The sequence below is a fragment of the Mesorhizobium sp. M0491 genome (assembly GCF_040321265.1).
Taxonomy (GTDB): domain Bacteria; phylum Pseudomonadota; class Alphaproteobacteria; order Rhizobiales; family Rhizobiaceae; genus Mesorhizobium.
The window spans coordinates 57,464-112,958 of sequence record NZ_JAMYRE010000011.1 but is presented as its reverse complement, the minus strand read 5'-3'; the positions used below and the strand labels follow the sequence as shown (position 1 = coordinate 112,958).

Below are 55,495 nucleotides of genomic sequence, written 5' to 3'. Positions count from 1 at the left end.
CGCGCCGAGGTGGTGCAGCATATTATGGGGTTCCTGACGCTGGACAATGCGCAGCTCGCGGCGCTGGAGAAGGCGGCGCGGGCGGAGGGGTAGGTGGGACGTAAAAGCTGCCAATCTCTCCCCTTGTGGGGGAGATGCCCGGTAGGGCAGAGGGGGGGCACTGTTCCGCCGACCTTGCCGCGTTCATCGCACGACAATCAAATCACAAGCGGCCGCTCAAGCTTGGCCGTAGGCGGCCAAGGTATGGGTATGTTCAAAGTTTGGCGACGACAGAGGTAGGCGCTCTACGGCGCCCCCTCTGTCCTGCCGGACATCTCCCCCACGAGGGGGGAGATTGGCTGCTTCGGCGCCGGCGCCTCAACAATTGCCGTTGCGATGGTGGTTGTCGCAAGGCGCCATATAGATGCGGCCATAGCGGTCGCGCGGCTCTGCGACGTGGTCGCGCTGCCGACAAGGTCCACTGACCCACCCGGGCAGCACCACTGCTCCAGGATTTTCCAGAAAAGTCGAGCCGACAGAACCCCACGAACGCGACAGCCAGCGTGCGATCGGCCGCGCCGTGATCGCCGGCGCCGCTTTTGTTCAAAGCCAGTTGGGCAGGAAACAGCCAATGGTCAGCGTCATCCCCCTCTCCATTGCCCAGCGCCGTCTCGATACCGGCAACGCGGTGCAATATCCGCAGGGGTCGCCGATCGGCGGCGCCATGCAGGGTCTCGGCGACCAGTTTTCCGCTGTCGCCGAGCGCTACCAGCAGATGAAGGACCAGCAGGAGGCGTTCGACGCCGAGCTGGAACGGCGCCGGTTCAACGGCCGCATCGCGCAGGCCGAAGACGAGGTGGCGGCGACCGCGCCGGCCGACGGCGCCGGGCTGCATGAGACGATGTATGGCCTGGTCGATCCGCGCAACGGCCGGGTGGTCAAAACAGGCCTGTTCGACACGCTGTTCGATGATGCCTTGCCTGGTATCCCCGAAAGCCAGCGCGCTGGTTTCGCGAGGCAGAAGGAGACGATGCGCGCGGTTGGCGCGCGGCGCATGGCGCAGCGGCAGCTCCAGCAGCGGCAGGACTACGAGCAGGCGCAGGTCGACACGGCGTTGAAGACCAGCGCCATCGCCATCGGCAACGCCAACCCCGACGATCACGTCACCTTCGAGGCGGCCAGGCAGGAAGGGCTCGACTTGATCGACAAGATGGGGCTCGACCCGGGGATCAAGCAGCAGAGGGTGAAGGACTGGTTCGGCACCGCCGCCAAGACGCGTTTCGAGGCGTTGATCGCCAAGGATCCGAAACGCGCGCTTGAGATGTTTGGCGAAGGGGCGCCGGTCTCCGGCCGCGATGCCCCCGGCGACCGCCTCGGCAAGAAAACACCTGATGAAACCGTGGCGCAGGCGTTTGCTGGCCGTGCTCCGGCGCCCGATCCGATCGCGACCAAGCCGGCAGGCGATCCTCTCGCCGACCTGTCTTCAGATGACGTTCAGCGACTGATCGACCGGGCGCACGCTTCGACGACGGCCCAACTGATCGAGGCGCGCACCAACATCGCCCTCGCTTCGCAGAATGCGCCGGACGCAATCGCCAATACGGGCAGCTATTCCGGCAAGATGCCCAGCCCCGCTGACTTCGCGGCCGTCTATGGCGCGGAGGACGGCGGCAATCGGTACCAGGACTTCAGCTTGAAGATGGATGTCGGCCGCCATGCCTTTGGCATGCGGACGATGCCCAACCAGGCGATCCACGCAGCGCTGCGCGATGCGGAGCCTGGGCCAGTCAGCTCCAACGACGAGGAGACACGGTATCGAGTTACGGCTGCCGCTGCGCTCAAGATTCTGGGCGTGAGGCGGGCGGATCCTGCTGGCTACGTCCGCGATGTCTTCGCCAATGTCGACGCCGCGTGGAGGGCGGCAACGAACCCGGACGGCAAATCGGAGACCAGCAATCCGGCGGCGTACAGATGGGCCATCGCCGTCTCTGTCGCAGCACAGAGGCAACTGGGCGTCGAGACCCCTCAACCCCTACCAAGGGCCATTGTCCAAAGCCTTGCCGACATCTTTAGCAATGAAGACGTGCCGCAGGCTGAGAAGGACATCATCCTGCATGATCTTCTGGCAGCAGCGCCCGATCCGGGTGTCCGCCAGGCCTTATCTCGGCAGTTGGATCAAGCTCGCCCTCCTCAGCCGGCCCACGTCGATTCGATCATCACCAGTGCGACAGGGCAGGGACGGGTTCCATCCGCACAACCTGGCCAGCCCCGGTCTGCATTCCAACAAGCCGCTGACGACTTCGGGGACTATCTCAGTGAGGGTTTCGAGGCCCTAGGCCGAATCCCGCATGACATCGGGATAGCTCTCCAGGATCTGCACGACGATCCGTTGGATGCCCTTAGTCAACTGCCGGTTACTTCCGCCTCCGGAGCAACGGTCGGCGGGGTCGCAGGCCTTCGGTGGTTAGGCGCCAATTTCCTCAAAGACGGGAAAATCGCCAGTGAAGTAATTGAGCCAGCTTTAAGAGTTTTCTCCAGAAAATATCAGAAGACGTTCTTTAAAGAATATCCTAAGTTAGCTGAGTTGGTATTTGTTCATCATCGAATAGAGCAAAAAGCGCTCAAGATATACATCGGAATTATGAACAAAGATATCATGCATTCGCTTGAGAATCTCCGAGGAATACCGAAGGAATTGAATTCTACGCTGCATCTGAGTACCATTCGACGCGAATGGGACGCGTTCTACAGGCAAAATCCTACAACCACATTGCAGAAGTTGCTGGAAAAGGCCGCCGAAATAGATCAGAAATATGGTCACCTCTTCAATCCACCAATAGGTGAGAAATGAGATACTATTATCTTGAGCCAGAGGTATCTGGTGGTTTTGGCGATAACATCATTTTGGACGCGAGTGTCCATCCCCCTCTCATAACCCGTTTACATTATGAGTTTGATGGATGGCTGGGCGATAGTATGGTGGCGTCATTCCCGTGCTATCTTGTCACCGACGATGTTGCAGAGAAAATTCTCAAGAGTGAATTTTCAGGCGTAACCTTCGACAAGGTCGAGGTGACCACTTCTGAATTGTTCGAGGAGATGCAACCGGACCAGAAGCTTCCGCCCTTCGTATGGCTGAAAGTGAAAGCTGATGCCGGTCGCGATGATTTCGGAATGGCGAAAGATCTCCGCCTTGTCGTTTCCGAGCGGGTTCTCGATGCTCTCAAGCCTTCGGGAATCTCCAATGCCTTGATTGAACCTTTCGAGGCGTCTTGATGCCCTTAGTCTTGGCGGCTCTTTGGGGGGCGATGTTGAAGCGATGGATTGCTGGCCTGAGGGCGAAACTCGCCGACGCGACACGCGAGGCGGCACGGGGGCATCCGACCAACGGGTCGACCGGATACTTTAAAATAAGGCCGAACGTCGCTGGCGGGATCGGCGAAAACACCGTTCTCGACTCGAGCGTCCATCCGCCAATCGTGACCAAGCTTCACTATGAGGTAGAAGGCTGGTTCGGCGATGTGATCGTTGCGACATTCCCCTGTCTCCTCGTCACTGAAGAAACCCGGCGGGCACTGCAGAAGATGGGCTTTTCAGGTGCGACGTTCGCCGACGCCGAGGTGACTACCTCGGAAGAGTGTCAAGAGGATCAACCCGGGCTGGAGCTACCACCTTTCGTCTGGCTGAAGGTAAATGGAAGGCTGGCCACGACGATTTCGGGATCGCAATACCCTTCCGCCTCGTCATCTCGAAACGCATTCTTGATTTGCTGGAATCATTGGGAATACCGTTTGCTGTGGTCGAACCTTGCGAACAGTAATGGATTACGCTTTTTGATTGCGATGACAGTCCATTTGTCGGCTGCACCGATATGACTGCAGCGAACGTTTGGGCTGAGAACTGGAAAATAGTGCACTGTCACCGCAATTCGACGACGGAAAGACCCCGTTCGAGGCGCTAGATGGGTATATCGGTGCCCTTGAAGTCTGGGTTGAAGCTGCACGCAGCGGAAAGTCTGTAGCGGAATTGATACCGGTCGATGTCGACGCAAATCCCGCCAATGCCGAAATGCTGGCCAGCCGGCTCAAATTCCTTGATGAGAAGATTTTGCCAGAGCTTAAAAGGTAATTCGGACGATCGCTGCAAGCTGGAATTGGCGCCGTATTGCTCCTGTTTCCTAGCGGCTGCACCGCGAAACGCCGGTAGGCGGCTGAGGGGCGGCACCAGCATCTCAGAACATCGCGCTGCCCCTCAACCCCCTGCCGGGACCTTCTCCCCGTGAACGGGGAGAAGGGGCTAATGATCAATAATCGCCGTTGTAGTACCGGTCGTCGCAGGGCGCCGTGTAGATGCGGCCGCGACGGTCCTGGTAGCGGCACATCTGTTCGCCGCGGCGCTGCGGCGTGGTGGAGCTGCCGACAACCGCGCCCAGAAGGGCGCCGGCGCCGGCGCCGATGAGCGTGCTTTCGGTGTTGCCGCCGATGGCCTGGCCGACGAGGGCGCCGCCGGCGCCGCCGATCAGCGCGCCGGTTCCGGCGCGCTGCTGGCCCTCGGTCTGCGCGCAGCCTGCCAGTGCTGCGGTCATCAGCACGGCGGCGATGGCTTTGTGAAAGTTCATGTGCGGTCTCCCTTGAAGGCCTGAAATCCCTATGGCTCGTCCCGTGCGGTCGCATTGCGGCGGAACGGGGGCACGAGGCCTCACGATATAAGACATGGTTTCTCGGGCGTTGATAGACCGGCGGCCGAAAACACCCCTTTCGATCAAGGCGCTAGCGCCGCTGCTTGTCAAAATGATTCAGCTTCGATGGTTCGCCCCGGTGTCGGGATTCGCTCGGCCGGGCGTTCCAGAATTTCACTCACCAATGGAGAAATGCCATGACCCGAGGTCTTCCCCGGACACTTGTCCGCGCCGCCGCCCGCGAGGGTGGCCTTGCCCCGCCCAGGCCGGGCCTGAAAGCCGTCACCACGGGGCAGGGCGGATCGTACCGTACCGTGTTCACCTTCGCCGGCATGCAGGTGCCGGTCACCGACGCGCTGGCCTATGCTGCCCAAAAGATCTTCGACTTTACCGAGGGCAAGGTGCGCATCAAGGGCGGCACGGCGCGGCTGCAGTTCGCTGTGCTCGGCGCCCGCGCGGCGACCATCAACGACAATGCGGCGCTGACCTGGTCGCTCGGTTCAGCGGCGGCATCGAGCGCGACGCTGGCCTCGACCATGGTCAACGTGCTGGCCTCGACGGCCCGCACGCTCGACGGCACTGGCGCCGCACTCTCCACCGCCTCGACCGCCGACATCGCCGCCGCCGCGACGCTGGATGGCACGGTGACGCCGGTCGATCTCAATCTCAACCTGGCGTTTGCAACCGGCACCGACATCGACGCCGACGGTGTGCTGACGGTGACGGGCACGATCACGCTGCTTTGGGAGAACTGGGGGGATAATGCCTGAGGCTTCAGGAAGAGGGTTGCCCGTCATCGTGGCTGGCTTTTGACCACGCCTCCCACTCTGCCAGTGCCATTCCTTCGCTTCCATGGGTTCGGTGCCACGCAACCCATTCGGTATGTGTAGGCAGTTCTTCGAAAGCAGGCTGGTAGCCTCGTTCGTCATATTCATTCTTCGGTAAAATCATGGAGTTCTTCTCGTAGAGCACCATCGCGACACTGTCGCTGTGCCGATACAGACCTCTGGCCATAACGCCCTCTGCGTCCAACGAGACAGACCTCTGCCCGCAGCATGGCACAGGTCGCTTTCTGCAACAATCAAAGGAAACATCACATGACAGATCTGGCAGACGCCGGGTCCGTGGCGGCGCGTGCGCAGCCGGCGGGCAACCCGGCACAGTCACCGGCAGGCGCGGATAAAGGGTCCGCCGCGCCGCCGGCCAAAAGTTGGTTTGACGGTCTTTCCGAAGGCAACCGCAAGCTCGCTGAAACCAAGGGCTGGACCAAGCCTGAAAGCCTCGATCGGGTTTTCACATCCTATGCGGAGCTGGAGCGGCAGCAGGGTGAGAGCCTGCGCGTTCCCGCGCCTGACGCGCCTCGGGAAGACTGGGAGCGGTTTCATGCCCGGCTGCCCGAGGCCATGCGTCCTGTCACTTCGTCCGAGAAGGTCGAATACCTCAGGCCGGAAGGCCTGCCGGAAAACTTCGCCTATTCGGACGAACTCGCTCAGGCGTCCAAGGCCTGGGCGGTCGAAGCGGGTGCTTCGCCAAGAACCGCGCAGGCCTATCACGACAGGTTCGTCGGCTACATGGCCGAGCAGGCCGCGCGCCAGGAAATCGCGCTCGCCCGCTCTGTCGAAGCCACCCATGACGAGCTTGTCAGGGATTGGGGGCCGACCGACAGCGACGGCTTTCGCCAGAGACTGGAGGTCGCCAACCGGGCCATGAAGAAGCTCGGCCTGGTCGACGCCTACAAGGCGAAGGGCATCCTTCTGCCTGACGGGGCGTTGACCGATCCGCAGATCGCCAGGGCGTTCCAGGCGATCGGCGAGGCGATGTTCCGCGAAGACACGATCGACGGCGGCGCTTCTTTCAGCGGAGCCAATCCGTTCAAGCGCAACGCCGCCGGCGAACGCAACCTGACGGCCATTTCAGCCCTCGTCAAAAGCGACCCCGCCCGCGCAAGGCGGCTGGCACGCGAGGCGGGAGAAAATCCCGATCGCTGGATGCCCAACAACCCGCTCTGAGTCAGCCGCATTCGAATGCCCCCTCATCCGGCCGCTACGCGGCCACCTTCTCCCCGGTGGGGAGAAGAGGCTGCACCGCCGTCTCAGGTCTCCTCTCCCCGCCGGGGAGAGGTCAGCCGAGCGAAGCGGAGGCTGGGTGAGGGGGCATCGCCACCAAACCCAAACCTGAAGGAAGAGAAAAATGGCAGATGCCTATACCCGTATCGCGGACGCGATCGTTCCGTCCGTCTATGCGCAATATGCTTTCGAGGAGCATGTGCAGTCGCTCGAAATCTACCAGGCCGGAATCCTGTTTTCCGACCCGGCCATCTCGTCAAAGCTCTCGATGGGCGGCCGCTCCGTCGACATGCCCGGCTGGAAGGACCTCGGCAACGATCCGTCCGAACCGGTCAATGACGATCCGGCTGATTCCATCGAGATGAAGAAGATCGGCTCGCGCCGCGAGGTCGCCGCCCGCAATGTCCGCGCCCAGGCGTGGGGCGTTCCGGACCTGACCTCGATCCTAGCCGGCGACGATCCGCAGAAGCTGATCGTCAAGCGGCAGACCGAGTACTGGCAGCGCGCCAACAAGCTGACCCTGCTCGGCATCCTGAAAGGCGTCGTCGCTGACAACGTCGCCAATGACGGCGGCGACCTGGTGCGCACCACCGGCGCCTCCATCGTCGACACCGACATCATCGAGGCCGCCTATCTGATGGGCGACCGCGCGGACAAGTTCAAGACGATCTGGATGCACTCCAAGCAGATGAAGGCGCTGAAGCTTGCCGACCTCATCGACTATGTGCCGTCTTCCGAGCAGGGCGGACCGCTGATCCCCTATTATATGGGTCTGCGGGCCGTGGTCGACGACGATATCCCGGTCACGGCGGGCGTCTACACCGCCTTCATGTTCAAGGACAAGGCGATCCTGTGGAACGAGCTGCCGGTCAACACCGAGGGCGGCCCGCTGGAGTTCGACCGCAAGCCGCGCCAGGGCCATGGCGGCGGCATCACCGAAATGGTCGGCCGCCGGCATTTTGTGCCGCATGTGCCCGGCACCCGCTTCCTCGACGCCTCCTCGGCCGGCGAATTCGCCACCGATGCGGAACTGGCCCTGGCGGCGAACTGGGACCGCACCGCGTCCAGCGTCAAGAACATGACGTTCATCGCGCTGAAGACTACCGAGGCCTGATCCGGCCGAGGCGAGGGGCGGGGGCGATGAGCTCCCGCCTCTTTTTCTGAACTTGACGCCAGCTCTGTCCCGATCCTGGCGTGACAAACAGGGCCGGACTCCGTTGCCGGCAGAAGATCAGCCCGCTGAACCAATGCGCAGGCAATGCCCTGGTTGGCGGCCTCTCCAAAATCCAGACCCGACGAAGGCACCTGCCTCGAGCGCGATTGCCGGCACGCTGCCGAAGCGGTCGGTGATCTCAGCGGATCAGCATCAGCGCTTCGTGAGCAGGGAACATCCAGATGGCGACCATACCTCTCCATGTAGCGCAGCGCCGGCTCGATACCGGCAACGCTGTGCAGTACCCCCAGGGATCGCCGATCGGCGGCGCCATGCAGGGGCTCGGCGACGAGTTCTCGGCCATCGCCGAGCGCTACCAGCAGATGAAGGACCAGCAGGAGGCCTTCGACGCCGAGTTGGCGCGCCGCCGGTTCACCGGCCGGATCGCGCAGGCGGAAGACGAGGTGGCGGCGAACGTGCCGGCCGACGGCAGAGGCCTGCATGAGGCCATGTATGGCCAGGTCGACCCGCGCAACGGCCGGGTGGTCAAGACCGGCTTGTTCGATACCATGTTCGACGCTGCCTTGCCGGACATGCCCGAGAGCCAGCGCGCCGCTTTCGCCAGGCAGAAGGAGGAGATGCGCCGGGTTGGCGCGCTGCGCATGGCAAAGCGGCAGCTTCAGCGGCGTCAGGACTACGAGTTGGCTCAGGTCGACACGGCGCTTAAGACCAGCGCCATCGCCATTGGCGACGCCAATCCCGACGACACCAGCTTCGAGGCGGCTAGGCAGGAAGGGCTCGACCTGATCGACAAAATGGGGCTCGATCCGGGGATCAGGCAGCAGAGGGTCAAGAACTGGTTCAGCACTGCGGCCAAGACGCGCTTCGAGGCGTTGATCGCCAAGGATCCGAAACGCGCTCTGGAGATATTTGGTGTCGGGAAGCCGGCCTCCGGCAGAGATGCCTCGCAAGCGGCTGACAGCTCTATCCCGGGCAACTCAAAGATGGCCGCCGGGAAAGGTGACCGCGTCGGCAGGCAGACGCCGGATGAAATGCTGGCCCAGGCGTTCGGGGACGACCTTTCGCAACAGGAACAGGCAGCGCTGGTGCGACAGGCTGAGGCGGCCAAAACGGCTCGGCAGGTTGAGCTTCGCACCAACATCGGTCTCGCCGAGCAGAACGCGCCGGACGCCATCGCAAGGACCGGCGCCTATGCCGGCAAGATGCCCGGTCGGGATGCCTTCAGGATCGCCTACGGGCTCGACGAGGGCGACAAGCGCTTCCAGGATTTCGACTGGTGGGCTGACGTAGGCAGTCAGGTTTTCGGCATGCGCACCATGCCGAACCAGGCGATCCATGCCGCCCTCCGCGATGCCGATTCCGGGCCGAACGGTTCGCCGGAAGACCAGCCGCGTCGTGAGGCGACCGCCGCTGCGGTAGGGCTGGTGATGAATCACAGAAGAGCCGATGGCGGCGGCTATGTCAGTGAAGTGTTCCCCAATATCGCTGCCGCTTGGAAAGCAGTGATCGGCGGCGGGCTTGAGGATCCAAACGGCTATGACAAGGACGCCTATGACAAAGCGATAGCCATGTCCGTCGCAGCGCAGGAACAATTGGGCATTGAGAACCCTCAGCCCGTGCCGCTGTCGTTTATCCGTGATCTTTCCGATAATTATGACAGCCGTATTGCATACCAGCAGGACAAAAATGCGAAGGCAAGCACGCTGCTTGCGGGAACGTTCGGCCCTGTCGCTCGAGCAGCCGTGGCCCGGCAATTGGCCGATGCCGGTTTGGGCTCGATCATTCCAGATGCCTCTGCGCACACGCCTCCCCCATCGAGTTCGATGCTCACGTCTCAAGCGAAGGCACTAGGCAAGTCGATCGCCAATGCCGGGATTGGAACAGCCGAATTTGCGGCTAACGCTGCTGTTGGAGCTTTCAACGCGAAGACCAGATCAAGGCTCAAGTCTTTCGATTTTACAGGTGCTTACTACGAGCCGTCGAACCGTGTTGAGAATCTGATGATGCATCAGGGGTATGATGCATTGAACTGGCTTGGGTTTGGTCGGACTGCTGCCGTCGAGAAAGCAATACCGCGAGCAATTGAGTCAGTCAGTTCCGGGGCCTTGGGGCAAACTGAACGATCCATCGCCAATCTGGAAGCCGCAAATACACCGACGTCCAAAGTCGCTTCCGGTCGGGTTGAGAAGCCAGGTGCCGGCGAAGGTGTAGCGGGAGCCATACCGGAAAAGCCACAGCCGGGGAATTTCTCCAAGCAGCCCACGACATGGCTTGATGGCGCAGGGGAACTTCTGACAGCTGACTCCAACGCCCTTGCTGGCGTTACGACGGCGCAAGGCGGAGGCCAGACGACCCGTTCACCCCGGAAGTCACAGCTGGATCGCCGGATGATCGCCGCAGTAGCACGCGAACTATTTGCCAGAGACCCCAGTCGCGTAGAGCATCCCGGTGTAAGACTTGGCGAGGCGACTACAAATGATTACCGGAAAGGGTATGCTGACGCGAACCCCGGCGTGAAAATCGAGGATTTGGTAATTCATCACCAAGCTGAGCAGCAATTACTTAAGAGATTTCTAAATATCCTGTCAAAGAGTAAGATCAATTCGGTAGAAAATCTTCGCGGAATACCTAAAGAGTTTAACGATATCCTGCATCTCGTTATCATTAGGAGCGAAAATGACGCATTCTATAAAAAGTACCCCAACCCAACAGAGCAGCAGCTTATGGACCATTATACAATGATCGATAAGAAATATGGCCATCATTTCGTGCCGCCCGTCGGAAAATATAGGTAAAAAATGGATTACTATTATGTATTTCCGTTTGTGGCTGGCGACTTTGGCAAAAATACGGTTCTCGATAACCGTGTTCACCCACCCATTGTGCACAAACTTCACTATGAGATCGACGTTTGGATTGGAGATGTCCTGATAACCAGCTTTCCCTGTTTTCTTGTCACCGAAGAAGCTCAGCGGGAGTTGTTGAAGCTAGGTGTTTCGGGGGTCACTTTTGCCGATGTCGTGGTTACTGCCTCGGAGCTGTTCCATCGGTTGCAGCCAGAGACGGAACTTCCATCTTTCGTCTGGATGAAGATCCATGGGCAGCGGGGACATGACGACTTCGGGATGGCTCCGAACCACGAGCTTGTTGTTTCAGAACGTGCCCTGGACGTGTTTGAGCGCCTCGGCAACGAGTCAGCCGGGATTCGTTCATTCGACGAACCGGAAAAGGATTGAATGATCCTGATGACGTTGCGCGTGCGGGCGAAACGATCGCTTGAAACGAAGGTGTAGGGATTGAATGAGTTGTTGAACAGTTCTGTAGGCGGGGCGCTCAAGCAGGGCTTGTACAGGATCGTCCGCGTGCAGGACGTGGCGCGGGGAACGCGAGGGGCAGCCTAGGCTTTCCCGAGTTCACTGGGCGGATCACCTGCTTTGGCTACGATTGGCAGCGTGCCATGGATCTCATAAATAACAATGTCGGCAATAACAATGTCGGCCGTGTGTTGGGCGAAGCTTTACCCGGGGTCGCGCCCGACGAAATCGCGCGCCTTGCCCTGGAGGCCGGACTACTTCAGACTTCACTGCCTCCGGCAATGATCTTTCACGAGAAAAGAAAATGAAGAAAGTGATGGTTCTGACGACCGCAACTATCTTGGTGGCTGCTGCAATTTTGTTTATTGCAGCCCTCTTCTCGTCAAGCTTGAGAAGGACGGATTTGTGGGCGGAACGCTGGAAATTGCAGGCACCAAACTGGATGAAGCGGCAGGATCTGGAACGACGTACCACCTCGTTTTCGTGAATGAGGAATCCAGCGCGAGCGTTTCTTGCAGCAAGGATGGGAAAGTTACAAGCCGGGATGGATATCTATCTCCATGGCTTGGGTGGTACGTAAGTTTCCATCTTTCGAATTGCTCGATTAGTGGATTTCGTCCGATATTTTAAGGGTTGGAATCACGAATAACAGTGAGATGCCGGAGATCTCGCGCGTTTTGTCGATAGCATGTCTGGACTGAGACTTGGAAAATAGTGCGCTGCCGCCGTAATTCCTCGTTCTGACAATATTTCTTAGCGCCCCCTCCGTCCTGCCGGCTTTCGTCATTCGGAAAGCCAAGCAGTTGGCTTTCCGTCCGCTACGCGGACCACTCTTCAACCCCACGAAGGGAGATCGGAGGGGGCGTAGAGCACGATCTCTGAATATCGCCATCCAAACCCCCAGCCGCTTCGCAGCGGCTTTTTTCATGCCCGGAGAAAATCATGACCCGACCCACATGGACGAGGCGCTGACCCATGGCCATCACCCCGCTCGATATCGCCAACATGGCGCTGGCCGTGCTCGACGAGGCGCCGATCGACAGTCTCGATCAGGACGTCAAGGCGGCACGGCTGCTCAACTTGCATTTCGACCTCGCAAGGGAAGCAGAACTTACCAAATGTGCCTGGGTGTTCGCCATCCTGCGCGCCACGGTTGCCGGGGCGGACACCGGCAGCGATTGCGGCTTGACCTTTGCCTATGAACTGCCGGCCGACTGCCTGCGGCCGCTGCCGCTGACCCGTGATGGCGAGCCGGACGGCGTGCCGATTTCGTGGCGCCAGGAGGCGGGGCTGATCTATTCCGACCAGTCCGGCCCGCTGACCATCCGTTACGTCGCCAACCTCACCGATCCCAACGACTGGGATGCGCTGTTCACCGAGGTTCTGGTGGCGGCCCTTGCCGTCAAGGTGGCGCATCCGCTGACGCACAAGTCAGGCATGATCGATATTGCCCGCTCGGCCTATGACCGGGCGCTGGACGCGGCGCTCAACGCCAACGCCATCCAGCGCGGCAGCCGGCTCTACACCGCCTCGTGGTCCAATCAGCGCGGCGACAACAGGATTGCGCGCTGATGACGACGCTCTATCCCGTCCAGGACGTCTTCACCCGCGGCGAGATCTCGCCGCGCCTGCATGCACGCGCCTCGCTCGACTTCTATCGGGCGGCGCTGGCCAAATGCGAGAACTTCATCACCCTGCCGCATGGCGGCATCCGCAAGCGCGGCGGCACCTATTTTGCCGGCGAGGTGAAGATTTCCGCGAAGACGACGCGGCTGATCCCGTTCATCTTCTCGGCCGATCAAGCCTATGCGCTCGAATTCGGCGACCGGTACATCCGCGTCCATGCCTATGGCGCGCGCGTCGACACGGTGGAGGTCGCTTCGCCCTATCTCGAGGCGGACCTGTTCGAGCTCGCCTATGTCCAGTCGGCCGACCAGATGTGGGTCACTCACCGGGACTATCCGCCCAAGGTGCTGACGCGCAGCGCACACACGGCGTGGGCTCTGACGGATTTTGAATTCCTCGACGGTCCCTACGACCCGGTCAACGACACGGCGACGACGCTGACACCGTCCGACACCGGGCATCTGACGCCGCAGATGACCAGCAACACGACGCCTTCCGGCACCGCTTCCACCGGCAGCGGCAGCGCCTCTGCCTGGCAGATGTTCGACCGCGACAAGACGCAGGATATCCAGATCTCTGGCGGCGGTGACGGCTATATCCGGTTCCGCAATGCCGGCGGTTCACAGCGCGTGGCCGATGCCTACTGGATCACCACGTCACGGGTGGCAACGGGCAATTATGATTTCTTCACCGCCTGGGAATTGCAGGGTTCCAATGATGGCACCAACTGGGTCACCCTGGATACTCGTACGGGCGAGCTCGGCTGGGGCAATGGCGAGACGCGCTTCTACGAATTCACGAACAAATCGGCCTTTGAATATCATCAACTGGTGTTCAGCGGCGGTGGCGGCGATGATGCCGAAAGCAGCGTTTCGGCCGAGCTTGCGATCCATGTCGCCGCATTCGACCAGACGCCGTTCGACATCACCGCGTCTTCAAGCATCGGCATCAACAATGACACCGGCTTCCAGGCGACCGATGTCGGCCGCGCCATCCGCTTGTTGGGCGCCGACGGCATCTGGCGGTGGGCGAGGATCACCAGCCGCACCAGCACCACGGTGGTCAAAGTGATCCTCTACGGCCATGCGCTGCCGAACATGAACCCGATCACGCGCTGGCGGCTCGGTACGTTTGTTCCCGGAAAACATGTGGAGAGCGGCTCGCTCTATGAGGAGCGGCTGGCCTTCAGCCGCAAATTCTCGGTCTATGCCTCGGCCACCGGCGACTTCGACAATTTCGCTCTCGGCGAGAAGGACGACGATGCGCTGGAGTTCGTCCAGGCGGGCGGCGGCCAGGCCAACGACATTGTCTGGATCGCCGACAGCGACGGCGCGCTTCTGATCGGCACCTCAGGCGGCATCCGCGCCCTGTCGGGCTCGGGCATCGACGAGGCGCTGACGCCCTCCTCGTTCAAGAACCGGCGCTCGCGCACCTTTGGCTGCGCCCGCATCCGCCCGGTGGATGCCGGCCAGTCGTTCCTCTATGTCACACGCTCGCGCAAATCGATCGCCGAGCTGACGCAGACGGCGCAGAGCCGTTTTGCTTCGGACGATGTCGGCCAGGTCTCCGAGCATATTCCCAAAAAGGGTGTGGTCGAGCTCGCCTTCCAGACCGATCCCGACCCGTTGCTGTGGTTCCCGCTCGAGAATGGCGAGCTTGGCGGCTACACCCATCAGCCGAGCCAGGAGGTGCGCGGCATGCACCGGCATCGCCTGGGCGGCAACGTCAGCGGGGCGGGCTCCGATGGTTCAAATTGGGCTGATGTCGAAAGCGCTGCGGTCACCCCCGGCCAGGACGGCAATGACGATCTCTGGCTGATCGTGAAGCGCAGCATTGGCGGCGTGACCAGGCGCTACATCGAGATCAAGACCGCGCCGTTCGAATACGGCGCCATCGCGGACGCCTTCGAGGTCGATTGCGGCCTGTCCTACGCGGGTCTTGCGGTCACCACGGTGGGCGGCGCCATGCACCTTGCCGGCCAGTCCGTCGATGTGCTCGCCGACGGCAAGGTCTATCGCGGGCTGACCGTCAGCGGCGGCGGCACCGTCACGCTGCCGGGCGGTTCTACCGCCGCCAAATGGCAACTCGGCCTGCCCTACGCGGCGGGCGCCGACACGCTGGAGCTCGATGTCGGCGGCCGCGACGGCTCCATCATCGGCCGCCGCAAGAAGGTGGCGAAGGTGATCCTGTCGCTGCTCGAGACCGACACCACGGGGCTTCAAGTCCAGTCCTTGATGCGCGGCCGCTGGGAGCCGGTGCGCATGCCCTCGATCATCGCGCCGGACGGGCGGGCAACGCTGTTCACCGGCAATGTCGAGGTGCCGATCGACGACAGCTGGGAAGGGCAGGGCCGAGTGCGGATCCGCCATGTCAACCCGACGCCCTGCACGATCCGTGCGTTCACGCCGGTGTTCGACGCCGAGCCGTAGAGCGCCGGCGTTGAAGATGGTGATTTCCCCCCTTGAGGGGGAGATGTCGCCGGAGGCGACAGAGGGGGTCGGTTCGACCGGACGCCAACCTCCTCCACGTTGAAAGAGGATGCCGACGCTCCACGCGAAGCGCCAATCTCATCTGCCGCGGTAGGTCGCACCCGGTCGTGCCGACCCCCCTCTGGCCTGCCGGCCATCTCCCCCTCGAGTGGGGAGATAACAATTCACCAAAGGATCCCCGAAATGACATCTCCCCATGCCGAAATCCTCGGGATGGCGCGGACGGCTGCCGAATTCGCCGCCGTCATCGCCTTGCTCGACACCGACCTCAACGACGCGCTTCACTGCAGAACCGAACTGGCGCAAGCCGAGGACCGCGCGGTCTTCGGCGATGGCGACCTGGCCGCCGCGCGTGCCGCGCTGGACGACTGCAACGACCAGATCGGGCTGCTGGAAAAGACCATCGACGCCGCCGGCAAGCGCCGTGCGGAGGCCGCGCAAGGCGAAGCGCGGGCCGACATCGCCGCGCTTGGCGACGAGATCAAGGCCAAAGCTGCAACGCTTGGCGAGCGCTGGGGCAGCGCCCGCCGGCTGGTCGAGCTGCTGCGCCAGGAATTGTTCGAGGCCGATGCGCTCGCCCGCACCATTGCCACCGCCAACGGCCTGTTCGATGCCGCCGGCGTCGCCGAGCTGAAGATCAATCTGACCACGACCCGCCGCGCCGCCATGGCCGGCCCGCGGGCCGCTGCACCCGCCCGTCTCAGCCGGCCGGCGTTGCAGGCCGACAGGCTGCTTGTGTCGTTCCTCACCCCCGGCGGTGCGCTCGACCCGCGCCCGGCGCTCGGCGCGCCGGTGGACGGCGTCAAAAGCAAATTCATTCCCGCAAACACCTCCTTTGGCGAACGAGGCTGAACGCATGTGCACACTTGCCCTTATCGGCACCGCCCTTTCTGTTGGCGGCGCGCTGGTCGAAGGCCAGCAGTCGAAGCAGATGGCCGACTATCAGGCCAAGGCCTACGGGCAGCAAGCGCAGGCCGAGGCGCAGAGTTCCGCCTTCGAGCAGAGCCAGGAGCGCCATAAGCAGGATCTCCTGCTGGGCCAGGCGCGTGCGCAGGCCGGCGCCTCGGGCGTCGGCATATCAGGCTCGCCGGCCGAGGTGCTGGCCGCCAATGCCAGGCAGGGCCAGCTTGATCTCGACGCGATCCAGTACGGCTCGAAACTGCGCCAGAACAGTCTCAATACGCAAGCCGCGCTCTCGCGCTTCTCCGGCAAGCAGGCGGTCACGGCCTCGATCTTCAAGGCCGGCAGCAATCTCGTATCGGGTCTCTCCGGCCTCTACGACCCGACCAAGGCCGTGACCTTCGGCAAGGGCGCCTTCCCACCGCCGCCGGGCGGCTCGTCCACCGGAGGCCTCTACTGATGGCCACCATTCCGCTCCACATAGCGCAGCGCCGGCTCGATGCCGGCAATGCGGTGCCGTACCCCGGGGGATCGCCGATTGGCGGCGCCATGCAGGGTCTTGGCGACCAGTTCTCGGCTATCGCCGAGCGCTACCAGCAGATGAAGGACCAGCAGGACGCGTTCGACGCCGAACTGGCGCGGCGGCGGTTCACCAGCCGGATCGGGCAAGCCGAAGACGAGGTGGCGGCCAACGCCCCGGCTGACGGCGCCGGCCTGCATGAGGCCATGTACGGCCAGGTCAATCCGCGCGACGGCCGGGTGGTCAAAACAGGCCTGTTCGACAGGCTGTTCGGCGATGCCTTGCCTGATATGCCCGAAAGCCAGCGTGCTGGTTTCGCCAGGCAGAAGGAGACGATGCGCGCGATTGGCGCACGGCGCATGGCGCAGCGGCAGCTCCAGCGCCGTGACGAGTATGAGTTGGCCGAGTGGACCAAGGTCGACACCATGTCCACGGGTTCCATCGCACAGGGCGACCCGAACGACGCCGAGACATTCGAGGCGATCCGGCAGAGCGGCTTCGACCTGATCGCCAAGATCGGCAACTCGATCATTCGGCAAACAGCCGAGGCCACCTGGCGCACCAACACGGCCAAGGCGCTGGTCCAGGCAATGATTGCCCAGGATCCGAAGCGGGCGGCTGAGATGCTGGGTGCGGGGCGGGCTGGCAGCCGGATCAAAGATGATACGGCCGAGGCGGTTGGTGGCCCACAGGCAAATACCACAAGTTTTGTGGCGCCAAGAGACGATCGCCTTGGCGAGCCGACGCCATATGAGCGAGCGGTGCAGGTTGTCCGGGACGACATCCCGCCTGAAGACAGGCCAGCGTTGGCCCAGAAAGCGCGGACCGCTGAGATCGCACGGCAGGTCGAAACACGAACCAACATCGGCCTCGCCGAACAGAATGCGCCAAGCTCCATCAGGGAAACTGGAACCTATTCCGGCCCCGTGCAGACTCCGGAGCAGTTCATCGCTCTCTACGGCGCCACCGAAGGCGTCAGGCGCTTCCAAGCCTTCAGCCAAGCAATGGATGTCAGTCGGCAATTCTACAGCATGCGTGGCATGTCGAATGAGGCCGTTTTGGCCAGAGTCAAAGAGTCCTCGCCCAAGGCCGATAGTGCTACGCCGGAAGAGGACAGCGCGCGTCATGAAGTAATAGCCACGGCCGCCGACCTCACGCTCAAAGAGAGGCAGGGCGATCCGGGTGGCTATGTACGTAAGACGTTCGCGAATCTCGATGCGGCTTGGAACAATCTTTCGACGCCGGAAGACTATCAGGCAGCCATCATCGGCTCGATCGCCGCTCAGCAGCAACTGGGCTTCGAGAAGATTCAACCGCTGCCCAATTCCGTGGCGGGAGGCGTCGTCGACGGACTCAAAAACGGAACAAACCCGCAAGATCCCGCCCTAAACAACCTCTTTGCTGCACTGCCTACCGAAGCTGCCCAAAAGGCAATGCTAGACCACCTAATTCGGACAAGTGCAGCGCAGACAGAGAGAAGCCTAGCTGATCGAACACGTCGCGATTGGATAGTCGACCCCGAAATGCTGCTCGATCTGCGCCAAGCAGCCGAGTTGGGTCTGCGGGACTCGCATGTAGAAGTCACGAATTACATTCCTACGCCCCAAGATAAGCTTGGCTACCTTATCGCCGGCGATAGTAAGCCAAGCAGCGTGCGGCGTAATCTGGCGCGGATGCTGGTTGGCTCCGAGGGAGCCGGCGAGCAGGGCATCTCGCTGCTCGGCATTGCGCCCATGGTCGCGGCCGATAAGGCTGTTGCGTCCGCGATGTCTGGCAACGTCGGCGACACCATCCTCAATGTCTTAGGAACGCTCCCCACCGAGAAATTGGTATCCGTCGGCCTGCAACAAGCCGGCAAGATTGCGGGGCCTTTGGTTAAGGAACTCTCGCAGGTCTTGAGGCGGTCCGACGACCTAGCGGAGGGGGCCGAGGCGCTTGTTCGCAGAAGCAGCGGCAAGCTCGCCGACTCGACGGAGGACGCTCTTTCTGAAGGAGCGGATCTTTACAAAGGCGTAGACGACTTACCTACACCCGGGTCCGAACCGCTGACAGAAGAAGCAGGCGACGGCGCTAGTCGAGGGCCGACCGGTCAATTCTATAGTGTGGTGTTCGAGACAGAGATAGATTCTGCATTATATCCGAACGTTTCGCGCCCACGCCATTTCCAGGCGGCCAACGAAGCCCTGCTGGTGCTAATGGAAAGAGAGCCGGATTTCGCGAAAGCTCTGCAAGATGCGGGAATTAACCTCCAGCGGACAAAGAGGGGGCTCGTTCCCCGAAGAGCGCCCCCCGGCTACACTTGGCACCACGACACAAAAGCCGGTGTGATGCAACTTGTCCCTAGATCGCAGCATGATCCTGGGACTATCTTTCAGAAAGCATTGCACCCGAATCGTCGAGGAGGATTTTCTTTATGGGGAAAATAATCAAGTTGTTGGATATTGTTGGACGGTTGTCGGACTTTGACGAGGATGACACGATTTATGTGGCGGAGCCTTGGACTGAAGATTCCAATGCAATGGTTGCGACCGCACCCGACGATAGCACGGTGCCTCCGAAGGCGGCAGCCAAAGCGGGGCTTACATATTTCATCGAGATATTCATCGCGATCGAATTTACCGAGGCCTGGGTCGCGTCGCTGGAAGAAAAGCCCAGCCTGTCGGCCATCTGCCAAAGACTCATCGAATACGCCACCAATGATGCGTGAGGGGAAACATGGCGACTAACCCACGTTACGATGGACAGCCGCTGCTTAGGCTGCTGGAGCTCTATGTGCTCTGGGTCATTGGAGAACTTTCTCAAGAGTCGGAAGATGGCTTGAAAAAGATGGCCCCCAAACTGCAATCTATCTATGGCGGCGACGGACAATGGCATGATGCAATTGCCCAAGCCATGCACATGCCCGAGGGAATGCCGGCGGCAATCCGGGATATGTGGGCAAGGAATCTCAAAATCGCCCGCGACAACAATGTAACGCTTAACCCGCAGCAATTTGCCGAGATGTTCGTGGACAATAACTTCGCAGGTTGAACGCTGTTTTCTGATTGGAATTGCGGTGCTGGCTGGCGTTCTACGGCGCCCCCCTCGTCCTGCCCGACATCTCCCCGGAGGGGGATTACGGTGACGATGCACTTTTATGAATTCTATCGATACGGATCAGAGTGAAATCTAGACAAAGAAAATAGTGCAAGAGCACGACTCGCCAAATGTAGGCATCCCCGAAGCAAGAGCCTGGGCGCGAAATTATCTAAAAGATCGATAGTGCGTGCGAAAAGCGCGGCAACTGGGTTGCTGACCGAGGCGAAAAGGCTGATGCCGACCTTGTGCTGCAGTTACGGTGACAGCGCACTTTTATCGGTCCCACCCATGTGACGGGGGTTAACCTCCCGACGCGCCCACGCCCCAAAATCAGACCCTTTTCACAGCCTCGCTTGCGCGGGGCTTTTTTCATGGAGCAAGCCTTATGGCCCGACCTGCAACCGCCGCCGTTCGCCTGTTGACCGGCGAGCGCGAACCCGTGCGCCTGGCAACGACGGCGAACCTGGAGACGATCGTCATCGACGGCGTTGCCTGGATCCAGGGCCTCAAAATGGTTGACGGCGTCCAGACAGCGACCGGCGACCGGGTGCTGGTCAAGGATCAGGCGGACGCCAGGCTGAACGGCATCTATACGGCCTCGGAAGGCTACTGGTACCGCGCCGCCGATGCGCGCACGGGGCGCACCATGCAGAAGGGAACGACGGTGCATGTCCAGGAGGGCACGGCTTCGGCCGCTTTCGTCTATGCCTTCCAGACAGTGAGCCCCGTGATCGGTGCCGACGACATTGTGCTGTCGTTTTACCAGTCCGACGACACCGTCGGCGATATCCAGGCAGCCGCGCAAGGCATCATCGACCGGGCCCAGGCCGCGGCGGACGTGGCGACGGGCGCCATGACGACGGTGCTCGATCCGCAATTCGCAACCAAGGCGACGGCAGAGGCATACTCACCGGCGATCGCGCCGGATTATATCAGGACTGCCGGCTATTCGCAGGTCGGCGACGGCCAAGCCCTCTACAGGAAGAATGGCACCATTTCGGCTGGCGGGGGCGGCCTGGCGATCACGCTGCAAGATGGGGCGAAAGCCGGCTTCGACATCATCAACGCACCGAGGGCAAAGGAGATCAACATTCGCGCTGCGGGCGCCGACACGGCAGCCGGCAACAACAGGACCGCGATCGTCAACGCCATTGCTGCCGCCGGGCAGGGCAGGGTGATCATCCCGGCTGGCACATTTTCGCTGGCCGGCAATATCGACATTCCGCAGGGGCTGATGGTCGAGTTTGACGACAAGGCGCTTTTACAGCGCACCGAGGACGCCACGCACCTATTCAACCTGAAGGGCGACAACCGCATCATCGCTCCAAAGGTCAACGGCGCGTGGAATCATGTCGCGGCTGCGAACGGCTTTGGCGTTTTCAACATCAGCGGCATTTCAGGCGTCACGATCGAGCATGGCACGCTCACCGGTACGCAAGGCGATCACTACCGCATTGCCGATTCCAACTGGGTCTACATCGACGACGCCAGGGGCGACACGGCGCGCAACATCGTCACCATCAACGACGATGTTTCCGGCACAAGTCACGTGTTTGTCCGCCGCGCTCGCGTGAGTGCCTATTTGAACGGTTTCGATGCAGAGAGCGACGACGACTGGCCGGTGAGCGATATCGAGGTGGATATCGACTGGACGCAGCTTGGCGGCGTTCAGCTTGGTGCGGCCGTCGCCTTCACCCGCAGCGCTGTGCCCGCCGGATCGGTGTTGAAGTACAAACGCCTTCGCATCAGTGCCAAATCCAGGGATGGCCTTTATGGTCTGGTGCTGCGAGGGGCCAAGGATATCGAGGTGCGCAGCCTGGTGACGGAAGGCGTGCAGCAAGGCATTCGCGCCGGCACCGGCCATCATATCGAAGATCTTCGCCTGCTGTCCTTCGACATCCAGGCGACACATCAGGGCATCTATATCGAAACCCCGGCCGGGCAACAGATCTCGCGCGGCGTCAGGATTGGCGCCGGCCGCATCTTTGGGTTCACCCAGGCCAATGCCTATGGCGTCTTCAGCGCGGCGGATGAGACCATTGTGTCGGCTGACACGCTTGTCGACATGGGCGGCGCAGCCGCTTCCATCGGCGTTCGATTGAACGGCGACATGTCGCAAACCCATGCAGGCATCGCGGATGCGCGATCGTCCTATGTCGCCCTGTCGACACTATCGAGCGAACGGCAGAGGGCGACGGGTGGCCTTTTCAAGGCGACGACCGGCAGTGTCGTCAACGACGTGAAAGTCAGCGGATCCTCGCCGAACATCGAGGTGCGGGGCAACATCTACTCCGGCACGGCGACGGGCAAGCCAACCGATGACGGATCGCACATAGCGCTGATTGAAGGAAACCGGGGCGGCGATCTTTTCAAGGGCTATAAATCGACGCCGGACGCAACGCCCGTTCTTATGGTCTTCGAAGCCGGAAACAGCTTTGTTCCGATCAGGCCAGGGCAAGGCGCAAAGTTCACCGTCGATGTCGCTGCCCGCCGCACGGATGGTTCATCGTCGACCAGCGCCGGCTATGTGTTCGCCGGGGTGATCCGCAACACGGGCGGAACCCTGGCGATCGAAGGTGCGATCACCAAAACGGTGATCGGCGAATATGCAACCGACGCCGCATCGCTCGACGCGTCGGTCACCGCTGGGGCTTCCGGAATTGAGGTGACCGTTACCGGCGTCGCGGCAAAGACCTATGGCTGGAACGCCGTTGTGCGGCTTCAGGAGGTTTGATTCTGCTGAGAAGTTCGACGCCGCTGCGCCATCACAATCGCCACTGATGTCATCAGCCGGCTGATCGGCAGGCCCGAGGGATGGGCTCGCTGCATTGCAAGACCAAAATCTTTTTTCAGCCTCGCTTTTGCGGGCTTTTTTCATGGAGCAAGCCAGCATGGCCCGATCTTCAGCCGCCGCCGTTCGCCTTCTGACCGGCGAGCGCGAACCCGTTCGTCTGGCAACGACCGCCAGCATTGCGTTTTTCGGCCTTCAGACCATCGACGGGGTGGCGACGGAGGTGGGCGACCGCGTGCTGGTCAAGGACCAGGCCGACCAGACGCAAAACGGTATCTATACGGTAAGCGAAGGCCGATGGTTCCGCGCCGCCGATGCCCGCACCGGGCGCACCATGCAGAAGGGAACGACGGTGCATGTCCAGCAGGGCAACGCCTCGGCCGATTTCGTCTTTGCCTTCCAGACGCTGAACCCTGTGATCGGTGCCGACGACATTGTGCTGTCGTTCTACCAGTCCGACGACACCGTCGGCGATATCCAGGCAGCCGCCCAAGGCATCATCGACCGGGCCCAGGCCGCGGCGGACGTGGCGACGGGCGCCATGACGACGGTGCTCGATCCGCAATTCGCAACCAAGGCGACGGCGGAGGCCTATTCCCCGCCGATAGCACCCACATACATCCGCACCGCCTTCTACGACAGCTCTCAGGTGGCAGGCAGCGGCGCTGTGTACCGCAAGAATGGAACGAATGCCGGGGATTTGGTGATCACGCTGAGCGATGGCATGATGAAGACGGGCTATACTCTCGCCTCAACCCCGGTGACGGCATCAATGCTCGGGGCGCGTGGTGGCGGTGCGAATGCCACGGCTGCAATAGGTGCACTGCTCGCGGGCAGCTATCCGCATGTGCTGATTGACGGCTCCTACCAGACAGACGGCAACCACACGATCTCGACAGCGAAGAAGCGCGTCGAATGCCTGGGCGGCTCTGCTCTGATCCTGCGCACGCCAGTCGGTACCGTTACCGCCCACCATCCCGTCATCGATATCGCTGCCGATGACGTCCTGATAGACGGGGACCTCACGATCGATGGTGGATCACATGCCGGCTACCAGGCTTCTATCGGTATTCGCGTCGGCCTTTCCACTGGTGCACGCCGGAAGCGGCCGACAATTCGCGGCGTGAAAGTCCGCAATCTTGGCCTTGCCGGCGTGATGGCGCTCTGTGTCGACAGCCCGACGATTGAGGACATTGACGGCTATAACATCGTCACGCCAACCGGCGGCGAGTTTGGCGATACGGTTTACGTGGCCGGCGTCCGCAAGCCGATCGTGCGCAACATCCGGTCGGCGAAGTGCAAACGCGACGGCGTCGTGTTGACCTATACGGGGAACCTAAACACCACCGACGTGTTGGTCGACGGGGTTTTCGCGGATGCACATCTCGACAGCCCCTCCGCCGGTGTCTGGGTGGAGATGACCGGTGCGCGAGATCCACGAGGGATCATAACCAACGTGGTGGCGAATGACTGTCTGGTTGGCGTAGCTGCGACTGACGCCAACAGCGAGATCGTCATTTCGAATGTCAAGGCAATCGGCAACCGGCTCTCCGGTAGTTCTGCCGGTAACGTCTTCGGCGTTCAGATTCAGTCGGGCCGGCTCGATAACTGGTACATCGATCGCTACAACACAGCCCTGCAATTGGAGCCAAACGGCGAATATCAGTTCGCCCTCAGCTCGCAAGTTGGATCGTTTGCGACTGGCGAAACGGTCAGCGGCGGCACCTCTGGCTCAACCGGAACCCTGCGGTTCCAACATTTTGAAATCGTCATCACCGGTTCAACCGTCGACTATGAACTCGGTGAGACGGTGACTGGCGGTTCATCCGGCGCGACGGGCATCTTGGTCGACTTCTTTGCCAGCGTGCTGAGGGTCTTGCCGATAAGCGGGACGTTTCAGGCCGCTGAAACAATCACTGGGGGCACCTCTGCGGTTGCCAAAACGGCAAACAGCGCGACCCGGCGCATCTATGTGCGCGGTTCGGCCGGCATCTTTCCGGCTGGCGAGACGATCACGGGCGGAACGTCAGGTGCCACAGCCGTAATCGCCGCGCCCTACCAGACGCCTCTTGCGATCGGTCCGGGCACGTTGATGAACTGCTCGACCGACGCCATTGTCGTTGCGAACGTCGTGACACCGGCGAGCCTTAGCCTTTCTGGCATTAGGGGAAACACCCAGTCGCATGGCATCCGGTTCAACCTTTCCGTGGGCCAGCGGCTGCGCAAAGCCAGTCTCAGGGACATCGCCCTGAAGAACTCGACCTCCATTGGCATTGCCTTTCGGGTAACCACCGGCGGCGCGATAGACGAAATGCTGGTCGATGGTTTCGACATGTCGGAATGGGTTGGCGATGGCACCGGCAGTTCCATCACGGCCGGCATCGTGACCAGGTTTATTGGCGGCAACAATCCCGGCCTGCAGGGGACGTCGAGTGTGCCGATCAATCTGACCGTCAACACAACGCTGTCCGGACTTCATAACCGGGCACTCTGCCACAACAACGGCGCCGGCGCGACGTGGACACATACGCTGCCGCCTGCCGTGCCTGGCCTTCGGATCGGTTTTGCCGGAGTGCACGCAACCCATGTCATGAACATCGAGCCCAACGGGACGGACACGATCAAGGGCGGCGGTGCAGGGAAATATCTCATTCTCGATCCCGGCGAGCGTGTAACCCTGGAGGCATACGCAACGGGCTCATGGGTGGTCAGCGCGACAGTCGGCTGGGCGGGCGATTTCGAGTTGTAGACTTTGTCGTTGTGAATGACCGAATCGCCTAGGTTGCTTTTTTGATCCAAATGGACGAACGAAAGATATGGTCCTCGCTCTGTGGTCAATGGTGGCCGTGACCACCGTTATACTTGTAGCCCGCCACAATCGGGTTTCTGTTGTAGCGATTGGCTATGTCGGCCTTCTTGCTTATTCGGTGCCCGCGCTGATTGGCTTCACGCGGCCTGTGAGCGCGAAAGGATTGGTGCCATATCTCGAGCCGGCATCGTCGGAAGCAATTCTGGTGATGGTCGCTGCTTGGCTAGGGTTCGGGCTGGCGCTGCTGCTGATGCCTTCGTCTGTGGACGGGGGGCGTCCCCCTTGTTACCAGCTGCACCCGATGCGGGTCACCTGGTTCATTCGGTGCACGCTGATCATTTCTTTAGCCTGCTATGCATGGATGGCAAACAGGGCTGGACTTGAGTGGTACGCGATGGAGCGTGCCGACATCTATGACGCTGTTGGTGGGCTCATTTCCATCGTGTGGCGTTGGGTCAGCGGCATCGGCCTTCTGGCATCGATCTATTTCGATAGGTTGTGGGGTCGCGGCGCTCGTATTAATCAAGCCATCTTTGCGTTAATGGTCGCACTTAATGCGATCGCGGGCGATCGGACTGTCCCGGTGATCTTGGCAATGGCGTTTGCCATCGTGTTATTGTGGGAGTGGCCGATAACGAAGGCGGCCCTGCATTGGAAGGCATGGGCGATCGGGCTGGCGACGCTTGCGATCATCTTCTTTATGAAGCCCTTCTATCTGGCCTACAAACGCGACCTGCCGTTTGGCAGGATGCTGACAGGCGGTTCTGATCCGATGGCTATGGTGGCCTCCTGGGAAGCCTTCGGCACTCATGAAAACATCGAAGGGCTGATTAGGAGTAGCACGACCTATCCATGGTGGAACACGGTTCGCGATACCTTGGCGCAACTGCTAATTCAGCCGTCGGCCTTCGGCTTCGACAGCACTGGGTTCAACACGGTGCTCCAGACCCAGATATTTTCGCAGGCGTTGTACGGCTTGGCTGGTACATTCTGGGGGCAGGCGTGGGCGATTGGTGGTATTCCCGTTGTGATCGTATTTGGGTTGATCTATGGCGGAGCGTTGGTGGCGTTGCACCATGCTTCGCTCAAAAGTAAGGGTATGTGGTTCTTCTTCTGGATCATCCTCGGCAGCGTGATTGGGGTCTATGCGCACCGGAATGCCTTGGAGAACGTTCTTGCGCAGGCACGGCAGCCATTCGTCGGTTTCGTGACGATTCAGGTCTTGGTGTGGGTACTGCTCTTCGGGCGCTTCCATACCAGCGTTCCGGCTGTTCCGATTGTGGGTCGAGACTACGGCAAATGAACTGATGTTGAGCAGCGCCTTGGGGAGGCAAATGAATGGTGGAGCAGGTATATCTCGATCGGCAGCATGATCGTCTTGTATTCATCGACCGACCAGCCGACGAAGGATTCTGGGACGATCGTTGGGCGCAATCCCTAACAGCAGCGGACATTCGGAAAAAGAGCGTCTTTGTCCAGCATGTTACCCGAAAGTATTTAAGCCCGTCTGATCGAGTGATTGATGCAGGCTGCGGTGTGGCCAACACAGTCTTTGGGCTCCATCACGCAGGGTTCGAGGCATACGGATTAGACTTTGCCCCCGTAACCATCGCTAGGATCAAAAAGCACGCCCCCGAACTTAATATCGTTCTCGGTGACGTGCGAGAAATGCCATTCGAGGATGCCTTTTTCGAAGGGGTGTGGTCCTTGGGGGTGATCGAACACTTCAAGGATGGTTACGCATCGATCATCGAGGAGGCATGTCGAGTGCTGAAACCCGGCGGACTCCTTTTCCTAACTGTCCCCAGCGTGTCGCCATTGAGGCGTCTAAAGATGCGGCTCGGTCGATACGAAGATGTGAGTGCCGCGGACATGGCCCGATTTTGCCAATTTGCCTTCACCCCGAACGACACAATTAGAACGATCAGCGGGATGGGGTTCCGGCTTTTGGAAAGTCGGTCCAGGGGCGGATATCTGGGGTTGATGCGGGAAAGCAACTTGTTAAAGCGCCTGCTTGAACCATTGTATGAGAGCCGGTCGCGACCGATGGTGACCTTACGACGTGCGATCGACCTAGTGATCAGCCCAGTATCCTTTCACACAAAGCTGTTCGTCTTCAAAAAGCACTAGCTGAACTCGCTGAATTTTCGAACTCCGACCTCAGTTACTTGTATCCAGCGAGTTGTCGCGGGATCGTCTTCGTACGGCATGAACGTGGTTCGGCGCTTCGACTGAAGTCCTATTGATCTTTATCCTGACGGAGCTTCTCATCGATGTCTCTCAGGCTTTTGTTGTACGCGCGCGTCTCTCGCCGCACCCCTATCGTGGCAATAACTACCCACGCGATAGAAAAGGCGCCGATGAGTATTCCTAAAACTAAATGTTTTATGTCAGGCATATGTGCTTTTATACGTCCTAGGTGTCAATCACTTACCGAGCGCACGAGTCTCTTGCCGACACTCAGAATTTTAAAGTCTGTATCTGCCAACTTGGCGAATGATATCCAGAATCATAATCGCCCGCGCCAAACCTAACCTCCACCCGGCGAACATACCAAAAATCAAAAACTGAACAACTGCCCGGAAGGGCGGAAAGGAACCACCATGGACCGCAACTTCGCGCGGGCGCTTGCGCTTGTTCTCAAATCGGAAGGCGGGTGGTCGGACAATCCGGCTGACCCCGGCGGCGCCACCATGAAGGGCGTGACGCTTGCCAGCTTCCGCCGCTATGTGAAGGCCGACGCGAGGAAGGCGGATCTGCGTGCGATCAGCGACGCGCAGGTCGCCACCGTTTATCGCCGCTTCTACTGGGACGCTGTGCTCGGCGCCGAATTGCCCGATGGCGTCGACCATGCGGTGTTCGATTTCGCCGTCAACAGCGGGCCTGGCCGGGCGGCCAAATATTTGCAGGCGGCCGTCGGCGTTGCGCAGGACGGGCGGATCGGACCGGTCACCGTCGCGGCGGCCAAGGCAAAGCCGGCCGGCGTCACCATCGATGCGCTTTGCGATGCGCGGCTGGCGTTCCTCAAGCGGTTGCCGGCATGGGCAACATTCGGGCGCGGCTGGTCCGATCGTGTCAGGTCGGTGCGGGTTCAGGCCCTGCTGATGTCGGCGCAGGGCCCCGCGGCACCGGTGGCCGCGCCGGCGTCGCCCAGGTTTGAGACATCGGCTGATGTGATGCCGGCGACCCAGCCCGTGCAGCCGGCATCCGGCGGCAAGACGGCTGCCGCGGCCGGCATCCTCGTTCTCATGGCCGGAGCGCTCGCGGCCTTCCGGCATCGGGTCGCCGATTTTTTCGGGAGCCTGTTTCAATGACATGGTTCAACACCAATGCGCTGCACAATCTCCTCAACACGCTGATCGCCATCATCTGCGGCGGCGCGCTCGCCGGCTTCGACTGGACGCTGCTCGGGGTGGGCGACCGCACCGCGCTTCAGATCAGCGGCGCCATTGCCCTTGCCAAGATCATCATCAACGCGGTGCGTGACGGGCCGCGCGGCATGGTCGCGCCGCCGGCCAAGGAGACATGAGATGGGAACACTCGCCCTCGCGCTGCTTGGCCAGGCCTGGCCGTATCTTCTGGCAATGGGCGCCGCGCTTGCCGGTGTCTGGACGGCCTATGCCAAGGGCAAGGCCAGCCAGAAGGCCAGGCAGGATGCGGCCGACGCAGCGGCGCGCACCGAAGCCCAGAAGATCGACGATGCCGTCGCCGGCCGGGCGCCGGACGACAACAGGGGGAGACTGGCCAGATGGTCAAAATCATAGCGCTCTCGCTCCTGCTGGCCGGCTGCACCAAATCAGGCGGGTCGTTCTGCGCGGCCGGGCATCCCCTCCGCCCGACAAGGGCAGAGGCGGCGACCCTTTCCGATGCGTCGGTGGCGGCGATCCTGGCTCACAACGAAAAGGGCCAGAAACTTTGCGGCTGGAGGCCATGATGAACGATCTTTTCGACCTGCTCGGCATCAAGGGACCGGTCGTGGCGGCCGGTCTCGCCGGCGGCGTTCTGCGCGCGCTGTCGCGGCATCGCTACAAGCTGCGCGAAATGGTGGCCTCGCCGATCTGCGGCGCACTTGCGGCGGCCTACCTGACGCTGCCGGCGGTTTCCTACGCCAGGATCGCCGGCCTGCCGATGCCCGATCCCGCCGACGACACCACCACGCTGGCGGCTGCCTTCCTGATCGGCGTCTGCGCCATGTGGATTTCGGACGTGCTGTTCGAGTTTGTGGTGCGGAGATTCAAGCCGGGGGTGGAGGAGTAGCTATTGGCACCGCGTCGTCTGTTGGCTACTGCCTCGGAATTACCGAGGCAGGCAACCTGGCGCGGCGCTGCTCTCATTTCCAGAAACGACCGCTGCCCGCTTCGGCTCACGCCGGGGCGGCTTTTTTGTATTTCGATCGGCTATTGCTGAGCGGCATTCGATCTGACCGGTCTCGTCATCGCCCGTTGTCACAAGCAAGTTAATCATGTCGGTTATGCATAATGATTATTGTTAATTTTTGATTGATGCACCGAAACCAGATAAAGACTTGAGCGGATGAAGTGTTCATATATTGTTAAACAAGAGGTAGACCACAGAAGACGGAAGCCATCTCCATCATCAAACGGGAGTAGCTTTCATGAACAAGTTCACTGTTATTTTAGCCGCTGTTGCAGTTGCATCGTCCGTTGGAGCCGCCGAGGCAGGTTGTGGGTGCGGAGGTTCGGGCGGCTGGGGAGGCAATTCGGGCAGCCTGATCAATGTTTCGCCATCCATCGACCTGGCAAGATCACCGCGCTGAACGACGTGCTCAGCGGCAACAACATCCTGAGCGGCAATGTCGTCTCAGGCATTCTGAACGGCAACAAGACCAACATCGTCGGTGGCGTTCTGAGCGGGCTCGGCGTCAACCTGCTGGGCGGCAACAGCTACAGGCTGGGCAAGCGCCACTAGTTCGGCGCTGCATTCCAATCATCGAAGACAACCCAAAATAGCCCGTTCCGGTTCGCCGGGCGGGCTATTTTCGCGTGTCGGGCCGATCAAGCGAGGATGTTGACCGCGCGTGCCGCGACCAGCGCGATTGTCAGCAGCGAGATCATGGCCTCGGCCATCATCAGCAGCTTGGCGCGCTGGGAGAGTGGCAAGGTATCGGTGGGCGAAAATGCGGTCGCATTGGTGAAGGCGAGGAAGAAATAATCGACGAAGCCGGGCAGCCAGTCTCGAAGCTCACGGTCGTTCAACGTCATCTGCGCGAACAGGAAATCGGCCTGTGCGAGCTTGACGAGGCCGCAGGTCGGCGGACCGCCGCGGTCGGTGCTCCAGAACCACAAGGCAAACACGATGACGTTGGTAACCCAGATGTTGAGTGCGTCGATCAGCAGCGTCGTACCGCTGTTGCCGGCATGGCCCTCCAGCAAGGCACGCACCAGCAGGACCAGCGAACCGCAATTCATGATGCTGATGATGGCGGTCATGGTCAGGGCTGTTCTGCGGATCATGACCCGAAACTGGCCGATCGCATGCCACTCGTGGTCCTCGACCGCCTTTCGGGTAGCGGCCTGTGTCCAGGCGGTGGCCACCGACAAGGGCAGCAGCAGGGCCGCCTCCAGCGCGGGCGCCACCCAGCGCGGCCCGAATGAGAGATTGTTGATGACCAGAAGCTGCAGGCAGATGATGACGAGAACGGCCGCACGGGCCATCCAGAAATCGAGCGCACGGTAATGAATGACGGCATGGTGGTGGCGCATTTTTCAAATCCTGGATGCTTTTTTGGGGACGGGAGCCGGTCAGGCGTAGGCGACACCTGCCGCGATCACGCCCAAGGCGCCATGCCCGGCATGTTCAGGGTGCTGCGGGATGGCGTGTTCCATTGTTGTCTTGCTGGCATGTGATGACGGGAGAGGCGGCATGGTGGCGCGAAACTCTGCCTCAATCTTGGTTTTGCCATGGTCGGCCAAGTATACATTTTCGTAAGCTTCAAGTTCTGGGCTGTTCGTAAAACCGTCCGGTGTGATTTATCCACCGCATGACGCGAATCGACGAACCCATGAACGGTTGGCTGCCGGTCGGCAGTTCTGTTCCAGGCGACTGGCGGCAGTCGTCGATCTGGCCGGGTCTGATGCGCTATCCAGAAGCCGGCCTGGCGCTTTTATGCCTGACGCAGATCCTGTGCTGGACCGTGGTTCCGGCGCTTGTCGATGCCGCCCCGCCCGGCGATGTCGTCGAGAGCTTCATGTGGGGCCGCGAATGGGTGCTTTTGACCTACAAGCATCCGCAGCTCCCCGGCTGGCTGCTCGAGATCAGCCATCTTCTGACCGGATCGTTCCGCTGGCCGCAATATCTGCTCGCCCAGCTTGTCGTCTCGGCGACCTTCGTCTTCGTCTACCTGCTGGCCCGCGACATGCTCGGGAGAACCCGCGCGCTGGCCGCCGTGCTTTTGATGCCGTCATTGTATTTCTTCGGCTGGCCGACACCGCAGTTCAATCATGATTACGCGCAGATGCCCTTCTGGGCCGCAATCTGCTGGCTGCTGTGGCGTGCGGGCCGTGGCGGTGGGCCGGGCTGGTGGCTGCCGCTCGGACTGGTGTCGGGCGTCGGGCTCTATGCCAAGTTTTCCACCGGGTTGCTGTTGCTCTTCGGGGCGATCTGGCTGTTGTCGGACACACGGGCACGCAACCGGCTCGCCACGCCCTGGCCCTGGCTTGGGCTCGCGGTTTTCCTCGCCGTCGCCGCGCCGCTGGCCGTCCAGCTCTACCGCATCGATTTCCTGCCGCTGACCTATGTCGCCGGCCGCGATGAATGGGTGTTGGTCCACCGCGCCCGCCTTTACTATATCGGTGTCCAAATGGCGGGGCTCTGCGGCTTATTGCTGGTGCTGTCGATATCGGGGCTGTTGCGGCGCTCGCCCGCGCCGGAACAGCCCATCGAGAGCGGCGCGCTGGCCTATCTCGTGTGGATGGGGCTTGGTCCGGCGGTGCTTGTCATGGTGGCTTCGCTGTTCACCGGCGCCGGCGAGGCGTGGGGCGCGCCGATGTACAATCTGGTCGGCGTTGTGGCGCTCGCCTTGCTGGGTCATCGGCTCGGCGCCGTCGAACTGCGACGGCTGGCGATCTGCGCGTTCGCCTGCATCCTCGGCATGTCCGGTGCCTATGCGGGCATCCGCTGGACGAGTTGCAATTTGCGCGGGCGCATGGATGCCGTCTGCTGGCCAGCGCGGCAGATTTCGGACGAAGCCGAGGCGGTCTGGCACGCGGCGGTGCCCGGTCGGCTCGACATCGTCGGCGGCGATACCCGCATCGCGTTGCTGGCGGGCCTCAACGCCTATGACAAGCCGTCGATCTTCACCGACCTCGACATGCGGCTCGCCCCCTGGATCACCAGCCAGCGGCTGCGCGATCACGGCATGCTCCTGGTCTGGCCCGGGAGCGGCGTGCCACCTCGGCTGCTGGCGTGGCTGGGCAACATCCCCGTCAAGACCGTTCTTTTCGACTGGTCGCTCAGGGCACCACCGGTGGCGATCAGCTTTGCCGCCATTCCGCCTGGCATGAAGCTACCGGGTTTGATCGACAGGCTCGCCCAAACGAGCAACTGAAGTAGATCCACCGCGTCCGCTGGACGAAGCAGGTGACAATGCCCATTTATGGCGAGACCACTTGCTTTTACGCAATTCCAGACGGAAAACCGCTACCTTTGAGGAGACGTGACATGGCGACTTCGACCGAACGTGCAGTCCTTGCCGGCGGCTGTTTCTGGGGCATGCAGGATTTGATACGGCGCTATCCCGGCGTCATCTCCACCCGTGTCGGCTACAGCGGCGGCGACGTGCTCAACGCCACCTACCGCAACCACGGCACCCACGCAGAAGCCATCGAGATCAATTTCGATCCGGCCATCATAAGCTTTCGCACGCTGCTGGAACGCTTTTTCCAGATCCACGATCCGACGACCCGCAACCGCCAGGGCAACGATGTCGGGACGAGTTATCGCTCGGCGATCTATTACACCAGCGACGAACAGAAGCGCGTCGCCGAGGACACCATCGCCGATGTCGATGCCTCGGGCCTGTGGCCGGGCAAGGTCGTCACCGAAGTCGCACCCGTTGGTCCATTCTGGGAAGCCGAGCCCGAGCATCAGGACTATCTGGAGAAATATCCCGACGGATACACCTGCCACTTCGTCAGGCCAGGCTGGAAGCTGCCGGTTCGCGAGACGGCGGTTTCGTAGATTTGCAACTGCGATTTGCCCTGCATTGCTGCTCGACGGTGTCGTCGAGCAGATCATCGCATCCAAACCCCTTTCGGTCAGCGCGGCTTGTCGCGTCGGTGAAGCCATCGAGCTTTCACCAATGTGCGAAAGCGCCCTTCGAACACCTTCGTCAACGGCGAATGCGGATGCGGTAGGCAAACACGGTCAGGCGGTTGACAGCCTGCCGTATCGCGGTCCAACTGCGCAGGAAGAGTTGATTTCGGGAGACGGGCCGTGAAAAAAGTTTACGAAAAGCCAGTGTTTGTAAAACGCGAGCGTCTTTCGGTTGTCACTGCCTTGGCATCGCCTTCCACTCAGCCGACCTGACAAGCTCGCCCTGACCTGTCGGCCCGTTTGAGCCGCCGAAGATGAGGCCGATCGAATCGACCGATCACTCGGAGCCGATCACAGCCGTTTTTGTCCTCGATATCTCTAACTATACGGGGCCTCTGCTCGCCGGCTGGCTAGAGGCTGGAAATGCAATTGGCGCGATCATCGTGCCCGGGTTCCGGCGTCGTCCCACCGGTTTCAGCATTGGCAATTTCCGGCGAAGGCTTCAACGCAAGCTGCTGCTCAGGCGGTTTATCGGTAACACGCCTGTCAAGTTGATCGAATTTGGCCGCCCTTACGATTGGAATGCGCTTGGTCGGCAATTGTCTGACGTCCGCGCCGATGTGCTGGTCTGCTACACTTTGCCTGTCTTGATCCCTCAAGAGGTTCTTGGCCATTTTTCCAAAGGCGGGGTCAACCTCCACCCGGCGCTGCTCCCCGACTATCGAGGGCCCCACCCGATCCAGCGCTTGGCCGTGGACGGCCGGCATGCGGCTCATGGCGGCGTCACGCTCCACAAGATGTCCGCCGGTTTTGACGAGGGTGACATTCTCGGGCAGGTGCCGTTTTCCGAAGCTGACTGGACATCGAGAGAAGCCCTGGTCGACAGCACGGCAACCGCTATGCGGATTCTGGTGAGCGAGGCGGTGCCGACCTACTGCCGGGGGCTGTTGTCAGGAATGCCGCAACCGAAAGGCGATTTCGTCTGGGCGCGGCTTCAGCCCAGCCACCTGATAATCTCGCCGGCCATGTCGGTCGAGCATGTTGTACGGCTATGGCATGTGCTTGGCCTTCTGCCAGGCATCTATCTTGAAATCGGAACGCGCAAAGTCAGGCTGGGATTCCAGATCAGAAGGCTGGGGCCCTGCACAGGAAAGGCCCCGGTCAGGCGGTGGGGAACAGTGGAATTTGATCTCGCCAACGGTCGGGTCCTGTATTTTACCTACGGTAGAGTGCTCAAACGGCTGCTCAATTCGAAACACCTATTTTCGCGCCCGCCCGCCGGGAGACCCGCTCCAGAAATCCGGCTGTTCGGCAAAGCGAGTGCTGCGGACCAGAAAAACGGATGAAGTCGCTGGGCGATGCCCAGCGGCTTCATCCGTTTGCGACGTGGTTACTTGCCACAATGATTATCGTTTACCGTTGGCGCCGTCGCGTTACCATCGGCGTCCGGCTGCGCGCCTTGCGGGTTGGTCGGGCAATTCTGATCCGCGTTCGAATTCATGTCCCCTACCGTGCCAGTCGTGCTGTTGGTCGTGCCCGGGTCGACAGTGTCCGGCTCGATCGTATTCGGGGAAGCCGGCGTGTTCGGCTCAACCGTCACCGACTTGCCGCTGCCGCTTCCATTTGCGTTGTTGCTGCCGGCGCTTTGCGCCATGGCTGACGTGGCCAGACCAATGGTGAGAACCGAAGCTGCGAGGATTTTCATGAACATGGTTTGTCTCCATTTCTGTGAAGTCGTCGCTTATTTTCTACGAAAGTGATCGCGTTGCGACTGTGGGGACAACCGGTCGCGGCGGCGAAGGTTCCCGACAAAATTCCGCTCAGGCGCACCGTGACTGGCGCAATGCTTTTGGCGCAGTGCTCTGAAAAAACGGCTTTCCCTTGAACTCGAATGATGCTTTAAGGCGCACATCCACAGGGGTGCTCCGTACGGTCGGGGCTGAGACGGGGGCGGCAAGCCCACAGACCCTAGAAGCTGATCTGGGTAATACCAGCGGAGCGAGGCGGGCGATGTTTTCAGGCGCACAGATTTCCCTATACCCCATGACCGACGATTTCGTCGGTGTCATTCTTGGCGCGCTCGGTGCGCTCGATCCCTGGCGCGACAAGCTCAGGATCGAGACCGACGACATCTCGACCTTGCTGGTCGGGTCGCCCGAAGTGCTGTTTCCCGCCATGCGCGACCTCTTCGTGGCGGCGGCACGTAGCGGCAAACATTGCGTGTTGTCGGCCACCATCTCGCGCGGGTGCCCTGGCGAGCCGGATGATCCGATCTGCCGCTCCGATGCACTTGGCGGGCCTGTCGGGCCACTCGGCCCGCGCAAGGATGCGGCCATCGCGGCGGTGCGCAATGCTGCTGCCACCGGCCAGCCGGCGGCGGCGCAGTTCTCGCTCTATGTGATGGGCACCGACGACCACATGGACGAGATCTACGGCTGCATCGATTTTCTCAAGCAGTCCGGCGTCTATGAGCGTTCCAAGCATTTCTGCACGAAACTGCGCGGTGATGCCGGTGCGATCTTTTCGGCGCTGGACGAGGCCTTCTGCCGCTTCGGACCAGGCGCCGGCCACGTAACCCTCGACGTCACGGTCTCGGCCAACAGCCCGTCGGCTGTCTGAAGCTGCCGCCGCCTCCGCGCGGCCGTCAAAGGTTATCTCCCGTGGTCTCATCATCATTCGCTTCGCGCCCGATCGCGGGCCTTCTTGTCAAGGCAATGCCGGCCATGATCTCGGTCGGTTTGCTCCTAGTGGCGTGGGAGCTTTATGCCACCTATTCCGGCATCAGGCCGACGATACTGCCGGCGCCGTCGCGCGTTTTCGAGCAAGCGCTGCTCAATCGCCAGGCGCTGGCCGACAACGCCATTCCGACCATCGGCGCCACGCTGCTCGGCTTTGCCTGTTCGCTCAGCGCCGCCTTCGTGCTGTCGATGCTGGTCGACTTCTTCCAGCCGCTGCGGCGTGCGCTGTTTCCCGTCTTAATCGTCAGCCAGACCTTGCCGCTGGTGGCCATCGCGCCGCTGGTGGTGCTGTGGTTCGGCTTCGGGCTGGCGCCCAAGATCATGCTGGTGGCGCTGGTTACCTTCTTTCCGATGCTGGTTGCATTGGTCGAGGGTTATGAGTCGACCGAGGCCGAGATCGGGCAAATGCTGCGCGCCATGGGGGCAGGGCGCTGGCGCATCTTCGTGCTGGCACGGCTGCCTTCGGCGCTGCCCTATTTCTTCGCTGGCTTGAGGATCTCCATCACCTACGCCGTGGTCGGCGCGATCTTCGCCGAATATGCGGGGGCCGCGAAGGGGCTGGGCATCTACATGCTCAACGTCAAGAACAATTTCCGTCCTGACCTGGTTCTTGCCGCCGTCGGAGTGAGCGCTGCCCTGACCCTTGTCCTGTTCGGGTTGACTGTACTGCTGCAGCGCCTTGCGATGCCCTGGGAGCGGGCCGGCAAGGAAACCGCCGGGAAGGGAGCCTGGCGATGAGCCGGCTGGAACTGCGGTATGTGCGCAAGGCGTTCGGTGGGCTCGACGTGCTGGCCGATATTTCGCTTAGCGTCGGCGCTGGTGAATTCGTCTCGATCCTTGGACCCTCGGGCGCCGGCAAATCGACGCTCTTCCAGCTTCTGACCGGCGCCGAGCATGGCGAGGGCGAGATGTTGTTCGACGGCGCGCCGCTCGACGACCACGGCAGGCATTTCGCCTTCATGCCGCAGCGTGACGCGCTGATGCCGTGGCGGCGCATCCTCGACAACGCGACGCTCGGGCTCGAAGTCCAAGGCATGAGGAGACAGGCGGCGCGGGTGCGCGTTGCGCCGTTGTTTGCCGAATTCGGGCTTGCCGGCTTCGAGCGGCATTTTCCAGCGCAACTGTCCGGCGGTATGCGCCAGCGCGCGGCCTTGCTGCGCACGGTGGTGCAGCAACGCGACATGCTTTTGCTCGACGAGCCGTTCGGCGCGCTCGACGCGCTGACCCGCACGGCCATGCAGCGCTGGCTGGAACAGATGTGGCGGCATCATCGCTGGACGGCGCTCCTGATCACCCATGACGTGCGCGAAGCCGTGTTCCTGTCCGACCGCATCTATGTGCTGTCGGCGCGCCCGGCCCGCATCGTGCGTGAAATCAAGGTGCCGCTGCCGCGCCCGCGCAGCCTTGGCGGCGATGCCGCGCGCCAGGCAAGTGCGCTCGAGGCCGAGATTCTCGACATCATCCTCAACGCCACCCCATCCAAAGGACACGATCATGATTGACTTGACGCGCCGGCAGGCCTTGTTGCTGACCCTTGCCACAGGCCTTCCGCTCATTGCCGGATCGGGGCGAGCCCAAGCACAATCGGCACAAAAGGTCACCGTTGCCCTCGACTGGACGGTCAACACCAACCACATCGGACTGTTCGTCGCCCGCGACAAGGGCTTCTATCGCGAGGCCGGGCTCGAGGTCGACATCCTGCCTTACAGCGATACCGGTGCGGGCACGCTGGTTGCAAATCGCGTCGCCGATTTCGGCATCAACGGCACCATCAGCCTGTTCACCCAGAGAACCGCCGGAGCGGACCTGAAGGGCGTCTATGCGGTGGTGCAATCGGAAACCGGCCGCGTGGTCTTCAATGCGGCCCGCAGCGAGATAGTAAGCCCGAGAAACCTCGACGGCCTGACCTATGGCGGCTTCGGCAGCGCCTGGGAAAACGCCCTGATATCGACCATCATCCGCCATGATGGCGGCAAGGGCAATTTCGAGACGGTGACGCTCGGCACCTCAGCCTATGAGGCGCTGGCCAATGGTTCGGTCGATTTCACGCTCGAAGTCTCGACCTGGGAGGGTGTCGACGCCGAGCTCAAGGGCGTCAAACAACGCAGCTTCGTCTATGCCGATTACGGCGTGCCTGACGAGCACACGACACTGATCTCTTCGAGCGAAGCCTATCTCCAGGCAAACTCCAAGCCTGCGGCCGCCTTTGTCCAGGCGACGCGGCGCGGCTACCAGTTCGCGGTCGATCACCCCGAAGATGCGGCAGCCCTGCTGATCGCGGCCAACAAGGATGCGTTGACCAATCCGGCGCTGATCCACGCCTCGCTGAAGGCGCTGATCGACGGCCATTATCTGCGCAGCCAAAGCGGCGCCATCGGGACGATGGATCCAGCCAAGATGGAAGCGATCGGCGGCTATCTCTTCGCGTCCGGCATTTTGCGTGATGCCGACGGCAAGCTGGTTGCTCAACGCCCGGATTTCGGGAGCTATTTCCGCAACGACTATCTGAGCTAGTCTGGCAAAACCAAATGAAATGGGTCGCCAGTCTATTTCTGGACGACCGCGTGGAGCAGGGTCGTCTGGATGTGGCACCCTGGCTCCCCGACAGCCAGTTTAAACACCGATCTGATCTTGTTGATTAACTGCCCGGCAATGGTTGCGTGCAAAGGTCGCCTCGAGGGATCATCGGGGTGTTTGCATTGCTCATATCAAAAAGCGAGGCGCTTTCGCACGTCAGTGACGGCAGGATTTTGTCCGCAGCCCGAAAGCGCGAAATCCTGGTGGATTTGCGCGAAGGTTTCTTTCGGATCTGCGCGCTGGCCTTCGCGGGCATGTTCGTCTACCGCGGCGTATATCACCTGATGCTCGACCCGACCCGCATCAATGTGGCGCTGGTGGCAATTTCCGAGATCCTGACCTTTACCTGGCTGCTTCTGTCGCGGCGACCGCAGGTACGCGACTGGAACCCGCTGACGGTGGTTGTTTCGGTGGTCGCCAGCTTCGGTGTCGGCTTCATCGACCTGCAACCGGGCGTGGCCATCATCCCGGTCTATGCCGCTGCGCCGCTGCAAGTCCTGGCGTTGGGGTTCGTGATCTGGGGGAAGATATCGCTAGGGCGTTCTTTCGCCATTCTGCCAGGCAATCGCGGCGTGATGACCGACGGTGCCTACCGCCTGGTGCGGCACCCGATCTATGCCGGATACCTTGCCGGTCATGTCCTGTTCCTGCTGTCGGCCTTTTCCTTCTACAATCTTGCTGTCTACGCCGCGATCACCTTCTTCCAGGTTCATCGCATCCTGCGCGAAGAGGCGCTGTTAGCCGCCACGCCGGAATACCGGGACTATATGAAGCGCGCCCACTACAGGCTGTTCTACGGGATCGTCTGACAAGCGGGCCGGCGCAGAATCGTTCGGCCTGCAATCACGCTTGCACTCTCTCACTCCCGCATCCGGCCGCCGATAGACTCTGGCCACTTGCAATCATCGCGGCGGTCTTGCTGATCTTGCGAGAGGCCTATCCATGTCCAGCGCGGTGTGCGGCATGGAGCAGAGTAACGTCCGATCGCCAATGCCTTACGAATTGTTCGTGTAAAGAACAATTATTCAAACTTTAATATCATTTTGTTTCAGAAATTTTGTTGATGTACACCACGCCTCAGGTTCAGTATTCTCTCTCTGAAACTGAAATTCACCACCTCGCGTAGTTGATCTTGCAATCGGCCTCTCGCCAATTGCTTTAGCGCAACGACAACAGGAGAGTGTTATGGCTCACACCATCAAGACAGTCGCCAATATGTTGGCGGGTAGTGCGGTAATTTTAGCTCTTTCCCTGCCCGCCAATGCTGCGGGAATCGGCCTTGGCGTTGGTGCCTCGGTGGGTGGTAGCGGCGGCGTCAATGCCGGTGTCGGGGCTTCCGTTGGCGGCAGTGGCGGCATCAGTGCCGGAGTGGGCGCCTCGGTCGGCGGCAGCGGTGGTGTAAATGCCGGTGCCGGTGCCAATGTTGGCGGCTCGAGCGGTGTCAATGCTGGTCTCGGCGCTTCGGTCGGCGGCAGCAACGGCATCAATGCCGGCGCGGGCGCCAACATCGGAGGGTCTGGCGGCATTACGGCCGGCCTTGGCGCCAATGTAGGCGGGACGAGCGGCGTCGGCGTGGGTATTGGTGGCGGCATCAATCCAGGCAATCCGTCGAACCCGAGCAATCCGTCCAATCCGTCAAACCCCAGCAGGCCGAGCCTGCCGGGTGTCGTGGCCCAGATGTCGGATAGCAACGTGGCGCGAATGAAGAAGCGCTGCGTCGACGTGCTCAGCAGCGAAGGCGCCTACGACCGCGATCTACGGCAACTCTGCCTCCTGATCGCTCGTCGCTGATACTGGAGGGGCCGGGGATTGGAAGTGCCGAATCAGCCGTGAGGCTCGACCGCACTCTCCTGGCCTCCGGCCGGTAGGAAAGCCCGCCACGCTGGCGGGCTTTCTGCGTCCACAGGCGTGCCGGAATCAAATTCTGGTTGCCATCATCTGGATGGCCGCTTCTGTTGCCGGCAGACCTCTTCCGCACGCGATGCCCGCCACAATCGCGCGGAACGGTAGAGCCTTTGGAGCGCTCGTCTTTGAACATCGCTATGAGTCTTGGAACCATACCGATCATCATTGCGCTGCTTGGCGGCCTCAGCGGCCTCGGTGGCGGTCCGTTCTACGGCACCGGCTACTATGGCGGCGGCGGCCTTGGGCTCGTGCTGCTCATCGCCATCGTGCTTGTCGTGCTCGGGCGTATCTAGCCGGGTTATCGCAACTGATCGCAATCTCGTGAGCGCCCCCAATATCGGCGTGCACCGGATTGTGATGCAGGCAAGCCGGCTTGTGATCCTGCACTCTGCAAAACTTTCGTATGGTCATTGCGGTCCACACCCCCCCGTGGAAACAAGAGGAGAGGGTCCCACCCCTTGTCCTCCTCCAAGGCCCGCTCCGGTTCACCGTAGCGGGCTTTTGCTTGCTGGCGAGGGGAAACCGGCTCGCATCAAACCCTATGGGCAAGGCATCCAGAAGCTGACGCCAGTCGACTATTCCATGTCAGGTACGTCGCCGCTGACGAAGAGCGTGTTCGGCGGGCCGTATTCGCCCAGCGTCGGATCGGCCTCGCGGCTCCAGGCGATGACGCCGGCATGCTTTGCCGCTAGAGCCCTGGCGGTGCGTATGGCGCGGTCTTCGCTCTGCTGGTCGGCGGGTCCAAAGGCTGGGAACAACTCGCCATCCTCACCGCGATCGAACGCGACCACGACGATCAGCCTGGGATTTTTCTGGCCACTGGAATCGGACATCTTGCACCTTTGTCGCGGAACCTATCACATTGCGCGGGGTTGAAGGCCGCGAATCGATGAATGCCGACTTTGGGGAGTGGCATCGTGCAAGATCAGCGTTTCGATGAGCCGGTCAGGATTGCGCTCGGCCGATCGCGAAACTCGATCTTCAACGTGGAGCGGGTCGCTCAGGCTGCCGACATCCTGCTGAACCGCTGGCCGGTTGCAACCGGGCAAAAGCATATGGTTGCCCGTAAGGTCTGTCTGGCCGTGCTAGAGGGAAAGAAAGAAGTCTCGGCGGCAAGGGCGGCGTTCATCAACGCCGCTATCGAGGCGGACATTCTCGTTGAGCCGCGTGAGGTGTCGATCCCGTAGCCTGCCCGGTGAAATTGAATCAAGGATCGGCTCTATCCTCTTGGTTGATCTCGGTCTTTCACCGGCTTTTCCGGGCCATGGCAACCGGCCAGTTCGGCGCGCTCTGCGGACAATCCGAAATTCGGGGTTCATTGGGCCTGTTTCCGGCATCTGTTGACACGGCATTTCTATCCAGATATTGAACAGGACTATACAGGTTCACTGAACAGGTACCTATATGAAGCGGCGCGCGGTTCAACTGTCTCCCGGTACGGGCAAACCCGAGCAGATCGCCACCGTTCTCGAACATGAAATCCGCTCCGGTGTTCTCGGCTTCGGCGACCGCCTGCAAAGCGAGAATGAACTTGTCCAGCGCTTCTCCGTCAGTCGCAATACGGTCCGCAAGGGCCTCGAAGAACTGTCCAGCCGCGGGCTGATCACGACCAGGGTTGGTATTGGCTCGTTCGTCACCTTCGACGGCAAGCCGGTCGATGACTCCATCGGTTGGTCGCGCGCGCTGGCCGATGCCGGCGCCAATGCCGAGACGCGGACGCTGCGGCTGGAGGTCATCGAAGACCCCGATCTGGCTGCGCTGCTTGGTATCGAAAGCCCGTTCTTCATTGCCGTTGACCGGGTGCGCACCAACGCCAGCGACGGCCATGCGATCTCCATCGAGCGCAGCCGGCTGCCATTGTCCTCCGAGCTTGAGGACGTACCGTTGCGCGGACTGCGCGAGGGCTCGCTGCACCAGACGCTGCGCGCCGCCGGCCTCATTCCCGACCATGGCGAGGAATGGGTCGAGATCGAGATGCTCAATGCCGAGGATGCGGCCATCCTCGGTTGCCCACAAGGCACGCCCTTCCTGCGCGGCCGCCGGCTGACGCGTGCGGCTGACGATCGGCCGATCGAGTATGTCACCAGCCTGCTCAACCCGGCACATTTTGCGCTGCATATGAGGTTCTGAGCGATGTCGGATGCAACCAGCAAGGCCATCGATCGCGCCATGGGCGCGCTTGTCGGCGGAGCGCTGGGAGATGCGCTCGGCATGCCGACGCAGCTTTTGTCGCCGGTTCGCATTGCCGAACTCCACGGCCATGTCGAGGATTTCATCGAGCCTTTCGCCGATCATCCGGTGTCGAAGGGACTGGCTGCCGGCACCATCACCGACGACACCGAACAGGCGCTGCTGCTCGGCCGCATCCTGGTCGAATCCGGCGACCGTTTCGACCACGCGCGCTGGGTCAATGCGCTGCTCGACTGGGAGCGCGAGGTCAAGGCGCGCGGCAGCTATGATCTCTTGGGGCCGTCGACCAAACGGGCCATCGACGCCATCAACAATGGCGTACCGGCCGAGGAAGCGGGACGCAGCGGCGACACCAATGGCGCGGCCATGCGCATCGGGCCTGTCGGCATCATGATGCCGCTCGAACCATTGGAGGCGTTCGTCGCCAAGGTGGCGGAGACCTGCCGGGCGACGCACAACACCTCGATCGCAATCGCTTCCGCTGCTGCCGTTGCCGCTGCCGTCAGCCGCGGCATCGCCGGCGGTGGCTGGCGCGATGCTTCCGCCAGCGCCGTCGCGGCGGCGAGGCGAGGGGCGACGCTTGGTCATTGGGTCACCGGCGGCGACATCGCCGCGCGTATCGTCTGGGCGCAGGACATCGTGCGCGGCAAGGCGATCAGGGATGCCATTCGGCTGATCACCGATCTGGTGGGTACCGGCGTCGCCAGCCAGGAATCCGTCCCGGCGGCCTTCGCCGTGCTGGAAGTCGCCCGTGGCGACCCATGGCAAGCAGCTATCATCAGCGCCAATATCGGCGGCGACACCGATACGATCGGCGCCATCGCCGCCGGCATGGCCGGCGCCTGCAGCGGTTTTTCCCGATTGCCGCAACAGCATATCGCCCGGCTTGTCGGCCTCGACATGTCAGAGGTTCGCGCGCTTGCCGCCGACCTCGTGGCAGCAAGGGTGGCGAAAATCGGTTCCGGCAAGGACGCGGCGGAATGAGCGGCCGTCTCGTCCATGTCGGCAGTGCCGTGGTCGACTATGTCTACCGCATCGACGCCCTGCCGGCGCCCGGCATGGAAAAGACGGCGTCGAGCTTCGCCCAGGTCGCCGGCGGCGGCTTCAACATGATGGTCGCGGCCAGCCGCACCGGCATGCAGGTGGTGTTCGGCGGCCAACTCGGCAGCGGACCCAATGGCGATTTCCTGCGTGCCGCTTTCGCCGCCGAGGGCATCGCGACGCTGACGCCGCCATCGCCATTGACGGACAGCGGCAACTGCGTCGCCATGATTTCGAGCGACGCCGAACGCACCTTCGTGTCGTGGCCAGGGGCGGAGAGCGTGCTCAGCCGCGACCTGATGGCGCCGGTCGCGGTGGCGCCGGGAGACTGGGTGTTCACCTCCGGCTACACGCTAAGCTATCCCAAGAGCCGCGATGCGCTCACCGATTGGATCGAGGCACTTCCGGCAGATATTCCCTTCGTCTTCGATCCGACGCCGGTCATCTCGGACATTCCGCGTCCCATCCTGTCGCGGGTGCTTGCCCGCACCACATGGCTGAGCTGTAACACGACGGAAGCCGCCGAGATTGCCGGCCCAGGCGATGTCGAGGGACTCGCGGCACGACTTCTCGCCGACCACTGCCCCAAGGCTGCTGGCGTGATCATTCGCGCTGGCGCGAAGGGTTGCCATATCAGGCTGGCCGACGGCACAGCGCAGACCATTGCCGGCTTCAACGTCAGCGCCATCGACACCAATGGCGCCGGCGACACCCATATCGGCGGTTTCGTCAGCGCGCTGGCGCACGGCATCCCGCCCTTCGAGGCAGCGCGCTATGCCAATGCTGCAGCGGCCATTTCGGTCACCCGCCATGGCGGCTCGTCGGCGCCGACGAACCGCGAAATCCAGACATTCCTGAGCCATGCCGCCGACCCATCGGGAGCAGGCCGGACACAGAAGGCCAATGCATAACAGCTGGAAAGCCTGACAAGCCCGGGAAGCGGGCAAACCCACAGAGAGGAACCAACCATGCGCATGCCTGACTTGACTGCTCTGCTGACGGCGACCGCCGTCTTTACCTCCGCACTCACGTTCGCCGCCAAGGCCGACGAAGTGCATGTGCTCAACTGGAAGGGCTACGGCGCCGACGAGCCGTGGGCCGTCGAGGCTTTCGAAAAGGCGACCGGCAACAAGGTCGTCAACGATTTCTTCAATTCCGAACAGGAAATGCTGACCAAGATCCGGACCAATCCCGGCCTCTACGACGTCGTCATGATCAACGCCGCCTTCAACGACCAGGCGATGGACGGCAAGCTGATCCAGCCGATCGACGTTTCCAAGCTGCCGAACTACGCCGACATCAGCAAGGACAAGGCGGGATCGCCGATGCTCGTCCACGACGGCAAGGTCTATGGCGTGCCGTGGGTATGGGGCCTGACGGCGCTCGCCATCAACGAAAAATCCTTCGACAAGCCGCCGACGAGCATCGCCGAGATGTGGGATGCCGCGCACAAGGGCCGTGTCGTCATTCGCGACGACGCCGTTGAAGCGGTGCAGTTCGGCGCCATCGCCACTGGCCAGAACATCAACGACATCAAGGATATGGATGCGGTCAAGACGAAGCTGACCTCGCTGATGCCGCAGATCAAGACCTTCTGGAGCTCGGAGAACGACTGGAACCAGATGGTCGCCTCCAACCAGATCGACATCGGCACCTACTGGAGCGGCTCGGCCGATCGCGCCAAGACGCATTTCAAGCTGCCGGTCTCGCTGGTCGTGCCGCAGGAAGGCGCCGTCGCCTGGCTCGACGCGTTTTCCATTCCGGTCGGCGCCAAGAACGTCGCCGGCGCCGAGGCCTTCATCAACTACATGATCGACCCGAAATTCTACGTCGAATGGGTCACCAAGGTCGGTGCTCCCGTCTCCGCCAACACCAAGGCGGTGGAAGCGCTGCCCGAGGATGCCTTCAACCGCAAGGTCATGGGTGATCCCGAAGTGGCCAAGCGCATCCAGTTCCAGGCGCCGATCACCGACGCCCAGCGCGAAGCCTATCTGGCGCTCTGGCAGCAGCTTAAGGTCGACGTGAAGTAAGATCACAGCCAGGCCAGCCGGCGGTTCGCGTCGGCTGGTTCTTCCAATACTGGGAGGAGGGTACCATGGCAGCTGCGACAGCGTCGCGAAGCGGGCTGAGATCGGCATTGCCGCTGCTGGCGCCAGCCTATCTCTGGCTGACGGTGGCGATCTTCCTGCCGCTATCCGCTATGGTCTTCTTCTCGTTCATGACCGAGCTGCCGCTGTCGGGAAAGCCGTGGGCGTTCACGCTTGGCAACTATGCCGCCTTCTTCTCGCAAAGCCTCTATCTGACGCTGCTGCTGGCCTCGCTGCGGCTTGGCCTCGAAGTGACGCTGTGGTGCGTCGTCATCGGCTATCCCGCGGCTTACGTGCTCGCCAAGGTGCTGAAGGGGCGCAGCCGCGAGGCGATCTTCCTGCTCGTCATCCTGCCGTTCTGGTCGAACGGGCTGGTGCGCATCTTTTCCTGGGCGATGGTTTTGCGCGAGGGCGGCATTCTCGACACCGCGCTCAACGCGGTGCTGCCGTTCAAGATCAACATCGACCTGATGTATTCCTATCCAGCCGTCATCATCGGGCTGGTGCACTCCTATGTGCCCTACATGGTGCTGACCTGTTATCTGACGCTGCAGGCGATCGACGACTCGCTGATCGAGGCCGGGCGCTCGCTTGGCGCATCGCGGTTGCAGGTGCTGAAGCGGGTGATCATCCCGCTGTCGATGCCCGGATTGGTCGCGGGTGCGGCGCTGATCTTCGTGCCGGTCGTCGGCTCGTTCATGGAACCGCGCATCCTCGGCGGCCGCACCGGCACCTTCTACGGCACGGTCATCGAGGACCAGTTCGTCGCCGTGTTCAACTGGCCGCTCGGTGCAGCGCTCTCCTTCATCCTGCTGGCGGTGGTGCTGGTCATCCTGGCGGTGGCGTCGCCGGTGCTGCGGAGGGCCGCGTGATGGTGACGACCCGCATCCTCGAATGGCTCGGCCGTCTCTACATCTTTATGCTGCTCGCCTTTCTTTATCTGCCGATCATCATCATGGCGCTGATGTCGTTCAATGTCTCGCCCTTCTACCAACTGCCGTTCGAATGGACGACCGAATGGTACGCCTCGCTGTGGCAGAACGACCAGCTGATCGCGGCCACCTGGAACAGCGTCGAGATCGCGGTCATCACCACGATCATCTGCGTGGTGCTCGGCTCGGCTGCATCATTGGCGCTCTATCGCTACGAATTTCGCGGCAAGAAGTTCCTGCAGGCGATGCTGTTTCCGCCGATCGCCATACCGTGGCTGATCACCGGCACGGCGATGCTGATTTTCTTCTTCGGTGTCGGCATCGGCCGCGGCCTGCATGCGATCCTGCTCGGCCATGTCGCGCTGGCGCTGCCCTATGTCATCGTCGTCGTCTCGGCCCGGCTGCAGACCTTCGCGCCGGAGCTGGAAGAGGCGGCGCGCTCGCTCGGCGCCAACCAGTGGCAGGTGACGAGGCGCGTTACGCTGCCCTGGATCATGCCCGGCGTCATCGCCGGCGGGCTGTTTGCGTTTGCCGTTTCGTTCGATCAGTTCGTCGTGTCCTATTTCCTGGCGACGCCGGGCCAGACGACGCTGCCGGTCGAAATCTACGCCGCGATCCGCAAGGGTTTTACGCCCGAGATCAACGCGGTCTCGACCATCATCATTGTCGTGTCGATGGCGCTGATGCTGCTGACAGCGCGGTTCTTCAAATTCGGCGGAGAGAAATAATGGCCGGCGTGCAGGTATCTGATGTCTCGCGCAGTTTCGGCGCGCACAAGGCACTGGACGATGTCTCTATCGATTTCGCCGATGGCGGCTTCTATGCGCTGCTCGGGCCATCGGGCAGCGGCAAGACCACGCTGCTCAGGCAGATCGCGGGGTTCGATTTTCCCGATTCCGGCCGCATCACCATCGGCGGCGAAAGCGTTGAGCGGGTGCCGGTCGAAAAGCGGCGCATCGGCATGGTGTTTCAGAACTATGCGCTGTTTCCCAATATGAGCGTCGCCGACAATGTCGCCTTCGGCCTGTCGGTGCGCGGCGAGGCCAGGGCGATCATCGCTACCGAGGTGCAGCGCGCGCTCGATCTGGTGCAACTCGGCAAGCTCGGTGGGCGGCGGCCGCATCAGCTGTCGGGCGGCCAGCGCCAGCGCGTGGCGCTCGCCCGCGCCATCGTCACCAAGCCGCGCGTGCTGCTGCTCGACGAGCCGCTCGGCGCGCTCGACAAGGCGCTGCGCGTCGATATGCAGATCGAGCTCAAGCGCATCCAGCGCGAGATCGGCATCACCACCATTTTCGTTACCCATGACCAGGAAGAAGCGCTGACGATGAGCGACCGCATCGGCATATTGCGCGACGGCAGGCTGGTGCAGGAAGGACCACCGGAGGAGATCTACGACCGGCCGAAGAGCGAATTCGCCGCCACCTTCCTCGGCGACGCCAACATTTTTCGCGGCGATACGACGGGCGATGGCATCCGGCTGCCGGACGGCACGGCGATTGCCGCCGGCGCGGGTGCTCGCCTTGCTGCTGGTGCCAAGGCGAGTTGTGCGGTGCGGCCCGAACGCATCCGTATTGCTATTGATGGCGGGGCTTCGGATGGCAACGCCAACATGCTCAAGGGGCAGGTCTCCAAGCGCATTTTCGCCGGCAACAACAGCACATACTTTGTCGAGCACGCTGGTCAGACGTTGAAGGTCATCGTGCAGAACACCGGTGCCGAAAGACTGGCCGAGGGTCAGGAGGTAATGCTCAGTTGGTCGCCGAAAAGCACCGTGCTGATTGCGGCAAACTAGTCGACGCGGTTCGATAGCAGGGACTGTTGGCGTTCCTTCGCACCCCCCTCTGTCCTGCCGGACATCTCCCCCGCAAGGGGGGAGATTGGCGGTTTGAGCGTCACTGCCCTTTTTGCAACGTCGAAAATTTGCGAAAGCAGGTATGACGGCTAATCTCCCCCCTTGCGGGGGAGATGCCCGGCAGGGCAGAGGGGGGTGCTGTCCCTCCATCGGGCTAGATAGGGCCGGGAGCACATCTATGACGCTGGAATTGACGGCTAAGGACCGATCCATGCTCGACGGCGAGCAGGGCCCGTCCGCCGCCGCTGCCATGAAAATCCTCGTCGCATTTTCCAATGCGGTTGGGGCGCGCGGTCTGCTCGACATCACTGGCGCCCATATCGATGGCTGTCTCTACCACGGCAAGGCAGGGCTCGATTTCGTCGAGCGGCTGGTCGAAGGCGGTGGCCGGGTCCAGGTGCCGACGACATTGAATGTCGGCTCATTCGACCTCATCCATCCCGGCATGGTGAAGATGCCGGCAGCGGAAGAGGTGCCGGCGTGGCGGCTGATGAAGGCGCATCTGGAGCTCGGCTGCCAGGCGACCTTCACTTGCGCACCTTACCAGACGCGGTTCAGGCCGGAGTTCGGCGAGCAGATCGCCTGGGGCGAATCCAACGCCATCGTCTTTGCCAATTCGGTGATCGGCGCGCGCACCAACCGCTATGGCGATTTCATCGATCTGTGCTGCGCCATGACCGGCCGCGCGCCGGCCTGGGGTCTGCATCTGAGCGAGAACCGGCGCGGCCGGATCCTATTTGAGCTGGATGTTCCGGACGGCGAGCCGAGCGACAGCCTTTTCGTCGGCGTCGGGCTATTCATCGGGCAAGCGAGCGGCGACCGCGTTCCGGTGATTGCCGGTCTGCCGCAGCCGCGCGATGAGGACCAGCTAAAGGCGCTGGGCGCGGCGGCTGCAACGACGGGTGCTGTGGCGCTGTTCCATGCGGTCGGCATCACGCCGGAAGCGATGACGCTCGATGAGGCGTTCCAGGGTCATGCGCCTGACGAAACGATCCGCATCACCCGCGCCGATATCGACCATGCGCTGGCCAGGCTATCGAGCGTACGGGATGGCGCGCCGGTGGCGGCCGTGTCGCTCGGCACGCCGCATTTTTCGTATGAGGAGTGGATGCGACTGTTGCCGTTGCTGCGCGAGGCAGCACCCGGAAGGCGCATCCCGATCTACGTCAACACGGGCCGTGCGACCTTGGCGCGACTGCAGGAGGAGGGCGCGCTGGCGGGGATGGAGGCGTTTGGTCTGGTCCCGGTCGCCGACACCTGCACCTATGTCACATCGATCCTGGAACGCCTCGACGGCGTCGTGATGACCAATTCCGGCAAATGGGCGCATTATGCACCGGGCAATATCGGCGTGTCCGTCGCCTTTGCCGAGATGGAGGATTGCATCCGCTCCGCTGCCGTCGGGCATGTCGTGCGGAGCGCCTCATGACGCGACCGGTGGCACGAACCGGCACCTTCCAGTTGGCCGGCGAAGCCAAGGGCCAGGCGCTGGTGTTCTCGCAACCCCTCAGCTTCTGGGGCGGTATCGATGCCGAGACCGGCGACATAACAGACCATTCGCATCCCGGCCTCGGCCAAAATGTCGCCGGCAGGATTTTGGTCATGCCGAGCGGGCGCGGCTCATCGTCTTCATCCTCGGTGCTGGCCGAGGCGATCCGCAGAGGCACGGCGCCGGCCGGTCTTCTTCTGGAGCGGCCGGACCCGATCCTGGCGGTGGGCGCCATCGTTGCCGAGTTTCTTTATGACATCCGCATGCCGCTGGTGGTGTGCGATATTTCGAACCTTGTCTCCGGTGATCAAATTGATATCGGCATCGGCAAAGACGGCGGGCCGATCATCAGAGTTCACCCCGCCATCAATCCGGCAGAGCCACGCCGCCAATAGGCAGCCGCCAGCGTCTGATCGCGGCAAGTCCCAGCGTGTCGCGCCAATATTCGCGCACGATCTTGGCGGCAGCGGCTTCCGCCGCGAACCAGCCGAAGGCCGAACCGTCCTGCGGCCACGCCACCGAGCGGACAGCCTCGGCCAGCCGTCTGTCCTCGCCCGCCGCCACGCCATCCCGTGTCAGCAAATGCACTTCGATGCGGGTGGGGTTGGCGATCTTCTGCCGTTCACCGTCATTGGCGATCTCGACGAAGGCAACGCCTTTTGTCTCGGCCGGCAGCGTCTCCAGCAGCCGCGCCAGCGCCGGCAGGCCGGTTTCATCGGCACCCAAGACATACCATTCTGCCTGCCGCACCGGACGGCCGACCGGTCCCATGATGCCGACCTTCATGCCGGGCGCTGCCTGCATGGCCCAGGTGGAGCCGACGCTCTCGCCGGTATGAATCAGGAAGTCGACATCGATGATGCCCTTTTCCACGTCGAGCGCGCGGATGGTGTAGACGCGCGCCACCGGGCGCCGGTCATCGGCGGGCCAGACCGGCAAGCCATTGCCGCCGAGCACCGGCCACAGCGGATCGGGCACCTCCCTGGTCGGAAACAGCATGCGGATATGCATGCCGCCGAATTTGGCGAAACGGCTGAGATCCTCGCCGGCCAGCCGGATGCGGCGCATATGCGGGGTGAGGTCGCGAATATCCGTCACCACCATCTCGCGGAACTGAGCGAGGCTGGTTTCGCCTGAGAGATCGCCGGTCCAGACGGATCTCGGGATTTTCCTCCTTGGCGTAGACCTGTACGGCCGTGGCCAGCAGGTCCTTGATACGGGCCAGCCCGTCGCGGTCGGCGGCATTGGCCCGCATCACCAGCCGTTCCATGTCGAAAGAGGCGCCACCGAAGGCAAAGCGGAAATCGATGCGCTGTCCCTGATGCGAAGCATCGGCCTCGAAGCTCTGCAGTCTGTCGCTGATGCTGTCCATGTAATCGGGCAGATGTCGCAGGTTGAGCTGTGCCTCACAGGCCAGTTCACGCACCGATGCTTGGCTCATTGTCAGCCTCCGATCCTGCCGGTGAGCGCCACCTTGAAGGTGCGGCCCTTGCCCTGTTCGGTTGCCGCCGAGGTCGACCATGCGCTTTGCGGGTCGGTGTAGGCGGTGTTGAAGATGTTATCGACGCCGAAGTCGAGCTTGAGGTTGTCATTGACGCGCCAGTTGGCGAAGACGTTGACCAGATCGAAACCGTCATCGACGACCGGCACGGCGTTGGGATTGGTGCGGCTGGTGCGGGTGATCTTGCCGACGCTGAGATATTGCGCGCCGACGGTGAGCTGGTCCTCCAGCATGCGGAAGCCGATGGTGGCCGAGAAGCGGTCGAGCGGCGTGTTGTTCAGCGCCTGGCCGGAATAGACGCCGCTGACGACCTTGGCGTCGATCAACGCGCCGGCAAGGTTCACAAAACCCCAGTTGTAGTCATAAACCATCTCGGCCTCGATGCCCTTCAGCCGGGCGTCGCCGATGTTGATCGCGGTGCGCGGCAGGACGGTCAGGTCGACGTCGATGTAATCCTCGACGGCAGTGTGGAAGACGTTGAGCTTGGCGCGCAACCGGTCGCCCGCCGTCAGAACATCGTCATACTTGACGTTGATGCCGGCCTCCCAGTTCTTCGCCGTCTCGGGCTGCAGCAGAAGATTGGGCCGGTATGTATCGCCGCCGCCATGCGCGCCGCCGCCGCGGAAGACATCCTGCAGGCCCGGCGCCCGATAGCCTTCGGAATAGGTGCCATAGAGCTGGAAGCCATCGAATGGCGTGACGCCGACGGTGAGGCGCGGCGACCAACGATCGCCGGAGATCGAGGCTTCCTGCGGCGACGGGATGCGCGTTTCGCCATCGAGCTGGTAGCCGTCATACCGCATCGCAGTGATGACCTGCAGCCAGTCCTCGTAATCGCCCTGCCACTGCAGGAAGCCGCCATAGCCCTGCTGTTCGCCAGCGCCGAAATGCGCCGCTTCCGAGGAGGCCTCGAGATAGTAGTAATCGAGTCCGTAGGTCAGCGTATGTGCTAGTCCCCAGGCGTCGAAACGTGAGGAGTTCTTCACGTTGAAGCCGGATGTGGCGACATCGTAAAAACGGAAATTGCCGATCCCTGAGGCAGGCGCGACCTGCGTCTGCTCGGTGCGGGTGCGGTTGTGGTAGGCATTGGCGCTGAAGTCGATCAGCTCGTTGTCGTCTGGCTTCCAGGTGTAGGCGGCGGTGTAGGTCTGGTTGGTGGTGTTGGTGTCGTAGCGGCTCAGCGTCGGCGAGGTCGAGCCGCTGGATCCGGTGATCTGGTCGTTGTAGCGCTGCAGGATGGCGCCGAGCTTCAGCTCATGGTCATCGGCCGGCCGCAGCGTCGTCTTCAGATAGCCGCTGGTCACCCGCTCGCCGGTCCATGGCACGGTCTCGCCATTGCCGTCGGTGTAGCTGTCGCGGTCGCGGTAGATGAGGTTGCCGATGATGTCGGCATCGTCGCTGAAGCGGTAGGCACCGGTGGTGCTGGTGGTGAAGCCGTCGCCATTGTCCTCGTAGCCGAGCTTCTCGCTCAGCGCCCAGCGCTCGTCCTTCTTGAGGAAATCGCCGGCGTCCTTGGTCTCGAAGGAGACGACGCCGCCGATGCCGCCTGACCCATAGGCATTCGACACCGGGCCACGAATGACGGTGGCTTCCTTGATCAGGTCCGGTTCGACATAGAACGAGCCAGAGCCATGACCGACGCGCCAATAGTCCTGACGGGCGCCGTCGAGCGTCACGACGACGCGGCCATATTGCTCCAGGCCGCGAATGTTGATGGCGGTTGCGGGATCGTCGCCATTCATCGAGGCAGCGACGCCGGGCGTGGTGCGGAAGATGTCGGCCGCTGTGTCGGGCTGAATGCGGTCGAGTTCGTCCTGATCGACGGCGCTGATGGCGGCCATCGATTCGATCACCGCCGTTTTGATCATCGTCGCCGAGATGGTGATCACGTCGAGCATCGTCGCCGGCTGATTCTGCGCGGCACTGGCCGGCGCCAGGCGGCCGGCCTTGGCGGCGGCCTTTTTCTCCTGGTCCTGTTCCTGCGCGCTGGCAAGAGGCACGGCGCAGAGGCCGAGCACGAAGGCGAGCGCGGTGCTCGCCATCAAGGTCGTGTTTGTTGTCGTTGTCATCGTCATGCAGCCCCCAAGCAAAAGCAAAACTGCTGGCGGTGGCTGAAGGGCCTTGGCTGGCATGATCGAGAATCCCTCGACCAGGCGGGCCGGGGCAGGGGTCACATATTAAAACATGATGACACAAGTCAACTTTAAATTTATAGCCGACCATCATCGAGAAGCATCTGGCACGGGAACAGCGGCATGGTCGGCAGTTTAGGCGAAGGCAAGACGACCCACTGGTCGCAACCTGGCAGGATCGCGGCGGTGCTGCTTCTGGCGCTGTCGGTGCTGGCGCCTTCCTGTGGTTTCCAGGCGCTGGCCGCCGAGGGCGTTGTCGACGCGCTGGGGCGAACCGTCGTGCCGGGCGCGGCGACCCGAATCGTGACGCTCGGCTCCGACGTCACCGAGATCGTCCACGCGCTGGGCGCCGGCGAGCGGATCATCTCCGTCGATCGCGGCAGCAAATATCCGCCTGAAGTCGCGCAAAAACCCAATGTCGGCTACCGCCGCCAGCTTTCGGTCGAGGGGCTGGCCAGCCTGCGTCCCGACCTGATCCTGGCGGCCGAGGACAGCGGACCGCCGGAGGCGGTCGAGGTGCTAAAATCACTGGCGATCCCGATCGTCTTCGTCCCGCAGGACAACAGCCCGCAAGGCATCGAGCGGAAGATCACCCTGATCGCCGCCAGCCTTAGGCTCGAGGACAAGGGCAAGGTGGTTTCCGCCGAGGTGCTCACCGCCTTTCAGACGGCAGCCGATCTGGCAGCAAAAATCCCGCCGGAGCGGCGCAAGAAGGTGGTGTTCTTCCATGGCCTCGTGAAGCTGAGCGCTGCCGGCGCCGGCACCTCTGCCGACGCCATCATTCGCTATGCCGGCGGCCTCAACCCGATGGATGTCGTGCATGGCTACAGGGCGGCATCGGAGGAAAAGCTGATCGAGATGGCGCCTGACGTCATCCTGATGATGAGCGACGGCAAGAGCGGGCCGACGCCCGAGCAGGTGTTCGGCAACCGCGCGCTGGCGGCAACGCCGGCGGCGGCCAACAAGGCGCTGGTCGTGCTTGACGGCGCCTACATGATCGGCTTCGGGCCGCGCACATCAGATGCGATCCGCGATCTGGCGAAGGCGCTTTATCCGGAAGGGGAATGACGCCGTAAAATCGCAAGGCGGTTCGGCTGGGCAGTACCAATTCGTCGGCGAACCAGTTGAGCTTGATAAATCCTGTCCGTCCGGATTTCTCCGGATCGGCTTCCGCCCGAACAAACTTGGCGGCTCGGCCTGAAACATTGGCACGATATTCTAAGCCGCGCGGTTGACCGCGAATGCGCTATCCAGCCTATAATTATACTAAATTCATAGACTAACTGCGGACGTTCAGGGCGCTCGCACCTTGGCCTGTGAAAATGGTTGCACAAGGGAGCGCATCGATGCCGA

60 protein-coding genes and 1 riboswitch (2 of these 61 cut by a window edge) are annotated in these 55,495 nt (G+C 61.8%); of the genes, 51 read left to right on the top strand and 9 right to left on the bottom strand.

The genetic code is table 11. The annotated features are described in order from the left end of the window. The 4 genes from NKI69_RS16180 to NKI69_RS16165 form a co-directional block, all read left to right on the top strand. Positions 1-93, top strand: the end of a protein-coding gene (locus NKI69_RS16180) for a Bbp19 family protein (RefSeq protein WP_352554719.1). 228 nt of this gene lie to the left of the window's left edge; only the last 93 of its 321 coding nucleotides appear in the window; the start codon falls outside the window, past its left edge; the stop codon is at positions 91-93. A 517-nt stretch (positions 94-610) separates the two neighbouring features. Continuing rightward, positions 611-2,830: a hypothetical protein gene (locus NKI69_RS16175; RefSeq protein WP_023813798.1), complete on the top strand. Its 2,220-nt coding sequence runs from the start codon at positions 611-613 to the stop codon at positions 2,828-2,830. Beyond that, positions 2,827-3,255, top strand: coding sequence for a hypothetical protein (locus tag NKI69_RS16170; RefSeq protein ID WP_352722000.1), 429 nt, complete (start codon positions 2,827-2,829; stop codon positions 3,253-3,255). Before NKI69_RS16175 ends, NKI69_RS16170 begins: the two co-directional genes overlap by 4 nt. Beyond that, on the top strand, positions 3,255-3,854 hold the full coding sequence (locus NKI69_RS16165) for a hypothetical protein (RefSeq protein WP_050592753.1): 600 nt from the start codon (positions 3,255-3,257) through the stop codon (positions 3,852-3,854). The genes NKI69_RS16170 and NKI69_RS16165 overlap by 1 nt, the downstream gene beginning before the upstream one ends. An 82-nt stretch (positions 3,855-3,936) precedes the next feature. Here NKI69_RS16165 and NKI69_RS16160 read toward each other — a convergent pair whose 3' ends face one another. Then, positions 3,937-4,209 (bottom strand): hypothetical protein, encoded by a 273-nt coding sequence (locus tag NKI69_RS16160; protein ID WP_352721998.1) that lies wholly within the window; start codon positions 4,207-4,209, stop codon positions 3,937-3,939. 73 nt (positions 4,210-4,282) lie between these two features. After that, positions 4,283-4,597 carry a YMGG-like glycine zipper-containing protein gene (locus NKI69_RS16155; RefSeq protein ID WP_027040217.1) on the bottom strand — a complete coding sequence of 105 codons (315 nt, stop codon included), beginning with the start codon at positions 4,595-4,597 and terminating at the stop codon, positions 4,283-4,285. Between the two features lie 257 nt (positions 4,598-4,854). On the opposite strand from NKI69_RS16155, the gene NKI69_RS16150 reads away from it, so the two are divergent. After that, on the top strand, positions 4,855-5,427 hold the full coding sequence (locus tag NKI69_RS16150; RefSeq protein WP_352721996.1) for a hypothetical protein: 573 nt from the start codon (positions 4,855-4,857) through the stop codon (positions 5,425-5,427). A 4-nt stretch (positions 5,428-5,431) separates the two neighbouring features. Here NKI69_RS16150 and NKI69_RS16145 read toward each other — a convergent pair whose 3' ends face one another. After that, a complete protein-coding gene (locus NKI69_RS16145) occupies positions 5,432-5,671 on the bottom strand; it encodes a hypothetical protein (RefSeq protein WP_352721994.1) in 240 nt (79 codons plus the stop codon). Between the two features lie 83 nt (positions 5,672-5,754). Here NKI69_RS16145 and NKI69_RS16140 point away from each other — a divergent pair, with 83 nt between their 5' ends. From NKI69_RS16140 to NKI69_RS16030, 23 genes are all read left to right on the top strand, one after another. Then, positions 5,755-6,666 (top strand): hypothetical protein, encoded by a 912-nt coding sequence (locus NKI69_RS16140; RefSeq protein WP_023814100.1) that lies wholly within the window; start codon positions 5,755-5,757, stop codon positions 6,664-6,666. Between the two features lie 181 nt (positions 6,667-6,847). Then, positions 6,848-7,837: a Coat protein gene (locus NKI69_RS16135; protein WP_352554723.1), complete on the top strand. Its 990-nt coding sequence runs from the start codon at positions 6,848-6,850 to the stop codon at positions 7,835-7,837. A 281-nt stretch (positions 7,838-8,118) separates the two neighbouring features. Further along, complete coding sequence (locus tag NKI69_RS16130; protein ID WP_352721992.1) at positions 8,119-10,692, top strand: hypothetical protein; 2,574 nt, start codon at positions 8,119-8,121, stop codon at positions 10,690-10,692. 3 nt (positions 10,693-10,695) lie between these two features. Beyond that, the gene (locus NKI69_RS16125) at positions 10,696-11,133 is read left to right on the top strand and encodes a hypothetical protein (RefSeq protein ID WP_352441220.1); all 438 of its coding nucleotides are present in this window, start codon (positions 10,696-10,698) and stop codon (positions 11,131-11,133) included. A gap of 221 nt (positions 11,134-11,354) precedes the next feature. Next, positions 11,355-11,519 carry a hypothetical protein gene (locus NKI69_RS16120; RefSeq protein WP_352441219.1) on the top strand — a complete coding sequence of 55 codons (165 nt, stop codon included), beginning with the start codon at positions 11,355-11,357 and terminating at the stop codon, positions 11,517-11,519. Beyond that, entirely contained in the window at positions 11,516-11,698 is a 183-nt protein-coding gene (locus NKI69_RS16115) for a hypothetical protein (protein WP_352721989.1), read from the top strand. The genes NKI69_RS16120 and NKI69_RS16115 overlap by 4 nt, the downstream gene beginning before the upstream one ends. A 488-nt stretch (positions 11,699-12,186) precedes the next feature. Beyond that, complete coding sequence (locus NKI69_RS16110; protein ID WP_023814089.1) at positions 12,187-12,783, top strand: phage connector family protein; 597 nt, start codon at positions 12,187-12,189, stop codon at positions 12,781-12,783. Next, positions 12,783-15,266, top strand: coding sequence for a phage tail protein (locus tag NKI69_RS16105; protein WP_352721987.1), 2,484 nt, complete (start codon positions 12,783-12,785; stop codon positions 15,264-15,266). The genes NKI69_RS16110 and NKI69_RS16105 overlap by 1 nt, the downstream gene beginning before the upstream one ends. 243 nt (positions 15,267-15,509) lie before the next feature. Then, complete coding sequence (locus NKI69_RS16100; RefSeq protein WP_031213875.1) at positions 15,510-16,178, top strand: hypothetical protein; 669 nt, start codon at positions 15,510-15,512, stop codon at positions 16,176-16,178. Positions 16,179-16,182: 4 nt separating this feature from the next. Continuing rightward, complete coding sequence (locus NKI69_RS16095; protein WP_031213873.1) at positions 16,183-16,686, top strand: hypothetical protein; 504 nt, start codon at positions 16,183-16,185, stop codon at positions 16,684-16,686. Beyond that, on the top strand, positions 16,686-19,172 hold the full coding sequence (locus NKI69_RS16090; protein WP_352441215.1) for an HNH endonuclease: 2,487 nt from the start codon (positions 16,686-16,688) through the stop codon (positions 19,170-19,172). Before NKI69_RS16095 ends, NKI69_RS16090 begins: the two co-directional genes overlap by 1 nt. Then, the gene (locus tag NKI69_RS16085; RefSeq protein WP_352721985.1) at positions 19,160-19,453 is read left to right on the top strand and encodes a hypothetical protein; all 294 of its coding nucleotides are present in this window, start codon (positions 19,160-19,162) and stop codon (positions 19,451-19,453) included. Before NKI69_RS16090 ends, NKI69_RS16085 begins: the two co-directional genes overlap by 13 nt. A gap of 8 nt (positions 19,454-19,461) precedes the next feature. Further along, entirely contained in the window at positions 19,462-19,776 is a 315-nt protein-coding gene (locus tag NKI69_RS16080; protein WP_352721983.1) for a hypothetical protein, read from the top strand. Between the two features lie 433 nt (positions 19,777-20,209). Next, positions 20,210-22,558 carry a glycoside hydrolase family protein gene (locus NKI69_RS16075; protein ID WP_352721981.1) on the top strand — a complete coding sequence of 783 codons (2,349 nt, stop codon included), beginning with the start codon at positions 20,210-20,212 and terminating at the stop codon, positions 22,556-22,558. Positions 22,559-22,652: 94 nt separating this feature from the next. After that, entirely contained in the window at positions 22,653-25,364 is a 2,712-nt protein-coding gene (locus tag NKI69_RS16070) for a right-handed parallel beta-helix repeat-containing protein (protein ID WP_352721979.1), read from the top strand. 67 nt (positions 25,365-25,431) lie between these two features. Then, positions 25,432-26,727, top strand: a complete 1,296-nt coding sequence (locus NKI69_RS16065) for a hypothetical protein (RefSeq protein WP_023814080.1) — start codon at positions 25,432-25,434, stop codon at positions 26,725-26,727. 35 nt (positions 26,728-26,762) lie between these two features. Continuing rightward, complete coding sequence (locus NKI69_RS16060) at positions 26,763-27,554, top strand: class I SAM-dependent methyltransferase (protein WP_352721977.1); 792 nt, start codon at positions 26,763-26,765, stop codon at positions 27,552-27,554. A 473-nt stretch (positions 27,555-28,027) separates the two neighbouring features. After that, positions 28,028-28,738, top strand: a complete 711-nt coding sequence (locus tag NKI69_RS16055; protein ID WP_352721975.1) for a glycoside hydrolase family 108 protein — start codon at positions 28,028-28,030, stop codon at positions 28,736-28,738. Beyond that, positions 28,735-28,953: a hypothetical protein gene (locus tag NKI69_RS16050; RefSeq protein WP_023814076.1), complete on the top strand. Its 219-nt coding sequence runs from the start codon at positions 28,735-28,737 to the stop codon at positions 28,951-28,953. The genes NKI69_RS16055 and NKI69_RS16050 overlap by 4 nt, the downstream gene beginning before the upstream one ends. Position 28,954: 1 nt before the next feature. Beyond that, complete coding sequence (locus NKI69_RS16045; protein ID WP_023814075.1) at positions 28,955-29,188, top strand: hypothetical protein; 234 nt, start codon at positions 28,955-28,957, stop codon at positions 29,186-29,188. Continuing rightward, a complete protein-coding gene (locus tag NKI69_RS16040) occupies positions 29,173-29,358 on the top strand; it encodes a hypothetical protein (protein ID WP_032909564.1) in 186 nt (61 codons plus the stop codon). Before NKI69_RS16045 ends, NKI69_RS16040 begins: the two co-directional genes overlap by 16 nt. Continuing rightward, on the top strand, positions 29,358-29,681 hold the full coding sequence (locus NKI69_RS16035; RefSeq protein WP_013530789.1) for a hypothetical protein: 324 nt from the start codon (positions 29,358-29,360) through the stop codon (positions 29,679-29,681). Before NKI69_RS16040 ends, NKI69_RS16035 begins: the two co-directional genes overlap by 1 nt. Positions 29,682-30,113: 432 nt before the next feature. Continuing rightward, positions 30,114-30,353: a hypothetical protein gene (locus NKI69_RS16030; RefSeq protein ID WP_352441209.1), complete on the top strand. Its 240-nt coding sequence runs from the start codon at positions 30,114-30,116 to the stop codon at positions 30,351-30,353. An 86-nt stretch (positions 30,354-30,439) separates the two neighbouring features. On the opposite strand, the gene NKI69_RS16025 is transcribed toward NKI69_RS16030, so the two are convergent. Next, a complete protein-coding gene (locus NKI69_RS16025) occupies positions 30,440-31,147 on the bottom strand; it encodes a hypothetical protein (RefSeq protein WP_023814072.1) in 708 nt (235 codons plus the stop codon). 39 nt (positions 31,148-31,186) lie between these two features. After that, positions 31,187-31,357, bottom strand: a complete 171-nt coding sequence (locus NKI69_RS16020; RefSeq protein WP_164762750.1) for a hypothetical protein — start codon at positions 31,355-31,357, stop codon at positions 31,187-31,189. Positions 31,358-31,446: 89 nt separating this feature from the next. Between NKI69_RS16020 and NKI69_RS16015 the strand changes: the two genes are divergently transcribed. From NKI69_RS16015 to NKI69_RS16000, 4 genes are all read left to right on the top strand, one after another. Further along, complete coding sequence (locus NKI69_RS16015) at positions 31,447-32,991, top strand: glycosyltransferase family 39 protein (protein WP_352441207.1); 1,545 nt, start codon at positions 31,447-31,449, stop codon at positions 32,989-32,991. 113 nt (positions 32,992-33,104) lie between these two features. Then, positions 33,105-33,623, top strand: coding sequence for a peptide-methionine (S)-S-oxide reductase MsrA (gene msrA, locus NKI69_RS16010; protein ID WP_023814070.1), 519 nt, complete (start codon positions 33,105-33,107; stop codon positions 33,621-33,623). Positions 33,624-33,648: 25 nt separating this feature from the next. Continuing rightward, a complete protein-coding gene (locus tag NKI69_RS16005) occupies positions 33,649-33,882 on the top strand; it encodes a hypothetical protein (protein WP_155930624.1) in 234 nt (77 codons plus the stop codon). Between the two features lie 130 nt (positions 33,883-34,012). Beyond that, positions 34,013-35,044 carry a formyltransferase family protein gene (locus NKI69_RS16000; RefSeq protein ID WP_023814069.1) on the top strand — a complete coding sequence of 344 codons (1,032 nt, stop codon included), beginning with the start codon at positions 34,013-34,015 and terminating at the stop codon, positions 35,042-35,044. A gap of 44 nt (positions 35,045-35,088) precedes the next feature. On the opposite strand, the gene NKI69_RS15995 is transcribed toward NKI69_RS16000, so the two are convergent. Beyond that, positions 35,089-35,409: a RodZ family helix-turn-helix domain-containing protein gene (locus NKI69_RS15995; RefSeq protein WP_023814068.1), complete on the bottom strand. Its 321-nt coding sequence runs from the start codon at positions 35,407-35,409 to the stop codon at positions 35,089-35,091. A 195-nt stretch (positions 35,410-35,604) separates the two neighbouring features. Then, positions 35,605-35,718: riboswitch (TPP riboswitch) on the top strand. Here NKI69_RS15995 and NKI69_RS15990 point away from each other — a divergent pair. From NKI69_RS15990 to NKI69_RS15960, 7 genes are all read left to right on the top strand, one after another. Next, positions 35,709-36,317, top strand: a complete 609-nt coding sequence (locus NKI69_RS15990; protein WP_352441205.1) for a YkoF family thiamine/hydroxymethylpyrimidine-binding protein — start codon at positions 35,709-35,711, stop codon at positions 36,315-36,317. (Overlaps the previous riboswitch by 10 nt.) A gap of 95 nt (positions 36,318-36,412) precedes the next feature. Continuing rightward, positions 36,413-37,174 (top strand): ABC transporter permease, encoded by a 762-nt coding sequence (locus tag NKI69_RS15985; protein ID WP_023814066.1) that lies wholly within the window; start codon positions 36,413-36,415, stop codon positions 37,172-37,174. After that, positions 37,171-37,938 carry an ABC transporter ATP-binding protein gene (locus NKI69_RS15980; RefSeq protein WP_023814065.1) on the top strand — a complete coding sequence of 256 codons (768 nt, stop codon included), beginning with the start codon at positions 37,171-37,173 and terminating at the stop codon, positions 37,936-37,938. The genes NKI69_RS15985 and NKI69_RS15980 overlap by 4 nt, the downstream gene beginning before the upstream one ends. Next, entirely contained in the window at positions 37,931-38,950 is a 1,020-nt protein-coding gene (locus NKI69_RS15975) for an ABC transporter substrate-binding protein (protein ID WP_352441204.1), read from the top strand. The genes NKI69_RS15980 and NKI69_RS15975 overlap by 8 nt, the downstream gene beginning before the upstream one ends. Positions 38,951-39,126: 176 nt before the next feature. Continuing rightward, positions 39,127-39,822, top strand: coding sequence for a methyltransferase family protein (locus tag NKI69_RS15970; protein ID WP_352441203.1), 696 nt, complete (start codon positions 39,127-39,129; stop codon positions 39,820-39,822). A gap of 376 nt (positions 39,823-40,198) precedes the next feature. Next, positions 40,199-40,804 carry a hypothetical protein gene (locus NKI69_RS15965; RefSeq protein WP_031213861.1) on the top strand — a complete coding sequence of 202 codons (606 nt, stop codon included), beginning with the start codon at positions 40,199-40,201 and terminating at the stop codon, positions 40,802-40,804. 251 nt (positions 40,805-41,055) lie between these two features. Beyond that, the gene (locus NKI69_RS15960; RefSeq protein ID WP_023814061.1) at positions 41,056-41,211 is read left to right on the top strand and encodes a DUF3309 family protein; all 156 of its coding nucleotides are present in this window, start codon (positions 41,056-41,058) and stop codon (positions 41,209-41,211) included. Between the two features lie 282 nt (positions 41,212-41,493). Here NKI69_RS15960 and NKI69_RS15955 read toward each other — a convergent pair whose 3' ends face one another. Then, on the bottom strand, positions 41,494-41,751 hold the full coding sequence (locus tag NKI69_RS15955; RefSeq protein ID WP_023814060.1) for a hypothetical protein: 258 nt from the start codon (positions 41,749-41,751) through the stop codon (positions 41,494-41,496). A gap of 84 nt (positions 41,752-41,835) precedes the next feature. Between NKI69_RS15955 and NKI69_RS15950 the strand changes: the two genes are divergently transcribed. The 10 genes from NKI69_RS15950 to NKI69_RS15905 all read left to right on the top strand — a co-directional run bounded on the left by NKI69_RS15950 (position 41,836) and on the right by NKI69_RS15905 (position 50,904). Continuing rightward, on the top strand, positions 41,836-42,105 hold the full coding sequence (locus NKI69_RS15950; RefSeq protein ID WP_027035091.1) for a DUF982 domain-containing protein: 270 nt from the start codon (positions 41,836-41,838) through the stop codon (positions 42,103-42,105). A 217-nt stretch (positions 42,106-42,322) separates the two neighbouring features. Next, entirely contained in the window at positions 42,323-43,048 is a 726-nt protein-coding gene (locus NKI69_RS15945; RefSeq protein ID WP_023814058.1) for a GntR family transcriptional regulator, read from the top strand. 3 nt (positions 43,049-43,051) lie between these two features. After that, the gene (locus tag NKI69_RS15940) at positions 43,052-44,092 is read left to right on the top strand and encodes an ADP-ribosylglycohydrolase family protein (protein WP_023814057.1); all 1,041 of its coding nucleotides are present in this window, start codon (positions 43,052-43,054) and stop codon (positions 44,090-44,092) included. Next, the gene (locus NKI69_RS15935; protein WP_128304630.1) at positions 44,089-45,060 is read left to right on the top strand and encodes a PfkB family carbohydrate kinase; all 972 of its coding nucleotides are present in this window, start codon (positions 44,089-44,091) and stop codon (positions 45,058-45,060) included. The genes NKI69_RS15940 and NKI69_RS15935 overlap by 4 nt, the downstream gene beginning before the upstream one ends. Positions 45,061-45,117: 57 nt before the next feature. Further along, on the top strand, positions 45,118-46,179 hold the full coding sequence (locus tag NKI69_RS15930; RefSeq protein WP_128304631.1) for an ABC transporter substrate-binding protein: 1,062 nt from the start codon (positions 45,118-45,120) through the stop codon (positions 46,177-46,179). A gap of 65 nt (positions 46,180-46,244) precedes the next feature. Then, positions 46,245-47,108 (top strand): ABC transporter permease, encoded by an 864-nt coding sequence (locus NKI69_RS15925; RefSeq protein ID WP_127317861.1) that lies wholly within the window; start codon positions 46,245-46,247, stop codon positions 47,106-47,108. Next, entirely contained in the window at positions 47,108-47,896 is a 789-nt protein-coding gene (locus NKI69_RS15920) for an ABC transporter permease (RefSeq protein ID WP_352630498.1), read from the top strand. Before NKI69_RS15925 ends, NKI69_RS15920 begins: the two co-directional genes overlap by 1 nt. Next, positions 47,896-48,960, top strand: a complete 1,065-nt coding sequence (locus tag NKI69_RS15915) for an ABC transporter ATP-binding protein (protein WP_352630452.1) — start codon at positions 47,896-47,898, stop codon at positions 48,958-48,960. Before NKI69_RS15920 ends, NKI69_RS15915 begins: the two co-directional genes overlap by 1 nt. Positions 48,961-49,198: 238 nt before the next feature. Next, positions 49,199-50,449, top strand: a complete 1,251-nt coding sequence (locus NKI69_RS15910; RefSeq protein ID WP_352721969.1) for an aconitase X — start codon at positions 49,199-49,201, stop codon at positions 50,447-50,449. Further along, positions 50,446-50,904, top strand: a complete 459-nt coding sequence (locus NKI69_RS15905; RefSeq protein ID WP_352441197.1) for an aconitase X swivel domain-containing protein — start codon at positions 50,446-50,448, stop codon at positions 50,902-50,904. Before NKI69_RS15910 ends, NKI69_RS15905 begins: the two co-directional genes overlap by 4 nt. Here NKI69_RS15905 and NKI69_RS15900 read toward each other — a convergent pair. Both NKI69_RS15900 and NKI69_RS15895 read right to left on the bottom strand, forming a co-directional pair. Continuing rightward, positions 50,876-51,607, bottom strand: a complete 732-nt coding sequence (locus NKI69_RS15900; RefSeq protein WP_352721967.1) for a siderophore-interacting protein — start codon at positions 51,605-51,607, stop codon at positions 50,876-50,878. The two genes, NKI69_RS15905 and NKI69_RS15900, sit on opposite strands and share 29 nt — an antisense overlap. 345 nt (positions 51,608-51,952) lie before the next feature. After that, positions 51,953-54,079 carry a TonB-dependent hemoglobin/transferrin/lactoferrin family receptor gene (locus tag NKI69_RS15895; protein WP_352721965.1) on the bottom strand — a complete coding sequence of 709 codons (2,127 nt, stop codon included), beginning with the start codon at positions 54,077-54,079 and terminating at the stop codon, positions 51,953-51,955. Positions 54,080-54,265: 186 nt separating this feature from the next. Between NKI69_RS15895 and NKI69_RS15890 the strand changes: the two genes are divergently transcribed. Continuing rightward, entirely contained in the window at positions 54,266-55,210 is a 945-nt protein-coding gene (locus NKI69_RS15890) for a heme/hemin ABC transporter substrate-binding protein (RefSeq protein ID WP_352554747.1), read from the top strand. 278 nt (positions 55,211-55,488) lie between these two features. Further along, positions 55,489-55,495: the start of a thioredoxin family protein gene (locus tag NKI69_RS15885; protein ID WP_023814046.1), read on the top strand. It continues 590 nt past the right edge of the window; 7 of the gene's 597 nt are visible here — the first part of the coding sequence; it begins with the start codon at positions 55,489-55,491; its stop codon lies beyond the right edge, outside the window.

Excerpts from the sequence above, each read along its gene's own strand:
- NKI69_RS16175 (WP_023813798.1), top strand. The coding sequence starts at position 611 with ATGGTCAGCGTCATCCCCCTCTCCATTGCCCAGCGCCGTCTCGATACC.
- NKI69_RS16170 (WP_352722000.1), top strand. The coding sequence starts at position 2,827 with ATGAGATACTATTATCTTGAGCCAGAGGTATCTGGTGGTTTTGGCGAT.
- NKI69_RS16165 (WP_050592753.1), top strand. The coding sequence starts at position 3,255 with ATGCCCTTAGTCTTGGCGGCTCTTTGGGGGGCGATGTTGAAGCGATGG.
- NKI69_RS16160 (WP_352721998.1), bottom strand. The coding sequence starts at position 4,209 with ATGCTGGTGCCGCCCCTCAGCCGCCTACCGGCGTTTCGCGGTGCAGCC.
- NKI69_RS16155 (WP_027040217.1), bottom strand. The coding sequence starts at position 4,597 with ATGAACTTTCACAAAGCCATCGCCGCCGTGCTGATGACCGCAGCACTG.
- NKI69_RS16150 (WP_352721996.1), top strand. The coding sequence starts at position 4,855 with ATGACCCGAGGTCTTCCCCGGACACTTGTCCGCGCCGCCGCCCGCGAG.
- NKI69_RS16145 (WP_352721994.1), bottom strand. The coding sequence starts at position 5,671 with ATGGCCAGAGGTCTGTATCGGCACAGCGACAGTGTCGCGATGGTGCTC.
- NKI69_RS16140 (WP_023814100.1), top strand. The coding sequence starts at position 5,755 with ATGACAGATCTGGCAGACGCCGGGTCCGTGGCGGCGCGTGCGCAGCCG.
- NKI69_RS16135 (WP_352554723.1), top strand. The coding sequence starts at position 6,848 with ATGGCAGATGCCTATACCCGTATCGCGGACGCGATCGTTCCGTCCGTC.
- NKI69_RS16130 (WP_352721992.1), top strand. The coding sequence starts at position 8,119 with ATGGCGACCATACCTCTCCATGTAGCGCAGCGCCGGCTCGATACCGGC.
- NKI69_RS16125 (WP_352441220.1), top strand. The coding sequence starts at position 10,696 with ATGGATTACTATTATGTATTTCCGTTTGTGGCTGGCGACTTTGGCAAA.
- NKI69_RS16120 (WP_352441219.1), top strand. The coding sequence starts at position 11,355 with ATGGATCTCATAAATAACAATGTCGGCAATAACAATGTCGGCCGTGTG.
- NKI69_RS16115 (WP_352721989.1), top strand. The coding sequence starts at position 11,516 with ATGAAGAAAGTGATGGTTCTGACGACCGCAACTATCTTGGTGGCTGCT.
- NKI69_RS16110 (WP_023814089.1), top strand. The coding sequence starts at position 12,187 with ATGGCCATCACCCCGCTCGATATCGCCAACATGGCGCTGGCCGTGCTC.
- NKI69_RS16105 (WP_352721987.1), top strand. The coding sequence starts at position 12,783 with ATGACGACGCTCTATCCCGTCCAGGACGTCTTCACCCGCGGCGAGATC.
- NKI69_RS16100 (WP_031213875.1), top strand. The coding sequence starts at position 15,510 with ATGACATCTCCCCATGCCGAAATCCTCGGGATGGCGCGGACGGCTGCC.
- NKI69_RS16095 (WP_031213873.1), top strand. The coding sequence starts at position 16,183 with ATGTGCACACTTGCCCTTATCGGCACCGCCCTTTCTGTTGGCGGCGCG.
- NKI69_RS16090 (WP_352441215.1), top strand. The coding sequence starts at position 16,686 with ATGGCCACCATTCCGCTCCACATAGCGCAGCGCCGGCTCGATGCCGGC.
- NKI69_RS16085 (WP_352721985.1), top strand. The coding sequence starts at position 19,160 with ATGGGGAAAATAATCAAGTTGTTGGATATTGTTGGACGGTTGTCGGAC.
- NKI69_RS16080 (WP_352721983.1), top strand. The coding sequence starts at position 19,462 with ATGGCGACTAACCCACGTTACGATGGACAGCCGCTGCTTAGGCTGCTG.
- NKI69_RS16075 (WP_352721981.1), top strand. The coding sequence starts at position 20,210 with ATGGCCCGACCTGCAACCGCCGCCGTTCGCCTGTTGACCGGCGAGCGC.
- NKI69_RS16065 (WP_023814080.1), top strand. The coding sequence starts at position 25,432 with ATGGTCCTCGCTCTGTGGTCAATGGTGGCCGTGACCACCGTTATACTT.
- NKI69_RS16060 (WP_352721977.1), top strand. The coding sequence starts at position 26,763 with ATGGTGGAGCAGGTATATCTCGATCGGCAGCATGATCGTCTTGTATTC.
- NKI69_RS16055 (WP_352721975.1), top strand. The coding sequence starts at position 28,028 with ATGGACCGCAACTTCGCGCGGGCGCTTGCGCTTGTTCTCAAATCGGAA.
- NKI69_RS16050 (WP_023814076.1), top strand. The coding sequence starts at position 28,735 with ATGACATGGTTCAACACCAATGCGCTGCACAATCTCCTCAACACGCTG.
- NKI69_RS16045 (WP_023814075.1), top strand. The coding sequence starts at position 28,955 with ATGGGAACACTCGCCCTCGCGCTGCTTGGCCAGGCCTGGCCGTATCTT.
- NKI69_RS16040 (WP_032909564.1), top strand. The coding sequence starts at position 29,173 with ATGGTCAAAATCATAGCGCTCTCGCTCCTGCTGGCCGGCTGCACCAAA.
- NKI69_RS16035 (WP_013530789.1), top strand. The coding sequence starts at position 29,358 with ATGAACGATCTTTTCGACCTGCTCGGCATCAAGGGACCGGTCGTGGCG.
- NKI69_RS16025 (WP_023814072.1), bottom strand. The coding sequence starts at position 31,147 with ATGCGCCACCACCATGCCGTCATTCATTACCGTGCGCTCGATTTCTGG.
- NKI69_RS16015 (WP_352441207.1), top strand. The coding sequence starts at position 31,447 with ATGAACGGTTGGCTGCCGGTCGGCAGTTCTGTTCCAGGCGACTGGCGG.
- msrA (WP_023814070.1), top strand. The coding sequence starts at position 33,105 with ATGGCGACTTCGACCGAACGTGCAGTCCTTGCCGGCGGCTGTTTCTGG.
- NKI69_RS16000 (WP_023814069.1), top strand. The coding sequence starts at position 34,013 with ATGAGGCCGATCGAATCGACCGATCACTCGGAGCCGATCACAGCCGTT.
- NKI69_RS15995 (WP_023814068.1), bottom strand. The coding sequence starts at position 35,409 with ATGTTCATGAAAATCCTCGCAGCTTCGGTTCTCACCATTGGTCTGGCC.
- NKI69_RS15990 (WP_352441205.1), top strand. The coding sequence starts at position 35,709 with ATGTTTTCAGGCGCACAGATTTCCCTATACCCCATGACCGACGATTTC.
- NKI69_RS15985 (WP_023814066.1), top strand. The coding sequence starts at position 36,413 with ATGCCGGCCATGATCTCGGTCGGTTTGCTCCTAGTGGCGTGGGAGCTT.
- NKI69_RS15980 (WP_023814065.1), top strand. The coding sequence starts at position 37,171 with ATGAGCCGGCTGGAACTGCGGTATGTGCGCAAGGCGTTCGGTGGGCTC.
- NKI69_RS15975 (WP_352441204.1), top strand. The coding sequence starts at position 37,931 with ATGATTGACTTGACGCGCCGGCAGGCCTTGTTGCTGACCCTTGCCACA.
- NKI69_RS15965 (WP_031213861.1), top strand. The coding sequence starts at position 40,199 with ATGGCTCACACCATCAAGACAGTCGCCAATATGTTGGCGGGTAGTGCG.
- NKI69_RS15960 (WP_023814061.1), top strand. The coding sequence starts at position 41,056 with ATGAGTCTTGGAACCATACCGATCATCATTGCGCTGCTTGGCGGCCTC.
- NKI69_RS15955 (WP_023814060.1), bottom strand. The coding sequence starts at position 41,751 with ATGTCCGATTCCAGTGGCCAGAAAAATCCCAGGCTGATCGTCGTGGTC.
- NKI69_RS15945 (WP_023814058.1), top strand. The coding sequence starts at position 42,323 with ATGAAGCGGCGCGCGGTTCAACTGTCTCCCGGTACGGGCAAACCCGAG.
- NKI69_RS15940 (WP_023814057.1), top strand. The coding sequence starts at position 43,052 with ATGTCGGATGCAACCAGCAAGGCCATCGATCGCGCCATGGGCGCGCTT.
- NKI69_RS15935 (WP_128304630.1), top strand. The coding sequence starts at position 44,089 with ATGAGCGGCCGTCTCGTCCATGTCGGCAGTGCCGTGGTCGACTATGTC.
- NKI69_RS15930 (WP_128304631.1), top strand. The coding sequence starts at position 45,118 with ATGCGCATGCCTGACTTGACTGCTCTGCTGACGGCGACCGCCGTCTTT.
- NKI69_RS15925 (WP_127317861.1), top strand. The coding sequence starts at position 46,245 with ATGGCAGCTGCGACAGCGTCGCGAAGCGGGCTGAGATCGGCATTGCCG.
- NKI69_RS15920 (WP_352630498.1), top strand. The coding sequence starts at position 47,108 with ATGGTGACGACCCGCATCCTCGAATGGCTCGGCCGTCTCTACATCTTT.
- NKI69_RS15915 (WP_352630452.1), top strand. The coding sequence starts at position 47,896 with ATGGCCGGCGTGCAGGTATCTGATGTCTCGCGCAGTTTCGGCGCGCAC.
- NKI69_RS15910 (WP_352721969.1), top strand. The coding sequence starts at position 49,199 with ATGACGCTGGAATTGACGGCTAAGGACCGATCCATGCTCGACGGCGAG.
- NKI69_RS15905 (WP_352441197.1), top strand. The coding sequence starts at position 50,446 with ATGACGCGACCGGTGGCACGAACCGGCACCTTCCAGTTGGCCGGCGAA.
- NKI69_RS15895 (WP_352721965.1), bottom strand. The coding sequence starts at position 54,079 with ATGACAACGACAACAAACACGACCTTGATGGCGAGCACCGCGCTCGCC.
- NKI69_RS15890 (WP_352554747.1), top strand. The coding sequence starts at position 54,266 with ATGGTCGGCAGTTTAGGCGAAGGCAAGACGACCCACTGGTCGCAACCT.